We start from the raw sequence: 48523 nt of genomic DNA on the forward strand, positions 1-48523 counted from the left end.
CCGACAAGCACCTGTTCGGCATCAGCCCCGACCACACCGGCCTCTACGAGTACACCGGCACCCCCGGCGTGTGGGACCGCGTCCGCGGCGCCACCGACCGGATCTACACCAGCCGCAACACCCTCTACGCCACCGACCTCACGACCGGCGACATCTGGCAGTACAACCGCGAACGCCGCACCTGGACCCGCATCGGCGGCCCCGGCGCGAACTTCCTCGCCACCGACAAGCACCTCTACGGCGTCAGCCCCGACCACACCGGGATCTACGAATACACCGGCACCCCCGGCACCTGGACCAAAGTCAGCGGCCCCATCGCCACCTGACCCGGCACGGACACAGGAACCCGGCCCAAAGACGTCCCGCCCCCGCCACCCGGAAAGCACACCCGGCCGACCCGCCGTCAGCCCTTGCCCCTGCGCTGCCCCGAACGACCAAACACTTCCAGGAGGAACCCGTGAAGCTCCGAATCCCCGTCCGCCACCGGCCCGGCCGCCCGGCCGCCGAGCACTCCCCGCAACCGTCGCCGTGGACGCCGGCCCGGATCATCCGGCTGCTGTGCCTGGTGGTCGCCGGCGTCCTCGCCCTCGGCATCTCCGCCAACGCCGCCACCGGCAAACGCCGCACCGTACACCCCTCCCCGGCCCAGACGCTCGCACTGGGCCACCTCGTCGCAACCAAGAACAGCGCCTACGCCCTGACGAAGGACCGCTCCGCCATCTACCGGTGGGCCGGCAACCAGGACCGCTGGATCAAGATCGGCAACAGGGCCGCGAACATCTACGCGAGCGAGGACACCGTCTACGCCACCGACCTCGCCACCGGCGACATCCACCGGTACGACTCCGAAACCGAATCGTGGCCCCGCATCGGCGGCCCCGGGGCCGACTTCGCCGCCACCAACAAGCACCTCTACGGCATCAGCCCCGACCGCACCGCCGTCTACGAGTACACCGGCCAAGGCGACACATGGACGAAGGTCGGCGGTCCGGCCGACCGGCTCTACACCTACACCGGCAAGACACCCGCCATGAAGCTGAACCCGCTCTTCAAGGACCACCCCACCGACAGTCCCCTGTACATCACCCAGCCCGGCTCCGGCGACATCTACCGGTACGACGGCCACGCCACGGCGTGGACCCGCCTGGGCGGCCCCGGCGCCGAGTTCGCCGTCACCGACAACAACCTCTACCGCCTGGCGACCGACCACTCCAGTGTGTCCGAGTACACCGGCCCGGGCGATAAGTGGAAGCCCGTCCGCACCACCCGCACCGGGCACATCTACGCCGCCAACACCCTCTTCGCCACCGACGATTCAACCGGTGACATCTTCAAGTACAACGGGCACCCGAACAAGTGGAACCGCATCGGCAGCCCCGGATCCGCGTTCGCCACGTCCGGCGACCACCTCTACGGCATCACCCCCGACGGCTCCGCCCTCAACGAATACACCGGCAAGAACGACGTCTGGACCGACCGCGGGGCTCCGGTCACCCCGGCCAGCCGCGAGGAGCGCATCGCACACCTCGAACAGCTGACCCAGCCCGGCCAGGCCGCGACCGACACCTGGTACCGGGAGCTCGGCGCCCACCGCAGCCACCAGCCCGACCGCTACGAGTTCAACTGGGACACAAACATCTGCAACGCCCCCGCCCCGGACAAGATCGCCGACTACGACTTCAGCCTCGCCTGCATCCGCCACGACTTCGGCTACCACAACTACAAGGACCTGTTCGGAGACGAGGGCTTCCGCAACAGCCTGACCGGCCCGTCCCCCAAGCAACGCGTCGACGACATCTTCCGCCAGGACCTCTACAACATCTGCGACGAGGTGGGCTTCCCGTGGAAGCACACCGACGCCCAGCGCACGGCGTGCCGTTTCATCGCCGACAAATACGTCGGGGCGGTCGCCCTCTCACACGGCTGACCCGCCAACCGCCCCGGAAAACCGCGCCGGCCACCCGGAACACCGGGTGGCCGGCGCATCCTTGCCAGGACTGACCCGCCATGCACGCTCCCGCCCCCCCACCGGACACGAGATCCTCAACGAAACGGCGCCCGCTCACACCACGCGGGCGAAACCGGAAGATGCCGAGGTCACCACCAGACCGATCCGACCCCGGCATCCTGGCCGTCGTCCCCGGCGCGGCCGACGGCACCGGAACCGGCCTCCAGCGCCTGGGTCTCGTCACGAATGCGGACCGGGCGATGTCCCACAACCCGTGTGCGGCCAGCGCTGAGCCCACTGGTGCGCACTTGTCTCGATCCGTACCATCACGGTGGACACCCAAGGGGGGAATGCGCTTTGAACATAAGGGAGTTGGCCGCAGCCGCAGTCGACGTACTCGTGAACTCAGCCACCTATGCGAGAACGCCGGGGGTGCCGAGCGAGGACCTGACCGCGTTCCTGCGCGAGCGGCTCGGCCGCACCCAGCTCGGCACCGCAGCACTCTTCCGACTCGACACTGAGGGAGGAGGAGGCGCAGCTGCGGACATCGTCCGCGGCATCCTGGCCGACGAGATCTCTAACGACCCCGCCTTCGGGCAACTTCTCCACGCCGCCCTGAGCACCGCTCGGCCCGCGATGCCGACCATGCCCGCGGGCCCGCCGACTCTGCCCCCACCCCCGCCGTATGCCCCGGCCACGCCACCGCGCCCCCGCCCGGCCAGGGGCAGGACCGCCACCGTCTGGCTGCTCGGCCTGCCCCAGTTCCTCCTCGCCGACATCGGCGTCAGCCTGGTCGCCGACGCCCCGGTCGCCGCCTACTACCTGATCCTCGCCGCCTCCCTCGCCCTCCTTGTCACCGGGATCATCCTCGGCGCCACGGCCCTGCTCCGATCAACCAGCCGCATGCTGATCGCGGGCCTTGCAGTCGACATCCTGCTGCTCCTCGCGCTGTTCCGGATCGCAGCAAGCGGCACGTAATCCCCGAACTCGCCACCCGACCCGGCCCTGCCGAGCACTGGAACCACCGAGGCCGACGGGCCCGGCGAACGATGGCCGGGTGAGCACCGAGTCATTGTGCTGGTCCATGCTCCACTCCGCGCCCCAGGTGAACCGGTCCCGCTCCACCGTCAGGACGACTGCGCACTCGGGCCCGGCAGCCCCCAGGAGGGCAAAGACCCAGTTCTCGATGTAGAGGCCGGCGCGGGCCAGCCGCCGCCAGGGGCGGGCGCAGCGCACCGCGATGTCGATGTCCGGGTCGGTCGAGTCGAGTCGAGGTCGGCGATGGCGAGCGCGGGCTGGTTGTCGGCCGGGGCGCGGGCGAGCCAGCGGCCGCCTGGGGCGACGATGCCGGAGGGGGCGGTGGCGACGAACTGGGCGGGGACGGCGTAGCCGAGCCAGTAGTTGTAGAGGGTGCCTGCAGCACGCCGCCGGCCGCCGGGCCGAGAAAGGAGGCGAGGCAGTTCCAGGGTGGTGAACAGGGTCGGGATCGCCTGGTATTGGTGAATATCGCCTTATGTCGATTCAAAACAGTGGCATTTCACTGCTTTGACATCAGTTTCGGGTAAGCCTTTGGTTATCGATCCTCGGGCCGGTCAGGTTCATGCCTATAAGTTGGGCCTGACTTTACGATCTGTTTGGCTGCATACTTCTCTCATTGCCGCACATCTCGGCGTGCCGGTGTGCCTGATTACTTCAGCAAGAGGGAAGTCCCATGCTCTCCAAGCGTCTTGTCCAGTCCGCCGTCGTCTGCGTGGTCCTGGCCACCGGGGCCACTGCCTGCGGCAGTAGCACGGGCAAGTCCGCCGCTCCAGCGGCCCCCGCCTCCACCGCGCCGTCCGTCTCCACTGCGCCGTCCGCCGGTGCCGAGTCCACGGGCGCGATCGGCGCGCTCAGCGGGGAGCAGATCCTGGAGAAGGCGAGGGGTGCGATGGCCGGGCTCACCTCGGTGAAGCTCGACGGCAAGGTAGTGATCGACGGCATGACGGTGGCGCCCCAGCACCTCGCGGTGGACAGGAAGGAGAACTGTGCCGGCTCTGTGGTCATAGCCATGCAGGGGGAGGTCGAGATCCTGCGCAGCGCGACTGGGCTCTGGATCAAGCCGGACAGCGCCTACTGGAAGACCATCGCTGCCAAGGCGGGCAACCCGAAGGCCGGTCCGGTGATGGCTCAGCTTTTCAAGGGCCGCTATCTGGCGGCGCAGGATGATGAGGCCCTCAAGGGGATGGTCAATCGCGTGTGTGGCTTGATGGATATGTTCACCCAGGGTGACAGCAAGCCGACTAAGGTCACCAAGGGCGGGGTCCTCCACGAGGCCAAGATCGAGACCTTCGGTATCAGGGTCGCGGACGAGAGCGGGACCGGATACACCGACCTCAACGTTGCCACCGAGGGTCAGCCGTACGTGATCTGGGTCGATCGCTACTCCGCAAGCGACCCCGGCCGCATGGACTTCAGCGACTTCAACAAGCCGGTCACCGTGACGGCACCTCCGGCGGACAGCGTCATCGACTACTCGGTGTTCCAGGATAAACTCAAGAACAGCTGATTGCCCAGGTTCGGGCTGTCGCGGGTGCGTACAACGCGGGGGATGCAACACGGGCGCCAGGCCCGCCTGCGAGCCATGGGTGCAGGGTCGAGTAGCCGGGAGGAGTCTCACCTCCCGGCCCTCACAGAACCGTGCGTAACAGTCTCCCGTTACACGGCTCTTGCCGCTCTGATCTCAGAAAAGGCTGCCACCGCCGCACCACCCGTGCCCCGCCCGGCTCCACGGCCTCGCCGTATCGTCCGCTGGATCATGACCGACCCCGCAAATCTGACAGCCGATGATGCCGTCGACCTCAAGGAGATCCAGGCCGGCTGCCCCGAACTCGACGCGGTCACCCACCACGTCCGCGACTTCGCCGCCATGATGCGCGACCTGCGGGGCGACCAGTTGCCCGCCTGGATGGAACGCGTCCTCGCCGACGACCTGCCCGCCCTGCACTCCCTCGTCAGTGGACTGAGCCGCGACGTCGACGCCGTCACGGCCGGGCTCTCCACCCCGTGGAGCTCCGGACAGGTCGAAGGACAGGTCACACGGGCGAAACTCCTCAAAAGGCAAGGATTCGGACGAGTCAACCTCGACTTCCTCCGTAAGCGCATACTCCTCACGCCCTGACGCGACTACGTCACGGGATCAGCGCTGATTTTGTGACGGCCTGGATGCCGACCTGGGCCGGCATCCGGCAGCTGAGCCGCGACTCGTTGGCATGATGGGGAGTCAGGCGTAGTCAGCGGTGGGTTGGGCAAGTCCGGGGCCACCCGTGTGTGGGGTCTGGATGTAGTCCTCGGGAGGCTTGGGAAGGATCTGCAGGCAGGCTGCGGAGCAGGCGTTGACCAGGAGCGGCAAGACGTCGGTGGCAACCCGCAGTGAGATCCATGCCTGGTGGATCTTGGTTCGCTCCAGCGACCGGTCACACACGCTGCACCTGCGGAGTACCGTACTACCCCATTCGCCGGGGTCGAGGTTGTCGAGGTTGAGGTCTGCGGTCTCCACGCCGCCAGGCTGGAGCGGGGGGAACGGTGGGCGGAGCGTCTCGTTGCCGTACAGAGCGCGTGTGCTCACAGTGCTGCGTTTCAGGCTCGGGCACCTGGTCAGCTCGTACGGGAACCAGTGCAGTCGGTAGGAGGTGTACGGGGTGAATTCCTGCAGGCTGCTCATGGCGCCGATCTCCGGAGGGATCCGAACCAGGTTGCTGCCGTAGAGGATGAACTGCTTGACGGCGGTGAGCTTCGCGATGCTGGCCGGCAGGGTGACGATCTGGCGCCGCTCTCGGGGACTCATCTCCACCAACGGCCGAAACACCTCCCGTCCGTCGGCGGCGGCTTCCTCGATCAGCGCCAAGAGCTGCTGCCAGGCCGGCGAAGATGTGTCCTGACGCTCACTGTGGAAGCGCACCCGTCGCCGGTTGCTGACCCGGCCCTGGTCGAAGCACGTGCAGACGTCCCGGTCGGACTCGCTGCCGCCCGGGACCGAATTCGCCGTGTTGCCCCACCGATTGGTGTGCGGTGCCGGCTCTGCTTCATTCGCCATGGCACCAAAGATACGAAGACGCGGACGAGACGGATCAGTGGGGCCTGCGGCTTGGCCCGATCACAAGATCAGCGCCAGAGCCCGCAATTCCCCAAGGGCGGTGGTCACGCAATTCCCCAGGTCCTGGCTGTGTGAGGGGCTAGGTTGGTGAGCGTGAAGACGCGGGGGCAGATGTATCGGTATGTGGGTCCGGCCGAGTTGAAGGAGCTCGTCCGGGCGGGTGGTGAGGGTCGGAGCATGCGCTCGTCGGTGGACTTCGGCGCGTGGGTCTCAGCGCTGACCCCGGATGAGTTGGCCGAGCCGTTCACGTTCGTCGTCGATGCCAGCGGGGTGCTGCGGCTGGCTCCGCGCCGCAGCGAGCACGTGGTGTGCGCTGGCGGTGAAGAGGTCCTGAGCGCCGGTGAGCTGAGCTTCCGTGAGGAGTCCGGGCGGTGGGCGGTCGAGGAGGTCAGCAACCAGTCGACCGGCTACTGCCCGGACGTTATCTCATGGCCGGTCGTGGCCGAGGCCCTGGAACGGATCGGGGTCTATCACCCGTCCGGCTTCACGCACGAGGTGGTCTTCCGCCGCTGCCGCTCCTGCCGGGAGCTCAATATCGTGCGGGAGGAGGACTTCGTCTGCGTCTTCTGTGGCGAGGACCTGCCTCTGGAGTGGAACGTTGCCGAGCCGGCTCGCTAGGCCAACAGACGGCAGCGCTGTCGGGCAGCACGGCACCGGGCGTGTGGTGGGAGCCGCTCGCCGGACACAGCCAAGGGCCCTTGGGGACCGTAGAACCACTCCACGATGACTTTCTATAACAGCCCAAGACCTCAGCCACCCGCTCTCCCGTCGCCGCGCGCGCCCCTCACGCGCACGTGGAAACGGTGGTTCGGAAGGCTCCCGGAGGGGGTTGGTGACGGTAGGGCTGTTATAGAAAGTCATTCTTGGGTCTGAGAAAAGACGGATGCCCCGACCGGACCGCGTCTGCCACGATCCGGGGCATGCGCTTGAAGCCGCCCTACACCATCAAGGTCGCCGACAAGGCACTTGAACGAAGCCCGCAACGCCCTCTGGAACCTCGGCGCCAGCATCGGCCGTCACGACACCGACCTGCGAACCCCCTACCTGACCGCCGTCGGCTTCGCCATGGGAAAGCTCCTGCTCTTCACCGTCCCCGACTTCGCCACCATCCTGCAGTCCGCCACATACTGGAACGTCCTGCAGATGCCCGAGTCCCGCCAGCTGGTGCTCCGAAAAACCATCCTCAACGAGCTGGGCGTCCAGATCCCCGCCCTGGACAAGGCCTGCGCCGCCCGCCCTGGCCTCCCCGGGTCTACGACACCAACATGCTCAACCACTTCAAACAGCCCGACCACATCGACTGGAAGGACGCCGTAAGGCGAGCAACCGGCACGAAGCCCCCCACCGTCCGCCTGATCATCCCGCAGGAGGTCATCGGCGAACTCGACCGCCAGAAGTACGGCCAAGGCGACCTCGCAAAGCGCGCCGCCGCCGCGATCAAGTACCTCGACACCGCCCTGCTCACCGCCCCGCCCGGTCACCCCGTCCAGATCCGCGACGGCGTCACCCTGGAAACCCGCCTCGCCCCACCCGGACCGTCCCACGTGATCGACGTCGACTGGGAGATCCTCATGTGCGCCGATGAACTCCACCACCTGAACCCCACCGCAGGCGTCCACGTGCTCACCAACGACCGGAACATGCGGCTGCGCGCCGGCCAGCTCAACCTACCGACCCTCACCCTTGACGCGAGCCACCGGACGTAGGCAGCCACGGCCAGACCCGCACCGTGCAGGCTGTGGCACCCTGAGGCACATGACCAGCGGCCCCGACCCCGACTTCGTGCTCGTCGACTGGCTGAGCACCAGCCCGTTCAGCGACAGCGCCAAGCTGAACTACCAGCGCGAGGTCGACCGCTGGATCAAGCACATCGGGAACCGGGTCTGGACCGCGAGCGGCCGGGACGTGAAGCACTGGACCGCCGGCGCCGACAACGCCCGCACCCGGGCCTTCCTCGTCAGTGCGCTACGCGGCTTCTACCAACACGCGCAGACGCTCGACCCGGACATCATCAACCCGGCGCCCAAGACCCTGCGCCCCTCCGTCGCCGACCTCCCCGGCCGCCCCGCCCTCACCCGCGCCGAGTCCACCCTCTACGTCTCCGCCCTCGACCGCTACGACGGCCTGATGCCCCACCGCGCCCGCGCCCTCGGCTACCTCGTCCTCGGCCGCGGCCTGCGCGCCCACCAGGCCGTCGCGCTCGACGTCGAGGGCATTGTGCGCGAGCAGCACCGCACCACTGCCCTCGTCACCCTCAAGGGCGGCGGCACGGAGTTCCAGGAGCTCCCCCCACCCGTCGCCCTGGCCGTCGAGGACTACCTTCCCCACCGCCGCACCGCCGCCCCCCACAGCAGCCCCGAGGCCGGCCCGCTGCTCACCAGCGGCCGCGGCCGCCGCCTCGACCCGGCGCCCAGCGTCCGCGACCTCCTGCGTGCCGTCGCCTCCACTCACCCCCAGCTCACCCACCTCGCCGACACCCTCACCGCCGACGGCCTCGCCGCCAGCCCCAACCCCTTCCTCGGGTAGGCCCCCTCCGCGCTCAGACCCTCCGCCCGGCTCGCCCAGGCCTCCGCGCGTTGGCATGGATCCAGCGCCGGTTGACGGCGCAGGCCAGAGCCGGGCCGATGAGCACGAGCAGCCACCACAGGAGTCCCAGGGTCCATTGGCGGTCGTGTTCCCCCCAGCGGCCCGGGAGCAGCGGCATCAAGCCCAGCATCACCAGGAGTCCCCCCCAGGTGGCCGCCCATGTGATCGCCCTGCGCGCGCCGACACCCATGCTTCCCCCAACCTCGCCATGTATTTGAACGTGTTCAATATAGCGACCCCGGGTATCGCCCGGCGAGCCACCCTCGACCGCTACAGCGGCCTGCGCGCCCACCAGGCCCTCGCCCTCGCCGTCGGGCGAATCGAGGCAGGCCGCCGACCGTGAGATCGGTACCTACGGCGCTGGCGAGGCCGTCGAACGGTTCGCCGCCGACGCCAAGGGCGGCTACGACGAGATCGTTGTGGGTGGCGGGTGCCATCCTTCGGCCATGGACAGCACTGTCGCGTTCTCCACGATCACCATGGCCCTCGGTCCACGCGCGGCTGAGCCATCTTCCGTCGGTCTGGCCCTTGCGTTGCGGCGCGCGGAGGCGGACTCGGTTGGCCGAGTCCGGGATTTGTGGGGGTTCGCGGCCGCGGCCGCCGAGGCTGCCGGCGAGGACACGATGGGCCGCGCGGGGCGGGAGCTGTGGGCAACCGAGACCGTAGTGGTCGAGCTTCGAGACGGCCACCGGCAAGGCCCCGGTGTCCTATCTCTGACCCCCGGTGCAAGGTAGCCGTCGGCCCTCTGCCTCTCCCCGTTGCTTCGCGCTCGGCCTCCTCGTTAGGCCGAACGAGTTGTCGACGGAGGGGCGGGGACGTTCATGCGCCAGGAGTGGTCACCAGAGGACGTGGTGGCGTGCTGGACGCCGGTAGGTCCTGACTGGGAGCTGGTCGCGAACAAGTCCGGCCCGACCCGGCTCGGGTTCGTGCTGATGCTGAAGTTCTTCGAGCTGGAGGGCCGGTTCCCCCAGTTCGTGGAGGAGTTTCCGCAGGCCGCGGTCGACTACGTGGCCGACGTGGTGAAGGTGCCGGCGGAGGATTTGGCGAAGTACGACCTGTCGTCCCGCTCCGCGAAAGGCCACCGTACGCAGATCCGCGAGACCCTGGGGTTCCGTCCGGCGACGCGGGCGGATGAGGAGCGGCTGACCGGCTGGCTCGCTGATGAGGTCTGCCCGGTGGAGTTGGTGGAGGACCGGCTGCGCGAGGCCCTGCTCGTGCAGTGCCGTAGCGACCGCATCGAGCCCCCGGGCCGTGTCGAGCGAATCGTGGCCGCCGCGCGGGCGCGGGCGGACCGGGTCTTCTGCGCGCAGACCGTCGCGCGCCTGGGCGAGGTGTGCGCCCGCCGTCTGCTCGACCTGGTGGCGGAGGGCAACGAGGACGGCACCGCGCTGTTGGCCTCGCTGAAGCGGGACCCAGGCGCGGTGGGGCTGGACTCGCTGCTGACGGAGATCACCAAGCTGACCGCCGTGCGGCAGCTCGGGTTGCCGGAGGGGCTGTTCGCGGACTGCTCGGAGAAGCTGGTGGCCGCGTGGCGGGCACGGGCGATCAAGATGTACCCCTCGGACTTCCGGGACGCGGGCGAGGACGTGCGGACGACGCTGCTGGCCGCGTTGTGCGCGTCCCGGCAGGCGGAGATCACCGACGCCCTGGTGGAGCTGCTCGTCGCCCTGGTCCACAAGATCAACGCCCGTGCCGAGCGGCGGGTGGAACGGCAGCTGACGGCGGAGCTGAAGAAGGTGAGGGGCAAGGAGGGCATCCTCTTCCGCCTCGCCGACGCGGCGGTGGGCCGGCCGGAGGGGACCGTCCGCGCGGTGCTGTACCCGGTGGTGGGTGAGAAGACGCTGCGCGACCTGGTCGCGGAGGCGAAGGCGAACGAGAAGGCGTTCAAGGCCAAGGTCCGCACGACGCTGCGCTCGTCGTACAGCTCGTACTACCGGCAGATGCTGCCGCCGCTGCTGAACACGCTGGGGTTCAAGTGCAACAACACCGCTTACCGGCCGGTGATGGACGCGCTCGCACTGCTGGCCAAGTACGCCGACGTCGACGGCAAGACCCGCTTCTACGACGTCGGCGACGCGGTGCCGATGGACGGCGTGGTGCGCAAGGACTGGCGCGAGGCGGTCGTCGACGACAAGGGCAAGGTCGAGCGCATCCCGTACGAGCTGTGTGTCCTGGTGGCGCTGCGGGACGCGATCCGGCGCCGGGAGATCTACGTCGAGGGCGGGAGGCGGTGGTGCGACCCGGAGGACGACCTGCCCGGCGACTTCGAGTCGGCCCGCACCGTGCACTACGCCGCGATCCGCCAGCCCGAGGACCCCAAGGAGTTCGTCACCAGGCTGAAGCGGCGGATGACCGACGGCCTGGACCGGCTGTCGGCGGCGCTCGCGGACGGCTCGGCGGGCGGGGTGAAGGTCACCACCCGCAAGGGCGAGCCGTGGATCACCGTGCCGAAGCTGGAGCCTCTGGACGAGCCCACCGGACTTCAGTCCCTCAAGGACGAGGTCGTACGACGGTGGGGCCCGTTGACTGAACTAACTTCAGCGTTTTAGCAGGTCAGAGCCAGTTTCTGCTAGCTTCCCGCCATGGTTGATCCTCTGGGTCCTGGGCGGGATCTGTCGTGCTTTGTGCTGCCTGAGATCGGACGATTGGTCGAGACGGGCGAGCCGCAGGAGCCGTACAGCCTGCTCGATCCGAGCGGCCTCCCGGTCGCTCCGGTCGCGTCCTTCTTCGCCGAGTTGCAGGCGGCCACTCGGCCGGCGACCACGATCCGTTCGTACGGCATGGATCTGCTCCGGTGGTTCCGGTTCCTGTGGGCGGTCGACGTCGATTGGGACCGGGCGACTCGTAGCGAGGCACGGGACTTCTCCCGCTGGCTGCAGCTGGCGGACAAGCCGGTTCGCATCCACTGGCGGTACCAGCGCCAGGGCGTGACCGTCCCCAGCCCCCGGCCGGCCGGGACGAAGCGAGCCGAACCGGGAAGCGCGAACCCGGTGACCGGCAAGCCGACACCGGGCCGGAAGTACGCGCCGACCACCCGCGCGCACAGCGAGACGGTGCTGCGGTCGTTCTACGACTTCCACCTCGAAGAGGGCACCGGGCCGGTCATCAACCCGTTCCCGCTGGACCGCTTCCGCCGTGGCCGGGCCAACGCCCACCACAACCCGATGCAGCCCTTCCGGCACGAGCGGCAGGGCCGCTACCGGCCGCGAGTGCCCAAGAAGCTTCCGCGCCGCATCCCGGACGAGATGTTCAACGCGCTGTTCGCCGCGCTGAAGTACAACCGCGACCGGGCCTTGCTCGCGGCCTGGGTGTCCACTGGCGCCCGGGCCGACGAACTGCTGACGAGCCGCCAGCTGGACACCGATCCGGGACAGCAGCTGATCACCGTCGTCCGCAAGGGCACGCGCGAGAGCCAGCCGCTGCCGGCCTCGCCCGACACGTTCGTGTGGCTGCGGCTCTACCAGGAGGACGCCAGGCGGCAGGGCACTCCGCAGGGCCGCCAGCTGCCGCTGTGGTGGACCCTCCGGCGGCCGTTCAGACCGCTGAACTACCACGCGGCCAGGGCGATGTTCGACCGGGCTAACGACCTGCTGGGATCGAACTGGACGCTGCACGACCTTCGGCACACGGCCGCCTACCGGATGGCCCGCGACCCGCAGATGCCGCTGACCGACGTGCAGTGGGTCCTTGGCCACGCGCATCTTTCCACCACGGAGATCTACCTCGCCGCCAGCCGCGAAGAGGTGATCGAGAGCGTGCTGGCCCACCACGCTCGCCGAGCCCACCAGCAAGTTCTGCCACCTGCACCGGCGCCCGGCTATGACCCGGCGAGTCTGAACGTGCTGTTCGGACGGCGGCCATGACGATCACGACTGCAGGCCCACCGCAGCAGCGCAGGGGCGGAGGCCGTCCTTCGGCGCCGTTGCACGGTTCCGCCCAGAAATCCCTGCTCTCTGTCTTCCCTGCGAGAGAAGTGCCGGACGTCTGGCCGGCCACCACCGAGGACCGCAACCAGGTCAAAGAGCGTCTGACGGCGTTCTCGGCGAACGTAAACAGGCACACGCGCTACCTGCGCGGCAGCGGAGCCCAGAAGATCCTGCGCTGGCTGGAGGAGTTCCCAGGTGACACCTGGCAACAGCGCTGGCGGAACTCCGGGTCCGACGGGCTGGGCCGCAGCTGGCGCGATCACTTGGTCGACGCGATCGGCGACGGCCGCTACGGCAGGGTCGACTGGTCAGAGCTGTCCTCAGGCGTCCTCACGCTGGTCTGCGCTGATGTGATTCGTCCCAGCCTGGAGTGGCTGATGACACGCCAGTCGCAGAACCTGCGACAGGTGGTCAGCGAACGACGTGATCCAGACGGCTTCGCAGCGCTGGCCGCGGTCGCGGACCCGGGGCTGTGGTCGGCGAACCTCGGGTTCCACGCGCGCCACCAGATCGCCATGCTGATGGTGGCCAAGGGCGGCGCGGTCCGCGACATCACCGTGGGCGACTGCCTGGAGCTGAGGGAGACCGAGGCGCGCGTCTACGTGCACGCCGGCTCCGGGCGGTCGCTGTTCTACAGCTGGCTCAGGGACCTCGGGATCTTCCCAACCGAGGCGCCCAGCACCTTGCGCGATGTCAGCCGCCACGCCGGCCAGGTCAGTGTCGGCGAACTCGTGGACCGCTACCGGCTGCGATGCCGACCGATCCGCGACCTGCTTGTCGACTACCTGACCGAGCGGCAGCCAGCCCTGGACTACAACTCGCTGGAGAGCCTGTCCCGCACGCTCGCCTCGCACTTCTGGGCAGAGCTGGAGAAGCACCATCCCGGCATCGACTCCCTCCGCCTGGCCCCCGAGGTCGCCGCAGCCTGGAAGGAACGGACCCGCACCAAGACGACGGTCCGGCGGCTGCCCGACGGCACTTCCGTCGAGGTGACCAGCCCCAGGACGAACGCGTTCGCCCTGTTCATGGACGTCCGCGCGTTCTACCTGGACCTGGCTCAGTGGGCCCTGGAGGAGCCTGTCCGCTGGGGCCCGTGGGTCGCGCCCTCCCCGGTGAAGCAGGCCGAGATCTCGTACAGGAAGCACGCCAACCGGCGCAAAGCGCGCATGGATCAGCGGACCCGCGAACGGCTTCCTGTTCTTCCCGCGCTGGTCAGGACCGCAGCCGACGAACTCAAGAAGGCCCAGGCCCGCCTCGCCGCCGTCCGCGCGGCGGCACCGGGAGCCGCGTTCACCGTCCTCGGCGAGACCTACATCAAGGTCAAGGGCACCCGCTACACGGACCACGCGGCCTCGGCCACCGCCTACGACCCGACCGGGCGGCGCCACTGCCTCGGAGTCGCAGAGCAACGCGCCTTCTGGGCCTGGGTGACGGTGGAGTTCCTCCGCCACACCGGCGTCCGCATCGAGGAGATGCTGGAGACGAGCCACCACAGCATCACCCAGTACAGACTGCCGACCACCGGCGAGGTCGTCCCCCTCCTGCAGATCGCGCCCTCCAAGACCGACGAGGAACGGCTCCTCCTGGTCAGCCCGGAGCTGGCCGACGTGCTCAGTGCCATCGTCTGCCGGGTCCGGGACACCTCCGGCGCCATCCCCATGGTCCGCGCCTACGACACCAACGAACGCACCTGGAACCCACCGTTGCCCCTGCTGTTCCAGTGGCGCTGGGGCGGCCAGAACCGGCCGGTCTCGGGCTCCACGATCCGCAAGGCGCTGGACGAGACCCTGCTGGCCTCCGGCCTGACCGACGCCACCGGACAGCCGCTGCACTACCAGCCGCACGACTTCCGCAGAATCTTCGTCACCGACGCCGTCATGAGCGGCCTGCCGCCGCACATCGCGCAGGTGATCTGCGGCCACAAGAGCATCACCACCACGATGAACTACAAGGCGGTCTACCCGGCCGAGGCGATCGAGGCCCACCGGGCGTTCATCGCCCGCCGCCGGGCACTGCGGCCCAGCGAGGAATATCGCACGCCCACCAGCGAGGAGTGGGACGCCTTCCTGGCCCACTTCGAGAAGCGCAAGCTCTCCGTCGGAACTTGCGCCCGCGCGTTCGGCACGCGGTGCGTCCACGAGCACGCCTGCATCCGGTGCTCGATGCTCAGGCCCGACCCGGCCCAGCGCGAACGGCTCGTCGAGATCCGCGACAACCTCATCGACCGGATCGCCGAAGCCGAGCGTGAAGGCTGGCTCGGCGAAGTCGAGGGACTCCAGGTCAGCCTCGCCGGCGCCCAGGAGAAGCTGGCCCAGCTCGGCGCCGAGACGGCCCGTCGATCCACTGCCGTTCACCTCGGGATGCCGACCTTCAAGGGCATTGCCAACTACACGACTGCCGGGGGTGGTTCTAACCTCTGCTCATGACCAGAGCTGATGCCAAGTGGCAGAAGTGGTGCGCGACCTTCGACGCCGCCGAGAACGACATCCGGACGCTGTTCCACAACCGACACGTCTGGACCACGATCGAGGACATGTGGGTGCGGTCCGGAACGGAGATCCAGCTCAACACCATTACGCAGAACTGGTTCATCAGGCTCTACGTCAACACGCAGTGCACCGGCATCCGGCGCGAGTGCGATGAAGACACCCGGACCTCCAGCCTCGCGCGATGCCTGCGCCGGCTGACCGAGACTCCGGGATTGACCTCCCGAGCCCGCTACGAGGCAGCCATCATGGCCAACCCCGAGATAAAGGACGAGCACAAGGCGAGCGTGGTCCGCGGCTACGACGACTTCGCGCTTGCCCCCGGAACGGCATGCCTTGATCAGGATCGGATCGAAGCGGATCTCGCGGCGCTGCACGCAGCGGCCGAGACGACCCGCTACTACACAAACAAGATCATCGCTCATCGTCAGATCACAGACGAGAAGATCACCCTGTCCTGGTTCGACCTGAACCGGGCTCTCAACACGGTCGGCGGGGTACTGAAGCGCTATTACCGACTCCGGCATCCAGGCAGCAGCCTCGGCAATCTCGGCGTCGATCTTCCGCTGGGCTGGGAGCAACCGTTCCGGGCGGCGTGGTGTCCCGAGGACTTCTGGCCGCGGCCCGCAGTTCACCTGGACAGCTATCTGCCCAACACGGATACGCCCTGAGCGCATAGTTCAGAGAAGGCGTGCTCGACCTGCTGGACGTGCTGAAGAACTCCGACTTCCTCACCGGCTTCACCGACGAGTTCTCCTCGGTCGCCGCGTACGAGCGCATCGACCGCGCCATCCTCCAGCGGCGCCTGCTGCTCGCCCTGTTCGCGCTGGGCACCAACATGGGCATCCGAGCGATCGTGGCGACCGGCGAGCACGGCGAGACCGAGGCCGCGCTGCGACACGTGCGCCGGCACTTCATCACCGTCGACAACCTCCGCGCGGCCGTCACCCGGCTGGTGAACGGCACCCTTGGCGCCCGGGATGCCGCCTGGTGGGGACAGGGCACCTCGTGCGCGTCGGACTCGAAGAAGTTCGGGTCCTGGTCCTCGAACTTCATGACCGAGTACCACGCCCGCTACGGCGGCAACGGCGTGATGATCTACTGGCACGTCGAGAAGAAGAACGTCTGCATCTACTCCCAGCTCAAGAGCTGTTCGTCGTCCGAGGTCGCGGCGATGATCGAGGGCCTGCTGCGGCACTGCACGGACGCCGAGATCGAGTCCAACTACGTCGACACCCACGGCGCGAGCGTGGTCGGGTTCGCCTTCACCGAGCTGCTCAACTTCCGCCTGCTGCCCAGGCTGAAGAACATCGGCAGCATCCGCCTGTACCGCCCCGATGACACCCCGCCCGGGTGGTCGGCGCTCGGAGGCTCGCTGACGCGGCCGATCCGCTGGGAGCTGATCGAGCAGCAGTACGACCAGATGGTCAAGTACGCCACCGCGCTGCGGCTCGGGACGGCGGAGGCCGAACAGGTGCTGCGGCGCTTCACCCGCGGCGGCCCCAAGCACCCCACTTACCAGGCCCTCGAAGAACTGGGCCGCGCCGTGCGCACCATCTTCGCGTGCGACTACCTCGCCAGCCCCGACCTGCGCCGCGAGATCCACGGCGGCCTCCAGGTCGTGGAGAACTGGAACAGCGCGAACACCGTGCTGCACTACGGCAAGGACGGCGCCCTGACCGGCCCCGACAAGGAGCACGCCGAGACGTCGATGCTCGCGCTGCACCTGCTCCAGTCCGCGCTCGTGCACGTCAACACCCTGCTGCTCCAGCAGGTCCTGGCCGAACCGAAGTGGGCCAAGAAGCTGAGCGCCGAGGACCGGCGCGGGCTGACCGCGCTGTTCTGGTCGAACATCAACCCGTACGGCACCTTCCGTCTCGACATGAGCAAGCGCCTCGACCTGGGGCTGGCCACTGCTGTGCCCCGCCCTCGTACCCCGGCCGACAACGCCAGCCGATCACGTACGGAGACACGATGACGAACTTTCGGCATCCCACCGCCCCAGAGGGGCAGGGCGCCTTGACGGCGAGGGCTTCCTCGCCCAACCCCTAGGGCATAGTCAGACCGATGAGTGGGGTGGGGTGCGGTCGCCGTTCTGTACTTGTGTTGACCGAGATGAACGGGGTGGGCATGGATGCGTCATTGCTCGGAGTGATCTGTGGTTTCGCCGGCACAGTGGTGGGAGCCGTCGTGGCTTACTTCGCTCCGCTTCAGGTGGAACGGTTGCGATCACGAAACAACCAGCAGGAACGGGCTGAAAGCCAGCGAATCGCTCAGCAGGAACGGGCCGAGAGCCAGACCACTGCGGACATTAGTCGGTACACCGCTGTCCGGGCTGTCGTTGACCAGTGGCTTGATCTTCTGCGCCGGGCACACGGTCCTGCGGTGGACGGCCGTCTGAACCTCGAACGGTTCGATGAAGACGCTGTGCGTTATTCCGACGAACTGCGTCTGCGGCTGGCGGAACTTGCTCACCTCCGCATCACAGACACCGGAACGGGCGACCTCTTCCGCGGGCTTCGACAGGCGACCGAACTGATCAGAAGACTGGCCGACGGTCAGGACGACAGCGTCTATGACACCGACAGGAGGGGAGACCATTGCTGGCGCTGGATCGAGTCCTGCCGAAACAGCCGATCCGACTGGGCGATGCTCGTACTTGACAGGCTAAGCCTTCGCACCGGACACGATTTCTCCCCCCAACAAGGCCGGATGGATCAAGATCCTGTTTCATAGGTGGTCGCCTGTGAAACACCCCACCGCCCGACGATCCACCTGCGGCGATCATGTTTCATGAGTTGTTGCAAACGGCTGGACGACTGAAACACCCTCATGAAACACCCCTCACCCGCCACCGTCATGCGGATGCTGCGCGAGCACGACGAGAAGGCCACCCCGACGACGATTACGTGATCACCCCGCTACCTTGCGGCTGGTGCCTGAGCTAGGACACCGGGGCCGAGACGGCCGCCACGACAGCGAGCGCGTGATCATCCGCTACTTTGCACCGTGGGTCAGAGATAGGACGCCGGGGCCGGCAAGAGCTGCCCGCAGACGAGGTCGCTGCCGTCGCCGACTGACCCCGGTTCCGGCGGTTTCGGCTGGGCGTCAGGGGGCGAAGGCGAGGTAGCTTGCGGTGGCCAGTCCGGAGAAGGTGATGAGCTGGACGGGTTTGAGGCAGGAGAAGGCGGCGTGCATGGCGATGCCGGCCGCTGCGGCGTAGGGCCTGGTCGGGGGGAGAATCAGGCCGATGGGTAGCGCAAGTTCGACCACGATGACCGTGACGGACAGCACGTGCCAGGCCCGGATGTCGTAGGCGGTCAGGTTCCCGAGGTGCTGCTGGACGAGTCGGGGGATGGCGAACTGGTTCCGGTGGCGGAGGTCGTTCTTGACCTGGGCGTAGGTATGGATGAACTGCGCGAGGTAGAGGCCGCTGCGGAACTGGCTGGAGCGGATCTTGTGCCAGGCCGAGTTGAGGTAGATGTCCGAGGTGACCAGGACGAGCAGGCACTGCGCCCAGGTGTTGGCGTGGCTGGGGGCATGCGTGAGGGTGAGTCCGTGACCGAGGTCTCCCGCGAGCAGGAGGCACGTGCCGGTGAGGATGATGTAGCGGACGGCGCTGGGGCTTCTCAGGTAGGCGAACTCCGTGGCGGCGCCGGCCAGCACGATCGACAGGGTGAGGCGCGGTGCGAGGCCCAGGGCCAGCGCCGGCGCGGCCAGGGCCCGCAGGACGAGCATCGGCCGGTAGACGGCGAACAGGACGCGGGCCCGGGTGTCGCCGTGGCGTCGGCGGGCGAAGGCGGCCTGGACCTGGCCCGGGGCGAAGCGGTTCCACCCTCCGCTGGTGAAGGCGGCGGCGAAGCGGACGGTCAGGACGGCTCCGAAGGCGATTCGGAACAGCTGGAGGCGGGAGGGGTCGGTGGGGTAGCGGAAACCGGAGGTGACGGCGTCAGAGAACCACGACACGGCTGTCGCGCACCTCGATCCGCTGCTCGCCTCGGGCGGACAGGACGCGTCCGTGGCCGTCGATCCGGTCGTAGCAGCCGGTGCGTACGTAGTGGTTGAGGACGGCCTGGAGTACGGGGGGCGGCAGCATGAGGCTGCCGGGTGACAGCTCCGCATACGGGTTGACGGGCTCGGTGCGGCCATCCTTGGCGCCGGTGAGGGTGACGATGCTGAAGGTGGCGTGGGAGAACAGCCTCCAGCGGAACCAGCGGCCGGGGCGGCGGGTGAAGCCGACGCCCATCCACAGCACCAGGGCGGCGGTCAGGAGTTCGGCGAGTGATGAGGGCATGATGGATCGACCTCCGGAGCGGGAGGGAGGTGGTGGAGCCTGCGGGTACGGCGCTCAGCGCTCGGGTTTCACGGCTTCATGAGCGCGGTGGCTGCCTCGTCCAGGGTGAGCGCGCCGCGCAGCAGCGCGGCGACGGTCTCGGTGATGGGCATCTCGATGCTGTGGGCGCGGGCGAGGGTAACGATGGCGTCGGCGCTCTTTACGCCCTCGGTGGTCTGGCGGGTGGCGGCGGCTGCCTCGTCGACGCTCAGCCCGGTGCCGAGGTGGTGGCCGAAGGTCCGGTTGCGGGAGAGCGGGGACGAGCACGTGGCGACCAGGTCGCCGAGGCCGGCCAGCCCGACCAGGGTGGCGGGGTCGGCACCGAGTGCGGTGGCCAGCCGAGCTGTCTCGGCCAGGCCCCGGGTAGTGAGCAGCGCGAGGGCGTTGGCGCCCATGCCCATGCCGGCGGCGATGCCGACGGCCAGGGCGGTGACGTTCTTCAGGACGCCGCCGAGTTCGCAGCCGATGACGTCGGTGCTGGTGTAGGGGCGGAAGTAGGGGGTGCGGCAGGCGGCTTGGAAGCGGTGGGCCGCGTCGGCGTCGGGGCAGGCGATGGTGGCGGCGGCCGGCTGTTCGGTGACGATTTCCCGCGCGAGGTTGGGGCCCGAGAGGACCGCGATGCGCTGCGGGGGGATGCCGGTGGTCTGGGCGATGACCTCGCTGGCCCGCAGCCCGGTCCCCCGTTCGATGCCTTTCATCAGCGACACCACCAGCGTGGTGGGCGGGATGAAGGGGGCCCAGGTGGCGAGGTTGGCCCGCAGGGACTGGGCGGGGATGGACAGCACCAGGTAGTCGGCGCCGTCCAGGGCGGCCGCCACGTTGGTGGTGGCTTTGACCGTGGTGGGCAGTTCGATGTCCGGGAAGTATGCAGGGTTGCGGCCGGTGGTGTTGATGGCGTCGGCGATCTCGGGGCGCCGGGCGTGCAGGGTGACGTCGGTGCCCGCGTCGGCGAGGATCTTCGCGGCGGCGGTGCCCCACGATCCGGCGGAGAGGACGGCCGCGCGGCCGGCGGGGTGTGTGGGGCTCATGTCCGGTTCCTCTCGGGGATCTCCAGGCCTTCCCGGATCGTAGCGGGAACGCGCGGTGGGCCGGGCGGATCCGGGGGGCGGTGCAGGGTGAGGAGGACGGCGCGGCGGCCGGGCATCGTGGGGCGGCGGTGGCGGGCTTCGGCGAGCATGTCGGCGGCCTGATCCTGGCCGAGTTCGCGTTCCAGTTCGGCTTGGTGAGCGTGCCACAGGCCGTAGAGCCGGTCCCACATCGCCGGCTCGTCCGGCCGCTCGTCGACGTGCTTCAGCACCAGCCCGGCGGCCTGGGCCTCTGCTGCCCAGGGGGGATCGGTGGTGCGGCGGGTGGCGCGCGTCAGGACCAGGCGGCCGCCTGGGGCCAGGACGCGGGCCAGCTCGCGCAGGGCCGCCTGGCGGTCGGCGGCGAAGCCGAGAGCGTCCACGCACACCACGCCGTGGGCGTGTTGGTCCGGCAGGCCGGTCGTCTCCAGGGACGCAGCCCGGAAAGCGACCCGGGACTGCGCGAGGCCGAAGTGCGGTGCGCGGGCTGCGGCCTCGCGCACGGCGATGGGGGACAGGTCGAGGCCGACGAGGTCGGCGTCCAGGGCCCGGGCCAGCCACAGGCCAACGCCGCCGGTGCCGCACCCCGCGTCCACCAGGACCTGCCCGGCCCGCAGCCGCAGTCGCGTCACCAGCAGCCCCAGCAGCGCCCAATCGCACGAGCCGGAGGCCCCGACCTGGTCGGGGTAGTCCTCGCCGAGTGCCAGGGCGTAGAGGCGTGCGGTGATCGAGCTGCGGGAGCGGGCCGCGTGGAAGGCGTCGAACCGGGCGGCGAGCCGCGCCTCGTGAGCGGCGCGCGGTGCGGGGGTCATCGGGGCATCGTCCTGGTCACCCGGGACCCGGCGCCCGGACACACGACCTGCACCGCGGGCACGAGGTCGTCCGGCTCGGACAGGGCGATCGCGGCGGGCTCGTGCCCGGTGACCCGCTCGACGGCCGCCGCCGTCGCGTGCACCCGCTCGGCGAAGGTCTCGGAGGCGGGCGCGAAGCCGTAAGCGGCCCGCTTCCAGGAGACCAGCGCGCTGCGGGCGGGCCGGGCGAGGGCCGCGCCGGCCGGTGCGATGTCGTCTGGCAGGTCATCGCGGGTCCCGGCGATCAGCGTGAGCCGCGACTGGGCGGCCTCTGTCACCGCGCGCGTGAGGGCGATCCCCGGGCTGTGGTGGCAGCCTCCCCCCGCGAACACCACCGGCAGGTCCTCCGACCAGAGGTAGGCCAGGCACACCGGCAGCCCGTACGGGCCTTCCACCAGGGCCAGTTCCAGCTCCATCCCCGCCCGCAGGACGCGCTCGACCACCTCGCGTCCCGTCGCGTCGTCCACGGTGCCCGGCTCGATCCAGACCCGCAGCCCACCTTCGGCCTGGTTGTCGCGGTGCAGCACGTCGCGCTCGACCACCTCGTACAGGCCGTGCAACACCGCCTCCTCGCGGCTGTTCCCGCAGGCCAGCCCGGTACTGGTCGCCCGCAGCAGGTCCGGACTCCAGTCACCGCGCTGCGCTCGGCGGCGTACCACGTCCACCGGCAGCAGCATGCCGGTGCCGCGCACCAGTCCCGTCGCCGGTGTCCAGTCCCACACCACCCGGGCGAGCGCCGCCTCATCGACCGGTCCGTTGAGCGGCAGCGCCCCCACGGGGCAGTCGGGGGCGACGTCCACGGCCCGTCCGCGCACCGGCACGGGCAGGGGCTGTTCGACGTGCCACAGCTCGATCGCCTCCATCACCGCCGACACCCGGGCCAGGTCGTCGGTCAGCCCCTTGCCCTGCGAGGCGCTCAGGGTCAGTGAGGCGGGTCGGATCGCCGTCCAGGTCGGCAGGCCGATCACGTCCAGGTCCGTCAGCCGGGCCACACGGGTGATCCCGTAGGACGGCAGGGCTGCGGACAGCGCGTCCCAGGTCTCTTGCGGGGAGCGGGCCCGGACCGTGCCGGGCAGCTCGATCAGTTGGTCGCGCATGAGAGCTCCTCTCGTTCGTTGAGGTAGCCGGGCACCAGGGCCCTGGCCGCGTCCATCGCCCGCACCGCCGTCCCCAGCCCCCGGGCGGACGCCTCCTCGTCCAGCCGGCCGTCGTCCACCTGCCAGGCCCGCATCAGCAGGTCGCGGACAAGGTCGGCGCGTACCGCCTGGAGCGAGAACCCCGGCCGCGCGCGGGCCGCCTCCCGGGCCCTGGCGTACCGGGCGACCGCGAGCCGGTCGGCCAGGGTCTCCCCGGCCAGCAGCCGGGCTACCACCCGCCTGTCGCGCAGGTCCACCGGCGGGCGGAACACCCGGTGCGCGGGCAGGCCGCCCGCGTTGGCGAGCCGCTCGTCCAAGGGCCGGCCGTCGCCGGCCGCGCACCGGGAGTGCTCCTCCAGGAAGGCGTGCCAGCGCGTGCGGAAGCGGGGGTCGAAGACCTGCTGGTAGACGACCCGGTCAAGAAGCAGCAGGTCGAGACCGTCGACCCGCTGCCGGAGGTAGGCGTTGGCCCACTGCCGGACGTAGGAGTTCTCCGGCACCACCGGCGCCGCGGGCACCGGAGCGTCGTCCAGGGCCCGGCCGATGGCGGCCAGGGCATCGGCCCGCTTCAGGTCCCCGAAGTGCCGATCGGCGGCGCGCCGGCCCGCGAGCCAGGCGAGGAAGTCCCCGGCGCGCGCCCGACGGCAGATCGCGCGGACCGCCGCCGGCGTGCGCTGCGGGTAGTACACCGCCCGGAAGCGTTCCAGCAGATCCTCGGCGCGAGCCTGGTCCACGACGCCCTCGCGGCCGGCCAGCTCCAGCATGTGCCGGAGGTTGACCAGCGGAATGGTCAGCGCCTGCCGCGGCCCGTCAGGGGCCTGTCCGACAGCGACCTCGTCGTCGCCGGTGATCTCACCGCGCGCGTAGGCGCCGTAGACGGCCCCGACGCCGACCATCCCGTACGGCGCCAACTCGGCCGCCCGCAGCGCCCCGATGCTTGCCGCACCGAACACCTCGATGCCGCGCCCCAGGGCGGCCAGGATCTCCTTGTGGCGCAGGGCCGGGCTCTGGTGGAAGACCCCGTCGATCAGCACGATCCGGTCGCCGTCGGCGATCGAGGGAGCGAACAGGTCACCGTGCCGGGCCGGACGGTGCACCCGGATACGCGGGTGCCGCAGCACGGGCTCGGACGGGCGCAGCGTCGGCCCGACGTACAGATGAATCATCGGATCCCCCAGGAGATGAGGAGGGTGGCGGCCCGCAGGCCCCAGCCTGCGGGCCGCCACCCCGGGTTCAGGAAGCGGCGGTGACTACCACTCCTGCTCGACGTCCTCGGCGAGCACCAGGTCCTCCAGGACCTGCGGGTTCTCCTCCGGGTCGGTGCTCGCGGCGATGGCGATGGCGGACTTCGGCTGCATGGTGCCCTCCTTCGATTCGCGTCCCTGCCGTCCGGAGCGGACGCGCAGTGAACGGCGGTGGTACTACGGTCCCGCTCACGACCCGCTTCGGTCACGGGCGCCGACGCCCGGGTTTTCCGGACAGCCCGTCAGCCGGCAGACCTGCACGAACGGTGCGGAATCCGGACCAGAACGGGACGGCGAGTCACTCGGCATTCGCGCAGTGTGACCCGCGTGGCGTATTCGGGTCGCTACGGTGAGGGGGTCAGGCTGCTCACCGCACCCCACCGGGAGCCCTCATGCCTCCACGTCCCAAGCCCGGGTCCAAGGCCGACCGGGACTCGCTGCGGACCGAACTCCTCGCCGTCGGCGCCCCGCCGGCGACGATCGCCACCGAGATGCGCGCCCGTTTCGGCTTCCGTCCCCGCGAGGCGTGGCGGCACGCCCACGGCTGGACGCTCCAGGAGGCGGCCGACCGGTTCAGCGACGCCGCAGGGGCCACCGGGCCCGCGACGGACGCCTCCCTCCTCGGCAAGTGGGAGAAGTGGCCGGCCGCTGCCGGACGGCGCGTCACACTGGCGGTGCTCACCGTCCTCGCCGAGCTCTACGGCGCCTCGCTGGAGGACCTGCTCGACCTGGAGGACCGCCGGGCCCTGCCGGAGTCCGACCTGCGCCTGCTGCGCCACCAGGCTCCCGGGGCCGCGGCCGTCCGCGCCCCGGCCCCGGCCCCCGTCCGCGCCCCGGCCCCGGCCCCCGTCCGCGCCCCGGCCCCCGAGGCGCCGCTCACCGGCGCCGACCTCATCCGTACCGCGGCCGACGAGGCGTCGGAGTGGGCGCAGTGGGCCGAGGTGCCCAACTGCGGCCCCGTCTCGGTGGAGCAGTTCGCCGCCGACGCCCGCGGCTTCGCCGCCGACTACCTGATGGCCGAGGACCCGCTGAAGGTCTACGGGCAGACCCACAGATCACTCGTCCGGGTCTGGGACCTGCTGTACGGGCACCAGAACCTGGACCACCGCCAGAAGCTCTTCACGACCGCCGGCTACCTCGCCGCGATGATGGCCTGGATGACCAGCGACCTCGGGCACAAGCGGCAGGCCGCGACGCACATCCGCGCCGCCATGGTGGCCGCCGAGATGGCCGGCGATCCGGGCCTCCAGGCATGGGTCGCCGCCACGCGCAGCAAGCTCGCCTTCTGGGACGGCCAGTTCCGTGCGGCCATCCAACACGCCGAACACGGGGCCACCCTCCAGGCGCCCGGAACCGTCACCGTGCTGCTCCACTGCCAGGCCGCAGACGCGTGGGCGGAAGTCGGCGCACGCGCCGAGGCGAAGGCCGCCTTCGGCCGAGCCGAAAGGGCCTCCGAACTCGACCTCGCCAACACGCTCCATGATCAGGTCGGCGGGCTGTTCGCCTGCACCAGTGGACGGCTGGCCAACTACGGGGCGGCCATCTGCCTGCGCGGCGACGACCCGGCCCGGGCACTCTCCCACGCCGACCACGGACTCGCCGCACTCCAGCGCCAGGATGTCCGGCCCCTGGGCACCATCGCCCAGCTCCACATCACCCGCGCCGGAGCCCACCTGCTCGCCGGCGAACCCGAGGGCGTCCTCGACGCGCTCTCCCCCATCCTTGCGCTGCCGGCTGAGCACCGCACCGTCCCCGTCCGCCAGCGCCTGCGCGACCTCGCCCGGCGTGCTGCCGGATCACCCATGGGCGACAGCGCCGCCGGACGCCGCCTGCAAGCCGCCGTGGAGAGCGCTGTCCGCGAAGCCACTCACGCCCTCTCCCTCACAGGCTCGGACAGTGGTTGGATCGGCAACCATGACTGACACCACTGCGCACATGGCCGATCACTGGTGGTGGCGTCCGGGCTGGAGCCCTGGCACCCGCTGGTACACCTGGCACCTGACCTTCGACGGCGCCGACGACGTCCACCGCCTTGCCGCCGACTACCGCCACGCCCTGGCCGGTGTCCCCGGGCTGGACCTGGTCCCCGACCGCTGGCTGCACCTCACCATGCAGGGCCTCGGCTCCACCGCCGAGGTCGGCGAGGCCGACGCGCGCGCCATCGCCGACGCCGCCGCCCACCACCTCGCGCAGGTCCCGGCTTTCGACCTCGCGCTGGGACCTGCGATCGTCACCCCCGAGGCGCTGCTCCTCACCGTCGACCCGGCCGAGCCGGTCCGGGCCGTACGCTCGGCCCTCCGCGCGGCCATCGCCGACGTCTGGCCCGAGGTCCCCGAGCCCGCCGACGGCTTCCGGCCCCACGTCTCCGTCGCCTACTCCAACGCCGACGGCCCGGCCCGACCCGCCGCCGACGCCCTGGCCGCCGTCACCACCTACCCGGCCACCGCCCGCGTCACCGCGGCCGAACTCATCGTCCTGGGCCGCGATCGACGGATGTACGAGTGGGAGACCGCCGCCCGCGTACCACTCGGCTGAGCAACGGCGCACACCGACACCGTCCGCAAGGCCCTCTTCGAGGCCTTCCTGGACTATCAAGCTCAGATGCGCCCCTCTTGAGGAAGTGGCTGCGACCGTCGGGCGCCACTTCGCGACCTCCCCGAACGAGGAGTGGCGACGGGGCCGGGATGTCCGGGAGTTCCTTCAGCGCATCGCGCCGTTCCCGGGCGCGACTTGGCAGGAGCGTTGGGAGGCGTCTGGCCTGAACGAACTGAACAGGCCGGTCGGTGACCTCGCGGGCGACGACACGAAGCTGCGCTACCGACTGTTCAGCGGGGCCGGCCATGCCTTCGCCATCAGGCTCATCAGCCCTACCTTGCACTCCTGTCAGCGGACGCGGCAGACTCCCCAACGGCGGGCAGTTGGTCTCCCCGCTGGCGGACACGGAACCTCCCCAGTAGCGGACAGCTGATCTCCCCGCCGACCCACCACGCCCATAACGCACAGTGGGCATGGTGAAGAGCGATGAGGAGATCATGGAGATTCTTGAGGCGTACGACCTCACGGGGAGTTACCGGAAGGCGGCCGAGCTGGCCGGCTGCGACCACCACACGGTCCGGCGCTATGTCCAGCTTCGGGGCCAGGGCGTCGACCCGACAGAGCGGGCGGTGCGGTCGAAGCTGATCGACGACTTCCTGCCGAAGGTGGAGGAACTGGTCGAACGGTCCCGCGGCAAGGTCGGAGCCGACGCTGTTCACAAGAAGATCGTCGCGATGGGCTTCACCGGCACCGACCGCACGACCCGCCGGGCCGTTGCGGCGGCGAAGGAGTCCTACCGGGCCGGGAACCGCAGGGTGTTCAGACCCTGGATCCCGGAGCCGGCGATGTGGATGCAATGGGACTGGGGAGAGGGCCCGCGCATCGGCTCCCGGTGCACGAGCCTGTGGTGCGCGTGGCTGGCCTGGTCCCGGTTCCGCGTGGTCATCCCGGTGTTCGACAAGACCCTGCCGACGGTGGCGGCCTGTCTGGACGCGACGTTCCGCGCGATCGGCGGGGTTCCGACCTACTGCCTGACCGACAACGAGAAGACGGTCACGGTCGAGCACGTCGCCCGGATCGCGGTCCGCAACCCCGAGCTGGTGCCGATCGCCCGCCACTACGGCACCGTGGTGCGGACCTGCATGCCGGCCGACCCTGCCTCCAAGGGCGGGACCGAGTCGACGGTCCGGATCGCCAAGCGGGACCTGGTGCCCACACAGGTGAACCTGCGGACCGAGTACACCGACTTCGCCGGGCTACAGGAAGCCTGCGAGGCCTTCATGGTTGAGGTGAACAACCGCGTCCACCGCGAGACCCGCCGGATCCCCGCCGATCTGCTGGCCGAGGAACGTCTGCGGCTGCACCCGGTGCCCGAGCAGCCGTTCACCGCCGCGTTCGGCGAGAGCCGCCGGGTCGGCAAGGACTCGACGATCTCGGTCAACTCGGTGCGCTACTCGGTCCCGCACGAGCTTGTCGAACAGAGCGTCTGGGTCCGCTTCCACGGCGACGACCTGATCGTCACCGCCATGGTCGCGGGCAGCGCGGCCGAGGTCGCCCGGCATGCCCGCTCCACTCCGGGCAACCCGCGCATCGCCGACGAGCACTACCCCGACGCCCCGCGCGGGGAGCGCACGCCGAAGCCGACCAGCCCGGCCGAGGCCCAGTTCCTGGCCATCGGGCCAGGGGCGGCGGCCTGGCTCATCGAGGCCGCGGCCGCCGGCACCCGCCGGATTCGGGCGAAGATGGCCGACGCCATCGCACTGGCCAAGTTGCACGGCACCGCCGACGTCGACCGGGCGCTCGGCACCGCCGCGACGGTTGGCCGCTTCGCCGAGAGCGACCTGCTGTCGATCCTGGACCACCAGGGCGAGCACGACCAGGCCGAGCCGACCCGCCGCAGCGAGACCCACAGCCTGCAGCCGGGCACTTCCGCCTGGTCCGGATTCGGGTCGAACTGAGCCGACCCCGGCCAGGGCTCAGTCTTCGTCGTCGATCAGACCGCAGGCGCCGGGGAACGACTCCAGGAACTCCCGCCGCTGCGGGTCCGGCTCGGCCTCAGCCAGATCCGTGAGCGCCCGCAGGAACCGGCCGAGTTGGTCCTCCGGCAGCCGCTGCAGCACTCCGGCCACACTCTCCATCATCTTCACCGCGGAGTCGGGATCGACCTCGTCGTCCTCGCAGCCGTCGAGGAACCAGACGGTGTCGACGACCAGCCCGGCGAGAACGGGCACCAACGGGTCCATGTCAGTCATCCGGGCAACCTATCCGACCCCGATGACAGCAAGAACGACAGCCGGCCGACGGCGCCGAGCCGCCGTCGGCCGCGATCAGAAAGAGCACACCGCCATGAACGACAGCCTCACCGTCCCCGCGCCACGACACCGAATGCAGGCCCCCGCCTCGGCGGTCGCCGCGACCTCGGGCGCCGCCTTCGACGAGGCGATCTCGCTGACCCGACGCCTGAAGCTGCCTCACATCCGCCGGGCGATGGCCGAGATCATCCCGACCGCGAAGGCCCAACGTTGGGACCCCGCCGAGATCGTGCGGGCTCTGCTGGCCGAGGAAGCCGCCGGCCGGGACGCGGCCAACCTCCGCACCCGACGAACCCGCGCGGCCTTTCCCACCGGCAAGACCTTCCACATCTGGAACGAGGAAGCCTCCTCGATCCCCGTCCCGACCCAGTCCGCGCTGCGGACCCTGGAATGGGTCGGACGGCGCGAGAATCTTTGTGTGGTTGGCCCGTCGGGCACGAGCAAGAGCCACTTCACCGAGGCGCTCGGGCAGGCCGCCGTCGACGCCGGGATGACCGTCGCGTGGTTCACCATCGAGGACCTCGGCGCCTTGGTCCGCCGCCACCGCGTCGACGACTCCGTCTCCAAGGCGATCACCCGGATCACCCGCACCGACCTGATCATCGTCGACGACATCGGGCTCCTGCCCGTCTCGCCCGACGCCGCCGAAGGCTTCTACCGCCTGGTCGATGCCGCCTACGAGCGCCGCAGTCTGGCAGTCAGCAGCAACCTTCATCCGTCGGGATTCGACGAGATCATGCCGAAGACCCTCGCCACCGCGACCGTCGACCGGCTCCTGCACCACGCCCACGTCGTCGTCACCCAGGGCGACAGCCACCGCCTCGCCGAGGCAACCACCGGACGAGGCGTCGTCCCCCTCGACTGATACGAAAATCCCCCTCCCGCATCCCTTCTTGAAGATCAAGTAGTCCCGACGGATTGGAGAGTGACTTGGTAGCCGAGTTGGTTGAGCTGGCTCACCAGCCGTCGGGTCTGCCTGGTCTTGCCGGTGCGTTCGAGGAAGTAGTCGCCGCCGAGGTCGTGGTACTCGATGTCGTGGGTGAACATGTGCCAGACCGCGATGAGGATCGAGTGCTCGACGGCGACCAGGGCCCGCTTCTTGCCGCGCCGGGAGGCGATGCGCTTGAAACGGGCGGCCAGGTAGGTGCCCTTGGACCGGGAGGCCGCGGAGGCCACCTGTCCGAGGACGCCCTTGAGCCACGGATCACCGTGCCGGGTCTTGCCACTGCTGTGCTTGCCGGCCGACTCGTGGTTGCCGGGGCAGACCCCGGCCCAGGAGGCGAGGTCCGCAGCGGTGGGGAAGCGGGCGATGTCCGCGCCGATCTCGGCGAGCACGACTTCGGCGGAGCGGGTGCTCATGCCGGGTATGGTCACGAGGAGGTCGATCCGGCGGCGAAAGGGCCGCACCTGCGCGTCGATCCGCTCGCTCAGCCGCGCCTCCATCTCGATGCAGGCGTCGATGCGGTCGAGCATGGCGCGGACCATGAACGCGTGGTGTCCGGTGAAACGGCCCCTGAGCGCCTCGGCGAGGATCTCGCGCTTGCCGCGCATGCTGCCCAGTGCCATTCCCGCGAGGACCAGTGGGTCGCGCTCACCCGCAACGAGGGCTTCCAGCATGGCCCGGCCGGACTTGCCGACGATGTCCGAGACGACCGAGGAGAGCTTGATCCCGGCGTCCTCCAGCAGCTTCTCCAGCCGCTGGACCTCCCGGGTTCGCTCGCGCACGACCTCGGTGCGGTAGCGGGTGGTGTCCCGCAGCTCGCGGATCGGCTGCGGTGGCACGAACGAGGGGCGGACCAGACCGTGCTCCATGAGCTTGGCGATCCACTCCGAGTCCGCGACGTCGGTCTTGCGGCCGGGCACCGCCTTCATATGGCGGGCGTTCAGCAGCCAGCACTCGATCTCGTGCTCCAGCACGTGGAACACCGGCTTCCAGTAGACGCCGGTGGCCTCCATGCCGACCAGGGTCACGCCCTGCTCGGTCAGCCAGTCCTTCATCGCGAGCAGGTCGCGGGTCATCGTCGAGAAGACCCGCACCTCGCTCCGGCGCCGCTTGCCCGTACTGGGCAGGCGCAGGCACACCTTCACGTCGGTCTTGCTGACATCGATCCCGGCACACCGCTCGTGGATGACGTCCATCCTTCCGGCACCCCCTTCTCGTCCGCGCCGTGCAGGCGGGACCGCCCGGGGGAGCCAGGCAGGCGGGAGAGTCTGATACGCGTGCTCGAAGCAACACTTCCGGGTGCCTGTCGATCGGGCTCCCACCGTCCTACTGACCCCCGGGCTCGGAAAGCGCCAAGACGACACGACGTCAGCCGGACGGACCCAACCCGATTTTCACCCCATCGGGGTGAGCCCGAAAGGGCTTCGGATTACTGACCCCACCCCCGGGGAGATCAACTGTCCACTGGGGACTTTCACTGTCCACCAGCGGGGAGATCAACTTTCCGCCACCGGGGAGATCCCACTGTCCCTTGACACACTCCTTCCACGCCAACCGGTTCTCCGTCTACACCCGCTGGTTTCGAAGCGTCGCGAGCGATCCGCTGCTTGAGGACTTCTGCCTGCGCGTCGGGCAGCCGCCCGTCTCGGAGCCGCGTCGGACACGGACGATGCGGGACATCTGCTGCGCGTTGACGGTGTTCGGTATCGATTTGGACGGTCTGACGCCGGAGGCCCTGCTGCACTACGCCGTCGAATGCCGCAAGCACGGGCTGTCCGGGGAGACCCTGCGTTCGGGCACCTTCGCCGGCACTCTGGCCTGGCCGGTTCTCCACGACATGGGGCAGTTCCCGGCCTCGGCCCCGCGCACCCTGCGGGCCGCGGGGGGAACCTCAGTCACTACCAACGCCGGCTGGACACGATCGAGGGGCGGTCCCAAGAAGACCGCCCCTGACGGGCACCAGCCCGCTACACTCACCGCGCAGCCGTCTGATCAGGCAAAACGTCGAAGTCCTGCTGGAGTACTAAGGGCGGCGCTACTGAATACGGTTCCAGCATCTGGGGCCGTAGCCACGCACCATGGAGTCGTAGTCGGACAGCGGTCGGCCGCAGTCGAGGCAATTGGTGTGCAGTCGCGGCACGCCGTGGTAGGTGAGCGGTGTAGGTGCGGGCCGGTACTGCCGCGGATAGACGAGGATCGAGACTATCGCGCAGGCGGTCAGCACCAGCGCTATCAGGAAGGCGAAGCCATGCGGTGCGAGACCGTCCTTCACGTCGACACACGGGCCCAGGGTGCCGTCGGAGAGCGTGACAGGACAGCTGGGCGTGGTTATCTGCGTAAGCACCAGCAGCACGCACCATTGTGCCGTCGCCAGCCCGGACAGCCAGCCAGGGGTCTTGCCCCACTTCTTGGTGACCAACCAGCCGACGCCCATGGCAGGAAGCGCGAGGATGGCGAGGGCCAGCAGCAAGATCACCCCCTCTCCGTCATCACCCTTGTTCGCGCCTCTGCGGGAGTGGCCTTGCACATAAGTACCGTCTCTGCGGTAGTGCCCGCCGATCCAGCCCAACGCCAGGCTCCTTTCGTCGCGCCGCGCCTGGCCGCAGAAGGCCGGACACGTGGGGGTAGGAGGACACTACCGGCGCAAGTGGAGATCAGCCTCGCTGTGGGGGCCTGACCTAGCCGTGCGCGGTCTCGCCACTCAACTGCCAGCTGGCTGGTGCTCAGGAACCCGGGAACCGCACGACGTTGCCAGCGGCACCAGGCTGATCCCCGGCGTCGTTCAGGCGCTCGATGAGTACGGCGCCAGCCAGGGTGAGCATGGTGATCTGCTGACGGAGTTCGAGGATCTCGGCGTTCTTGTCGGCGACGGTCTGCTTGAGCTTAACGATGGTCTCTCGCAATCGCTTCTCGGTCTCCGGGATCTGGGCGGTGTCGGCGCGGACTCGCTCGTAGAACTCGTTCTTCAGGTCGGCGTGGCGCTTCATCAGGGCCATGCGGTGGACGCCAGCTTCGACCGCGAGGGCGGCGGCGGTGAGGCTGCCGTCGGAGGCTGTGCCCTGGCCGGTCAGGAGCCGGTCGATGGCCTGCCGGATCCGGGTGCGCTCGTCCTGGTGGTTCGGGGTCATCGCAGGGCCTCGGCGGTCTGGGAGGTGGAGTCGTGGGTGCCGGCTGCGGCGCGGAGCCGGCCGGCGTTGGTCCGTAGGCGGCGGCCGACCGGTGGTGGCAGGCGGTCGGCGAGGTGGTCGAGTTCGTCGGGCCGGGCGCGGAGCAGGCGGGCGTGGGTGTCGGTGCGGACGGTGTTGGCACAGCCGGGTCGGCAGTCGTACTGGCGGGGCGCGTTCGCGTCGGGGTCCGGTTCGCACAGGGCGCTGTCGCGCTTGAAGGCGCAGATCAGCAGGGCGTCGGGGTTGTCGAACAGGACGATGCCGTCGCGGGCGAGGTAGGCGCGGGCTTTGTTGACGAAGGTGCGGGGGACGATGCGGCCTTCGAAGCGGGGCACGTGGGCGGCCGCGGTGAGGGCCCGCTGGGTGGCGGGGCCGGAGATGTGCTCGCCGGCGGCGAGCCGGTCGCGGAGGCGGGCGGCGGTGTCAGCGGCGAGCGCGGTCTCGACGTCGAGGACGGTGTGGATGCCACCGCGGCTTCGGGTGCCGTAGCGGCTGGAGGTGCGGGCATCCAGGACGGTGCGCATGTGGCCGTACTGGATGGCGAGGGCGACCAGGCCGCCGGGGCGGCGGGCGATGTGCCAGGCGAGGGTGCGGCGGAAGCGGCCGGCCTGCATGGGTCCATGCGGATCATCGGGGATGTGCTGGCCGGTCAGGTCGCGTGCGGCGGCCTCGCGGTTGGCCCAGGTGATGAAGTCCTTGATTCTCAGGTTCAGGCCGCCAGCCTGCAGCACGCCGGTGTCCTTGCCGAAGTGGTGGGTGGCGGCGAAGAGGTGCTCGCCATCGGGCACCATCTGCTCCAGGACGCGGATGGCGTTGACGACCGGTGCAATGGCCACCCACGGGACGTTGCAGATCTCGCCGGCCGAGACGTGGTGGCCGTCGGTGTCGGTGACGTTCTTGAAGTGGCGGGCGCGGATCAGGTGGCGGCCCACCGTGCCGTCCGTGGCGGGCTGGGGCTCTGGGCAGCACCCGGAGCGCAGGTTCAGAACTACTGGCGGGAGGGGGTTATTCCGACTGTGCACTATTCCCACCTCTCCCACGTGATCCTCGCCAGAGCCCGTTCAGCTCAGCCCGGTTCCAGCGAGTCGGCCCGCCGCTTCAGGTCTGCCGCGATGTCGTCCCAGTCCGGTCCGTGCAGCCAGAGGTTTTCGGCGGCCTCTCGCAGCAGCGCCGGCTCGTCCGGCCGCTGCAGGAGCACCAGACGGTAGGCCAGGTTGCGAACCCAGACCGGCAGATGGCCGTCGACGACGTGCGGGCTCAGCTCACGCAGCATGGCGAGGATCGAATCTGCGTCAGCGAAGGTCAGCTCTTCGACGAAGTAGTGCTCATGGTGGTCGCCGTCGCACTTCGGTGTAGGTCGGTACTCGTCTCCGTAGAGACACCGGGCGTGCTCCGTCAGGGTGCTGTGCATGCCCTGGAGCCTATGCCGCCTTGATCCGCCGGACAGAGCCTGCCCGGACCGCTCCGCGATGATGATCCGTTGGGCGCTGACCGCAGTGATGCCGCGACGCCCCTCAGCCGCCTGTCTGCGAAAATCGCACAGTGCTGCGAACCGTTGAGATCACCGCCGAACTGACAGTGCCCCTCCGGGGTGAGGTCTTCCACAACCTCCACTGGCAGAAGAAGCTGGACCTGAGCTTGGACTGCTTCATCTGTAAGCGCACCGGGCGCACTACTCACCTCCGATATGGCGAGGAATGCGCGGTTTGTTCAGGTAGGCAGAGAGTGGAGCATCCGGCTGCAGGTCGCGTTGCCGCCTTCGACGTCACCGACGAGCGGGAGCGGACGGCACTCCGGGCCGTCGTCGACTACTGGTGGGCGCCGTTCCATGACACCAAGCGGGACGAGCCAGCAGCCGCGCTGACGCGCGCGCCGTGGGTCCGGCTGTACCTGGGATACCGCTGTCCAGAATCGCAGCAGGCCGAAGCGTTCAGCATCCAGAGCAACATGGTTCGCCCCGTGAGCCAAACCTGTACCCACTGTGCTCACCCCCTCGCCACCAGCGCGCAGTCCCCCAACATCCGCTTGATGTCTTGATCCTCACCGCCATACATTCCGGTCGATGTGTTGCCGGCGAGCGCGTGAGTGTCGTTCCCGGTCGCTATCGTGCGGCGCATGCAATCGCTGATCACTGCCATCTACGAGCACGCCGACGCTGCCCGCTTCCTGGCCTGGCCGGGCGACTTTGACCTCGACCGGGGAGACCACGGCGAGGACGTCCACCTCGCGTCGGGCGCGGCTCTGGAGGGCTTCGCGGGTGATGGAACAGGGGGCACGTACTTCTTCTGCGGCGATGGCGGGGAGGAACGTCCGGTTCTGTACGCGGATTCCGAAGGTGGCGCGGCTCTGGTCGCGATCGGCCTGCCGGAACTCCTGCGGCTCCTCCTGGTCGCGCCCTGGTGGCGCGACTGCCGAGCGTTCACCGCGGAGGAGAGCGGTGAGCTGGCCGCCGAGTACGTGGAGGACATACCCGACCTGGCAGTTCGGCGGGACCGCGCGGCCACTGCTCTCGGCCTTGACCTTCCCACTGAGGCCGACGTCCTGGCCCGCCTGCGCGAGGTCGCGACTGAGGCGGGCAAGGACTTCATCCTGATCTTCACGCCAGAGGATGAGCCCTACGACCCGCTGATCAAGTGCTGAGCGGCATGCCCGTCATCGACCAGTCCGGCGCTACTGGTCGTAGACGACATTGAAGCTATGGGCAAGCGAGCTGTATCTGGCCAACTGGCGGCGGAGCTCGGCCGCCGCAGACGGTACTCGAAGCTCCAGCTCGGCCCAGTGGACGAAGTGCAGATCGTCGGGTATCTCGACCAGGCCGGTGATCGCATCCCAGGCCGGCGGCCCCTGCGGCACCGAGGAATCGGGCCCGCACTGACGCCGGGCTACCCCCACGCTCACCCTCGTCGGGGGAGGTTGCTCGGACGAGTCCGATCGGCCGGACGAGTAGTCCGCCGCGGAGTGGCGCGCGTCTGACGGCGCCACCGTCGAACGCCGCAAGGAGCCCGGCCCGCAGGAATCAGGCGGTTCGCGGTGTGAGGGTGGGGAAGGGCCGTCCGTCGAGCGTCCAGTGCGGGTCGGGCGCGATTCCCAGGGCGGCGTAGACGTGGGCGGCGACATCGGCGTGGTGGAGGCTGTCCGGCCTGGTGGAGGGGGTGAGGCCGGGGCCGCTCGCGGCTATCCAGGCGGTGCGCTCCAGCGGGCTCCGGCCGCCGTGGCCGCCTTCGTCGCGGTGGCCGTGGTCGGTCACCGCGATGACGGTCCACTCCTCGGCCCGGGCGTCGGGCCGCTCGCGCAGGGCGGCAAGGAGCTGTCCGAGGCGTCGGTCGGCGGTCTCGATCGCGCGGCGGTACTCGGGGCCGCAGCCGAGGAAGTGGGCGGTCTCGTCGACCGCGCCGAGGTAGACGAAGGAGGCGTCCAGGTCCTCGCCGGAGCTGAGTGCCCGTACGGCTTCGGCGGTCACGCTCCGGTCGCACTCCTCCCAGGCCTGCGGGGAGTCCTCGCGCGGGGCGATGTAGGCGAGCCGGCTCGGGGCCGCGAAGACCGGGCCGCCCTGCCGGGCCAGGAACAGAGGTTCCCAGCCGCCGGCGGCGAAGGTCCGCAGCCCGTGTTCGGTGGCGAGCCGGGTGGTGAAGTCGGGGAACACCCCGAGCCGGTTTCCGGTGAAGTTGTTGCCCCAGACGCCGTGCTTGGCCACGCCGACGCCGGTGACGATCGTGGTCCAGCAGGGGCCCGACATGGTCGGGGTGCTGTCGTCGACGTGGACGGGCGCGAGGAAGCCGGCGTTCGCGAGCCCGTCGAGGTGCGGGGTGTCCAGCAGCGGCAGCAGGTCGAGGCGGACGCCGTCGATGCCGACGACCAGGACGCGGGGCGTGGCCATGTGCGCGGGTCCTTCGTGAGGAGGGTGGCGAAGGGTCAGATCGTCCGGCGCAGCCGGATCAGGCGGCTGGCGTAGTCGCCGGCGGGCAGCCGGAGGTCGATGCCCCGCCGGGTCAGGACGGCACCGCTGTGGGTGGTGCCCTCGTCGACGTCGAGGTAGCGGGCCGCCGGGTCCAGGGCCGGCAGGGCGAGGCCGGCGGGCTGGTGGCCGAACCGGGTCGCGGGGCGCCAGGCGAGGACGGCGTGTTCGGCGCCGTCCTGGGACGCGTAGTGCACGGCCGTCACTCCTCCGGGGCCCGTCAGGCGGTGCTGGCGGCCGTGCTGGACCAGGGGGCGGATCTCCTTGTAGCGGGCGACGAATGCGGCGGCCTCGTCGAGGTCCTCCTCGGACCAGGCGGTGAGGTCCGCGCCGAGGCCGAGCGCGCCGGCCATGGCGACGTGGAAGCGGAACCGCAGAGGGGTGGTGCGGCCGGTGGCGAGATTGGGGCTGTCGGTCACCCAGGCGGCCATGGTCTGGGCGGGAAAGAGCTGGCTGAAGCCGTGTTGGATGCCGATCCGGTCGACGGGGTCGGTGTTGTCGGAGGTCCAGACCTGGTCGGTGCGGGCGAGGATGCCGAGGTCGGCCCGTCCGCCGCCGCCCGCGCAGGCCTCGATGCGCAGGCCCGGATGGTCGGTGCGGAGGCGGTCCATGATCCGGTGGACGGCGCGGGTGTGGTCGATCCAGAGCCGGTCGGGGTCCGGGTGGCCGGCCCAGCCGGCTTCGGTGACGACCCGGTTGGCGTCCCACTTGAGCCAGTTGACGTCGTTCTCGCGCACCAGTTGGTCCAGGGTGCGGTGGGCCCAGGCCTCGACGTCGGGGCGGGCGAAGTTCAGCATGAGCTGGTTGCGCAGCTCGGTGGCGTCCCGGGTGGGGGCGTGGACGACCCAGTCGGGGTGGGCCCGGTGGAGCTCGCTGTCGCGGTTGACCATTTCCGGCTCGACCCACAGTCCGAAGGCCATGCCCAGGCGGTGAACCTCGTCGGCCAGTGGGCGCAGCCCGTCCGGGAACGCCTCGGGCCGGGGTTTCCAGTCGCCGAGGCCGGCGCGGTCACTGGTACGGCCGCCGAACCAGCCGTCGTCGAGGACGAAGAGTTCGGCGCCCAGGCGGGCGGCCAGTCGGGCCAGGCGCAGCTGGCCGGCCTGGTCGACGTCGAATCCGGTGGCCTCCCACGAGTTGTAGACGACGGGTCGGTCACGCTCGGGGTCGGGCAGGACGGCGGTGCGCAGGTGGGTGTGCCAGGCTCGGCTGGCGCCGCCGAAGCCGTCGCGGGTGTGGAGGCCGGCGAAGACGGGGGTGTGCAGGCTCTCGCCGGGCCCGAGGGTCCAGGTGAGTCCCTCGTGGCCGAAGCCGCCGGTCCAGGTGGTCCGGCCGACCGGGTCGCGGTGCACGGTGATGCGCCAGCTTCCGCTCCAGGCCAGGGCGGTGCTCCAGACCTCGCCGTGTTCCTCGTCGGCGGTGCCGTCGTCGAGGGCGAGCCAGGGGTTGGCGTGGTGGCTGGTGACGCCGCGTCGGCTGGTGAGCACGGTCTCGGCGACCGGGAGCCGGTCGCGGTGCAGCTGGAACTCGCTGTTCCAACCGCCCACGAGGTGGCTGAGCCGGTAGTCGGGCAGGGCCGGCGTCGCCCAGGAGGCCGAGTCCAGCCGGTCGACGCTGATCGGACCCGCGTCGTCGGCACCGGTGTGGATGAGTTCCACCCATCGTTCGATGACGTCGCTGTCGGGGCGGACGCGGTAGCAGAGCTCGGCGGCCAGCGGGTAGCGGCGGTCCGCCAGGCGCAGGCGCAGCTCCCCGCCGTGGACCGTGTGCCCGGTGAAGGACCACTGTGCGCCGCGGGTGCCGTCGGCGAATCGCACCTGGAGGCCGGCGGGCCCGAACCGCGCACCGGTCTGCGGGGCCAGCTCGTCCGGTGCGGGGTCTGCCTCGAAGCTGCTCGCGGCGGGTGAGGCGGCCGCCGGCAGTCCACCGAGGGCGTCGGTGTCGAGCGGTGCCCCCCAGTGCAGATGCCGGGGGCTGCCGTCAGCGCCGATGCGTACGGCGTAGACGCTGTTCGGGGTCCGTAGGACCGCCAGCCCGCGGGCGGGGTCGAAGGAAGCGGATGAGGACGTGGTGGGCACAGGAGGTCCTGAGGGGTGTCGAGCGACGCTGGGGGTCGGACGCGGACCGGAAGCGGCCGGTCGCCATGGTGAACGACGATGGAAACGCCCGGAGTTGGGCCAGAGCGTAGGACCGCCCGGAAGGGAAATCAATACTGGACGAAGTTATTTATTTACCGGTAGGTTGCGGCCGTGTTTCCAAACCACTCGCGGCCACTGGTCACCGCACCGGCCGAAACCGCCGTCCTCGCCCTGCTGCTGGCCGAGAGCCCGCTCAGCCGGGTGGAGCTGGCCCGCCGGACGGGCCTGTCCTCGACCGCGGTGACCAAGGCCGCGCGACCACTCATCGACGACGGCTACCTGCACGAACTCCCCCCGGAGCGCACCGCTCCGGGGGCCGGACGTCCCGTCAACCCGCTCGCCGTCACTCCCGACCGGGAGTTCTTCGTCGGTGTGAAGATCAGTGCCGACACCCTCTTCGGCACGGTCTGCGACCTGCGGGCCCGGATGCGTACCACCGCCGTCCGGCCGCTGGGCGAGCGCGACCCTGCCGCCGTGTGCGCGCTGCTGACCGACCTCGTCGGTGAACTCCTCGACGCGAGACCCGAGTACCGGGCCCGCACCCGGCACCTGGGCATCGCGGTCTCCGGCGACGTGGACCGCCCCAGGGGGCGCGTCCGCTACTCCGTGCTCCCCGGCTGGCGCGACGTGCCGCTGGCGGAGACCGTCGCCGCGGCGACCGGCCTGATCGTCACCGTGGAGAACGACGTCAAGGCCCTCACCGCCGCCGAGCACTGGTACGGGGAGGGCATCGGCACCGAGTACTTCGCACTGGTCACGATCGGAGCCGGGATCGGCTCGGGGATCGTCGTCAACGGTGAGCTGGTCACCGGCGCGTACGGGGTCGCCGGCGAGATGGGGCACATCAGCATCGACCCGGTCGGGCCGCGGTGCCACTGCGGCCAGGTCGGCTGCGTCGAGGCCGTCGCCTCCAGCGACGCCATCCTCGCCACCGTCCGCCGCGCCACCGACGACCCGGACCTCGACTTCGACGGTGCCGTCCAGCTCGCCCGCGGCGGAGAACCCGCCGCCCGCGACGCCTTCGCCCGGGCCGGCCGCGCAATCGGCACCGGCATCGCCACCCTGGTCAACCTGCTCGGCCCCGAGCGCGTCGTCGTCACCGGCGAAGGACTCGACACCTACGACCTCTTCGGAAGGCACATCAAGGAGGCCTACGCCGCACACTGCTTCAAGGCGGCGGCGAGGTGCCCGCTGACCCTGCGTCCACTCCCCTGGGAGGAGTGGGCCCGCGGAGCCGCCGTCGTCGGCATCCAGGCCCTCCTGCCCTGAAGGCCCCTGGCGAACCGCCACCACGCCGCCCCGGGCAACCGGGGATCCGCCGATCACCAACCCGAGCCTCCGGCACGACCGATGTCCGGCACCGCCTGCCAGCCGTGAACGTCGGACACCGGCCACGCCGGACAACCACCCACACCCTCAGCCTGAAGGATGCGAAGTGAGCGCACAGACATCCCAGCTTAGCCGCAGAGGATTCCTCGGCGGATCCGTCCTGTTCGTCGCCGGAGCAGCGGTCGGCTGCACCGGCAACCCGACCGGCGGGGCCTCCGGCGGGGCGAAGACCACCCTGAACGTCTGGTCCCACGCCTACGGCGAGGCCGGCACCCAGCAGGCCCTCACCCGCTACGCGGCCGCGTTCACCAAGGCCAACCCGGACATCGCGGTCAAGGTCACCTGGACCCCGGGCGACTACGCCGGCAAGCTCAGCGCGACCCTGCTCACCGACGCGGCCCCGGACGTCTTCGAGATCGGCGACTTCAACGACGGCCTCGCCTGGCACGGCCAGATAGCCCCGCTGGACGACCTCTACGGCAGCGCCAAGTCCGACTTCAACCAGGGCGACCTCGACACGGCGACCGTCGACGGCAAGCTCTACGGCGTCAAGATGATCGACGACGTCATGATGCTCTACTACCGCAAGAGCGCGCTGTCCAAGGCCGGCATCACCCCGCCCGACACCTTCGACGCGCTCGTCGCCGCGGCCAAGGCCCTGACCACCAAGAACACCAAGGGCCTGTTCCTCGGCAACGACGGCCTGGGCGACAGCGCCATCATGGCGGTGTGGTCCAACGGCGGCGACCTGGTAGCCGACGGCAAGGCCGTCTTCGGCTCCCCGCAGGCCGCCGAGGCCGTGGCCGGCCTCAAGCGTCTTCACGACGACCAGTCCCTGCTGCTCGGCTTCACCACCGACTGGTGGGATCCCGCCGCCCTCGTGCAGAACGTCACCCCGATGCAGTGGGGCGGCCTCTGGTCGATGCCCGCCATCAGGACCGCGCTCGGCGACGACTTCGGCGTCCTGCCCTGGCCCGCCTACCGGGCAGGCGGCACGCCCGTCGTGCGCGTCGGCGGCTGGACCAGCTGCGTCAACGCCAAGGGCAAGAACGTCGACGCGGCCAAGAAGTTCGTCCAGTGGCTCTGGATCCAGCAGACCGACCTGCAGAAGGACTGGGCGGAGAGCTACGGCTTCCACATTCCGCCGCGCAAGTCCGTCGCCGCCTCCGCCGACAAGGTCGCCCAGGGCACCGCCAAGGAGACGGTCGAACTGGCCGCCACGTACGGCCGGCACAACCCCGGCACCTGGAACAGCGCGGTGAGCTCCCTGTTCAGCGCCGCCGCGTCGAAGATCGTCAGCGGGCAGGGGGATGCGTCCTCGCTCCTGGCCGACGCGGCCAGGCAGGCCCAGAGCGAGATCGACAAGCAGCGCGCCTGATGAAGCCCGTACCCTCGACCACGCTGCCCGACGAGCGTGCCCGGCGCCCCACGGCCCGGCCGCAGGGCGCCCCCACCCGCCGGCCCCGCACGGACTGGCGTGCCTGGGGAGCGTTCGCACTCCTCGCCGGGCCCCTGCTGATCGGCGTGGGCGTCTTCAAGTACGTCGCGATCGGCTGGAGCTTCCTGCTCAGCCTCAGCGAGGCCCGCGGCACCATCGCCCTGGGCCACTGGGTCGGCCTGGACAACTACCAGGCGCTGCTCTCCGACGCCGTGTTCCGCACATCGCTCGTCCAGATCCTGCTGTTCACGCTGTTCATCGTGCCGGTGACGTTCGCCGCCTCGCTGGGACTCGCGCTGCTGGTGCACCGGATCCGGCGCGGCCGGGCCCTGCTGCGCACCGCCTTCCTGATCCCGGCCGCCGTCTCCTACGTCGCGGCGTCCCTGGTGTGGAAGATGTGCCTGTTCAACGGTCTGCCGGCCGGGATCGCCAACACCATCGGCGGATGGTTCGGCATGTCCGCCGTCCCGTGGCTGCAGACCACGTCGCCGCCGCTGTACTGGGTCGTCCTCGTCACCCTCCGCCTCTGGCTCCAGGTCGGCTTCTACATGGTGCTCTTCCTGGCAGGCCTCCAGGGCATCCCCAAGGAGATCCACGAGGCCGCCGCACTCGACGGCGCCACCGGCCTGCGCCTGCTGCGCAGGATCACCCTGCCGATGCTGCGCAACACCTCGGTGGCCGTCCTGATGCTGCAGTTCATCGCCGCCTTCCAGGCGTTCGACGAGTTCTACAACCTGTTCAACAGCGGGCTGTCCGGGGCGTCGACGGCCCCGGTCCGAACCCCGCTGGTCTATCTCTACGACACCGCGATGGGCGCCCAGAACTACGGTCTCGGATCGGCCGGAGCCTTCGTGCTCACCGCCCTCATCGTCGGGGTGACCCTGCTCCAGGGCCGGGTCACCGGCTTCGGCAAGGGTGAGGAGTGAGTGGAATGAGAAGCACGCGAGAGCTGTCGCAGGTAGTTCGCCGGTGCGCGCGGGGGGTGCTGGCGGGCCTGCTGACGGCAGTGTTCCTGGCCCCCTTCTACCTGATGCTGCGCAACGCGCTGATGGACTCCCGGGGCCTGACGTCACCGCAGTGGACCTGGTGGCCGTCGGCCATGCACTGGGAGAACTTCAGCTCGCTCTTCAGCGACCCCGCCCTGCACATGGGCCAGGCCCTCGGCAACTCGCTGCTGATCGCCGTGATCACCGCCCCGGTGTCGACGATCCTCGCCTCGGCCGCCGGATACGCCCTCGCGCGGATACCGGTGCCCGGACGCGGCGTCCTGCTCGCCCTGGTGGTGGCCACGCTGATGATCCCCGGCTCGGTGACGTTCGTGCCCACCTTCGTCCTCGTGGGCTCCGTGGGCGGGGTCAACACGCTGTGGGGAATCATCGCACCCGGGCTGTTCAACCCCTTCGCCGTCCTGCTCTTCCGCAACTTCTACCTCCAGTTCCCCACCGAGATCGAGGAAGCCGGACGCCTGGACGGGCTCGGCTGGTTCGGCCTCTACCGCCGGATCGCGTTGCCGTCGTCCGGAGCGATGCTGGCCTCGCTCGGCGCGCTCGCCTTCATCGACAGCTGGAACTCCTTCCTGTGGCCGCTCGTCATCGGCCAGGACCCGTCCGCGTGGACGGCCCAGATCGCCCTGTCGACCTTCCTCACCTCACAGACCATCAACCTGCCCGGGCTGTTCGCCGGAGCCGTCGTGACCATCACACCGCTGGTGGCCATGTTCCTGGTCGCCCAGCGCTACATCGTCGAAGGCATCGCCACCAGCGGACTCAAGGGCTGAGCGGCCCCCGGTCCGCCCCCCGTGACTCCGGACCGTCCGGTCCGGGCCGCACCACCTGAAGATCCGAGGCCCCACCCCCACCCCTGGAGGGGAAACCATGAGGTCAGACAGTTCGCCTCCCACCGTCCGAAGCTCCTTCGCCCGAATCCTACCCGCCGCGGCCGCCGCGGTGACCCTCGTCCTCGGGGGAACGTCCGCCTCCGCCGCAGCGCCCCCCACCACCGCCTCGACCACCGCGTCCGTCATGACGGGGACGCAGCTCGCGGCTTCGTGGACCGGTCCGCTGAGCACCCGGGGCCGGTACATCGTCGACGCCAACGGCGACCGCTTCAAGCTGAAGGCCGGCAACTGGGCCGGCGCCCAGGGCACCTGGGAGGGCAGCGGGGACGTCAACGATCCGGCCAACAACCAGGCGGGACAGGTGTCGCACAACATCCCGCTGGGCCTGGACCGGACACCGCTGACGCAGATCCTGGCCGACTTCCACGGCCTGGGCCTCAACAGCATGCGGCTGCCCTTCGCCAACGCGCTGATCCACGACACCAGCACCGTGCCGGACGCGGCGGTGGCCGCCAACCCGCAACTGAAGGGCAAGACCCCGCTGCAGGTCTACGACGCGGTGGTTGCCGCGCTGACCGCCGACGGCTTCGCGGTCATCCTCAACAACCACACCACCACCTACCGCTTCTGCTGCGGCCTGGACGGCAACGAGCGGTGGAACAGCAGCCAGTCCACCGAGCAGTGGGAGGCGGACTGGCTGTTCATGGTGCAGCGGTACCGGACGAACAAGCGTGTCGTGGGCGCGGACCTGCGCAACGAGGTCCGCCGTGACACCTGGGACAACCCCAACTGGGGCTGGGGCGACTCCCACGACGAGTACGCCGCCTTCGAGGAGGCGGGCAACCGGATCCTGGCTGCCGACCCCGACATGCTGGTCATCATGGAGGGCATCAACTGGTCCGGGATCCCGACCGCGATCACCTGGCACGAACGGCCGATGCTCACCCCGGTGCGCACCCTCTCGAACACGCTGGTCCGGTCGGACAAGCTCGTCTACGCGGCCCACTTCTACGCCTACACCGGGCCCGCCAACACCGGGGCGGAGAGCGGCCCGGGCTCCACCAGCGACCCCCGCTACCAGGACTTCACCCCCGAGCAGCTCGCCCAGGTCGTCAACGACGAGGCACTGTTCGTCACCCAGTCCGGCCAGCACTTCACCGCGCCGGTGTGGGTCAGCGAGTTCGGCGCGGCAGGCCGCGGCTCGACCAACGCCAAGGAGCAGGCCTGGTTCCACAACTTCACCGACATCCTGGTGAAGAACGACACCGACTTCGCCCAGTGGCCGGTCGTCGGCTGGAGCGACGCCAACGGAAACCCGCAGGACAACTGGGCACTGCTCTCCTACGACGCCACCGGCAAGCGGCTCGGCCTGGGCGACCCCGGCGACTGGCGGGCCGCCGACTGGAACAAGCTGATCAACGCGCCGAGCCTCACCGGCCCGGTGGCACCGGTCACACACTGGAACATGCTCGACCTCGACTTCGGCGACCAGAACGTCTCCACCCGCATGCTCGCCCAGGGCGACTGGTCCAACGGCAACCGCAAGGGCAACTGCCCCGACACCGAGCGCCTGGTCGGCCTCGGCCGCGGCGACAGCCGCGGCCTGTGCACCGACGCCGGCCAGCCCGCCGCCGGAGCCGGCGACTGGGTGACCGTCACCGACGAACGCTACGTCACCCACGGCGACTGGGCCCCGGGCTACAACAAGCTCCAGTGCCCCGACAACACCTACGCCGTCGGCTACAGCGCCCACAGCAACGCGATGTCCGCCCTGCTCTGTGCGCCGGCCGCAGCTCCGCTGCCGACCACCGGGCGCAACGCCTGGTTCGACCACGGCGACAACCGCCCCGCCACCGGCGGCTCCACCGCCAGCGACTGGGCACCCGGCTACTACAAAGGCCAGTGCGCCGACAACGAGTACCTCGCCGGCGTGGCCTACACCTGGAAGTGGAACCACGGCGGAGTCCCCGACACCCTGCTCTGCCGCCCGCTGAGCTGACCTGACAACCGTCTCGATCGCAAGGAGCACCACGGCAATGCCACGACTGGAGATCGCCGCAGACGGCTTCCGTCTCGACGACCGACCGCTGCGGATCATCTCCGGCGGGTTGCACTACTTCCGCGTCCATCCGGAGCAGTGGGCCGACCGGCTCCGCAAGGCGCGCCTGATGGGGCTGAACACGGTCGAGACCTATGTCCCCTGGAACCTCCACGCGCCCCGGCGCGGGGAGTTCCGGCTGGACGCAGGTCTCGACCTGCCCCGATTCCTCGACCTCGCCGCCGCCGAAGGCCTGCACGTGCTGCTCCGCCCCGGCCCGTACATCTGCGCCGAGTGGGAGGGCGGAGGCCTGCCCTCCTGGCTGCTCGCCGACGAGGACATCGAACTGCGCAGCCGCGACCCGCGCTACCTGGAGGCGGTCGACGCCTACCTCGGCGCCCTGCTACCGCCCGTTCTCCCGTATCTCTCCACCCGCGGCGGCCCGATCCTCGCCGTCCAGCTGGAGAACGAGTACGGCGCGTACGGCGACGACTCCGGCTACCTCGAGGACCTGGCGGAGATGCTGGACCGACACGGAGTCGACGTGCCGCTGTTCACCTGTGACCAGCCCTCCGACCTGGCACGCGGCGGCCTCGACGGCGTCCTGCGCACCGTCAACCTCGGCAGCCGGGTGGACGCCGGGCTCGCCGAACTGCGCACGCAACAGCCGTCCGGGCCGCTGATGTGCAGCGAGTTCTGGATCGGCTGGTTCGACCGTTGGGGCGGCACCCATGTCACCCGCAGCGCCGCCGACGCCGCGGCGGACCTCGACCGGCTGCTCGCGGCCGGCGCCTCGGTGAACATCTACATGTTCCACGGCGGCACCAACTTCGGCTTCACCAACGGCGCCAACGACAAGGGCACGTACCGCCCCACCGTCACGTCGTACGACTACGACGCGCCGCTGGACGAGGCCGGCGACACCACCCCCAAGTACACCGCCTTCCGCGAGGTGATCGCCAGGTACGCTCCCGTCCCCGCGGAGCCGGCACCCGGGCCCGCCCCCAAGCTCGCCCCGACCACCGTCGAACTCACCACCTGTGCGAGCCTGCTGGACCAGCGCGAGCGGCTCGGCGACGCGGTGCACGCCGACCGACCGCAGACCATGGAACAGCTCGGCCAGTCCTTCGGCTTCGCCCTCTACGAGACGGCACTCCCGGCGGCCGGACCGGCCGTCCTGCACATCGCCGAGGTACAGGACCGCGCCCAGGTCTTCGTCGACGGCCAGCCGGTCGGCGTCCTGGAACGCGAGAGCCACGAGCACACGCTCTCCTTCCACGCCCCCCGCCGGGGCGCGCGGCTGTCCGTACTGGTGGAGAACCAGGGCAGGGTCAACTATGGCCAGGGCATGCACGACCGCAAGGGGCTGCTCGGCGAGGTCACCGTCAACGGGCGAGCCCCGGAGAGCTGGGACAGCCGGCCGCTGCCGCTCGACGAGCTGGGCGGACTGTCCTTCACCGCGTTCGAGCCCGCCGCGCCCCCGGTCGGCCCGGCCTTCCACCGCGGACATCTGGACATCGAACAGTCGGCCGACGGCTTCATCGCCCTGGACGGCTGGACCAAGGGCCAGGTCTGGATCAACGACTTCGCGCTCGGCCGGTACTGGTCCCGGGGCCCGCAGACCACGCTCTACGTCCCCGCACCGGTCCTGAAGGCCGGCCGGAACGAGATCACCGTGCTCGAATTGCACGGCTCCACCACCCGCACGGTCGAACTGCGGGGCACCGCCGACCTGGGCCCCACCGAGGACTGAGGCGCACACACCACGGGCTCAACTGCCTCCCACGCCCGTCCGAGCAGCCACACCGCCGGCCGGGCGAGTGGGCGAGGCGGCGGAGTCGTGGACCAGGTCGCTCGGGTTCTCAACGTCGAGGGACGGCATCGGCGCGGGCGACGAGGTGGCGGCCGCGAGGGGAGGAGTCGCGGTGTGGGGCGGCGCCGTGGCGGCGGTGGTAGGAGCCGTGGTCGGGCTGGCGGGCTGGTCGTCGCCGCCCTTGTCCGCGTCGCAGGCCGAGGCGGTTCCGAGCGCGACGAGGATGAGGACGACGATTCCCACGGCTCTGTGTCGGTGCATGCGGTGGGATCTCCCGGTTCTTCTCCCCGCCCTCGAAGCGTTCCACGGCTTGCAGCCGGATCCGCTCCCGCGCGGCCCTCGCGGCGTCGGTCAGCCCGCCGCCCTGCGCGTATCTCACAGCTCAGGGCTACCGGACCCGCCCAGCAACTGTCAGGCAAACGGCCCCGACATCACGCTTTCAGGTTCAGTAGCGGGCGCTCCCCGGTCTCCGAACACTACGCTGCTGGGCTCATGGAACAGCTGCCCGAAAGCGTCGATCGCGACATCCTGGAGCATCGGACATTCTTCGCCCTCAAGGCGATCCGAGAAGCACGCAACTGCACGCTTCACGAGGCACTGGACGTCTTCGTTGAACGCTACGAAGAACTCCGGCGCGACCGCCCGGACGACTTCACGCTGCCACGCGAGGAATACGGCCGGGGCTTCTATTCCTGACCCACCACCACGCCCCAACCGGGTGACCAATAGTCATACCACGCAGGGAGATGAGCTGACCGCCGCAGGCCCGGGGGGACCTCGATTCGCTGCCGTGCCCATGATCGCTGGCTGGTCCCCGCGGGCGCGGGGAGGACGTGACCAGCCGTCGCCAGGCCCGCCCGCCATTCGGTGACCCCCGCGGGCACGGGGAGGACTGTCAGGCCCGGCTGGCGGGGCCGCCGCCGTTCGGCTGACCCCCGCGCCTGCGGGGGGACTTCCGGTTCGCGAACTGGCGGCCGTCGACGGTCGGCTGACCCCGCGGGCGCGGTGAGGACTCGGCGCACCCGGTGGACAACCCGGCCAGCTCCGGCTGCCCCCCGCGTCCGCGGGGAGGACTTGCTGCTCGAGTTGTCGTACGCGTCGGTGACCGGCTGACCCCCGCGCTCGCGGGGAGAACGGCGCCTCTGATGGCCTCCAGCCGCGTTATGCCGGGCTCACCCCCGCGAGCGCGGGGCCGAGCGGCGCCAGTCGGGGCCGCCGGTCCTGCGTTCCGCGTAATTCAGGGGATCTGGAGTCCCTGCCGCGTTGAAGGTGCAGGTCAGCTGGTTGGGGGCTGGTGACACGGTCGGATTCGCCT

General features: G+C 70.0%; 46 protein-coding genes (1 of these 46 running past the window's edge). 29 read left to right on the forward strand and 17 right to left on the reverse strand.

All coding sequences use genetic code 11. From position 1 onward, the window contains the following. From ACIQ87_RS30790 to ACIQ87_RS30810, 5 genes are all read left to right on the forward strand, one after another. Nucleotides 1-326: the final stretch of a hypothetical protein gene (locus tag ACIQ87_RS30790; protein ID WP_402413001.1), read on the forward strand. The gene continues 1324 nt to the left of window position 1, outside the view; only the last 326 of its 1650 coding nucleotides appear in the window; its start codon lies off the left edge, out of view; it ends in the stop codon at nt 324-326. A 131-nt stretch (nt 327-457) separates the two neighbouring features. Then, nucleotides 458-1927 carry a phospholipase A2 gene (locus ACIQ87_RS30795; protein ID WP_402413004.1) on the forward strand — a complete coding sequence of 490 codons (1470 nt, stop codon included), beginning with the start codon at nt 458-460 and terminating at the stop codon, nt 1925-1927. 453 nt (nt 1928-2380) lie between these two features. Then, on the forward strand, nt 2381-2926 hold the full coding sequence (locus ACIQ87_RS30800; RefSeq protein WP_402413007.1) for a hypothetical protein: 546 nt from the start codon (nt 2381-2383) through the stop codon (nt 2924-2926). Between the two features lie 733 nt (nt 2927-3659). After that, nucleotides 3660-4493 carry a hypothetical protein gene (locus tag ACIQ87_RS30805; protein ID WP_402413010.1) on the forward strand — a complete coding sequence of 278 codons (834 nt, stop codon included), beginning with the start codon at nt 3660-3662 and terminating at the stop codon, nt 4491-4493. 249 nt (nt 4494-4742) lie between these two features. Next, the gene (locus ACIQ87_RS30810) at nt 4743-5105 is read left to right on the forward strand and encodes a transposase (RefSeq protein WP_402413013.1); all 363 of its coding nucleotides are present in this window, start codon (nt 4743-4745) and stop codon (nt 5103-5105) included. A 102-nt stretch (nt 5106-5207) separates the two neighbouring features. On the opposite strand, the gene ACIQ87_RS30815 is transcribed toward ACIQ87_RS30810, so the two are convergent. Beyond that, nucleotides 5208-6020 (reverse strand): leucine-rich repeat domain-containing protein, encoded by an 813-nt coding sequence (locus ACIQ87_RS30815; RefSeq protein WP_402413016.1) that lies wholly within the window; start codon nt 6018-6020, stop codon nt 5208-5210. Between the two features lie 171 nt (nt 6021-6191). Here ACIQ87_RS30815 and ACIQ87_RS30820 point away from each other — a divergent pair, with 171 nt between their 5' ends. The 11 genes from ACIQ87_RS30820 to ACIQ87_RS30870 all read left to right on the forward strand — a co-directional run bounded on the left by ACIQ87_RS30820 (nt 6192) and on the right by ACIQ87_RS30870 (nt 17814). Then, nucleotides 6192-6698, forward strand: coding sequence for a hypothetical protein (locus ACIQ87_RS30820; RefSeq protein WP_402413124.1), 507 nt, complete (start codon nt 6192-6194; stop codon nt 6696-6698). 348 nt (nt 6699-7046) lie between these two features. Beyond that, the gene (locus tag ACIQ87_RS30825; RefSeq protein WP_402413018.1) at nt 7047-7397 is read left to right on the forward strand and encodes a hypothetical protein; all 351 of its coding nucleotides are present in this window, start codon (nt 7047-7049) and stop codon (nt 7395-7397) included. Next, complete coding sequence (locus tag ACIQ87_RS30830; RefSeq protein WP_402413021.1) at nt 7346-7786, forward strand: PIN domain-containing protein; 441 nt, start codon at nt 7346-7348, stop codon at nt 7784-7786. The genes ACIQ87_RS30825 and ACIQ87_RS30830 overlap by 52 nt, the downstream gene beginning before the upstream one ends. Nucleotides 7787-7835: 49 nt before the next feature. Beyond that, nucleotides 7836-8606 carry a hypothetical protein gene (locus ACIQ87_RS30835; RefSeq protein WP_402413024.1) on the forward strand — a complete coding sequence of 257 codons (771 nt, stop codon included), beginning with the start codon at nt 7836-7838 and terminating at the stop codon, nt 8604-8606. A gap of 268 nt (nt 8607-8874) precedes the next feature. Beyond that, nucleotides 8875-9009, forward strand: a complete 135-nt coding sequence (locus ACIQ87_RS30840; RefSeq protein WP_402413026.1) for a hypothetical protein — start codon at nt 8875-8877, stop codon at nt 9007-9009. 478 nt (nt 9010-9487) lie between these two features. Further along, nucleotides 9488-11215 carry a DUF4158 domain-containing protein gene (locus tag ACIQ87_RS30845; RefSeq protein WP_402413029.1) on the forward strand — a complete coding sequence of 576 codons (1728 nt, stop codon included), beginning with the start codon at nt 9488-9490 and terminating at the stop codon, nt 11213-11215. 33 nt (nt 11216-11248) lie between these two features. Next, a complete protein-coding gene (locus ACIQ87_RS30850; protein WP_402413032.1) occupies nt 11249-12529 on the forward strand; it encodes a tyrosine-type recombinase/integrase in 1281 nt (426 codons plus the stop codon). 110 nt (nt 12530-12639) lie between these two features. Beyond that, nucleotides 12640-15018, forward strand: coding sequence for a tyrosine-type recombinase/integrase (locus tag ACIQ87_RS30855; protein WP_402413035.1), 2379 nt, complete (start codon nt 12640-12642; stop codon nt 15016-15018). Then, on the forward strand, nt 15015-15749 hold the full coding sequence (locus tag ACIQ87_RS30860) for a hypothetical protein (protein WP_402413037.1): 735 nt from the start codon (nt 15015-15017) through the stop codon (nt 15747-15749). Before ACIQ87_RS30855 ends, ACIQ87_RS30860 begins: the two co-directional genes overlap by 4 nt. Before the next feature lie 20 nt (nt 15750-15769). After that, nucleotides 15770-17056, forward strand: coding sequence for a transposase (locus tag ACIQ87_RS30865; RefSeq protein WP_402413040.1), 1287 nt, complete (start codon nt 15770-15772; stop codon nt 17054-17056). A gap of 128 nt (nt 17057-17184) precedes the next feature. Then, nucleotides 17185-17814, forward strand: a complete 630-nt coding sequence (locus ACIQ87_RS30870) for a hypothetical protein (protein ID WP_402413043.1) — start codon at nt 17185-17187, stop codon at nt 17812-17814. A 372-nt stretch (nt 17815-18186) separates the two neighbouring features. Here ACIQ87_RS30870 and ACIQ87_RS30875 read toward each other — a convergent pair whose 3' ends face one another. The 6 genes from ACIQ87_RS30875 to ACIQ87_RS30900 all read right to left on the reverse strand — a co-directional run bounded on the left by ACIQ87_RS30875 (nt 18187) and on the right by ACIQ87_RS30900 (nt 23628). Further along, nucleotides 18187-19044 (reverse strand): hypothetical protein, encoded by an 858-nt coding sequence (locus ACIQ87_RS30875; protein ID WP_402413046.1) that lies wholly within the window; start codon nt 19042-19044, stop codon nt 18187-18189. Then, entirely contained in the window at nt 19028-19372 is a 345-nt protein-coding gene (locus tag ACIQ87_RS30880) for a hypothetical protein (protein WP_402413049.1), read from the reverse strand. The genes ACIQ87_RS30875 and ACIQ87_RS30880 overlap by 17 nt, the downstream gene beginning before the upstream one ends. A 68-nt stretch (nt 19373-19440) precedes the next feature. After that, nucleotides 19441-20439, reverse strand: coding sequence for an NAD(P)H-dependent glycerol-3-phosphate dehydrogenase (locus tag ACIQ87_RS30885; RefSeq protein ID WP_402413052.1), 999 nt, complete (start codon nt 20437-20439; stop codon nt 19441-19443). Continuing rightward, the gene (locus ACIQ87_RS30890) at nt 20436-21287 is read right to left on the reverse strand and encodes a class I SAM-dependent methyltransferase (protein WP_402413055.1); all 852 of its coding nucleotides are present in this window, start codon (nt 21285-21287) and stop codon (nt 20436-20438) included. Before ACIQ87_RS30890 ends, ACIQ87_RS30885 begins: the two co-directional genes overlap by 4 nt. Then, the gene (locus tag ACIQ87_RS30895) at nt 21284-22423 is read right to left on the reverse strand and encodes a YcaO-like family protein (RefSeq protein WP_402413058.1); all 1140 of its coding nucleotides are present in this window, start codon (nt 22421-22423) and stop codon (nt 21284-21286) included. The genes ACIQ87_RS30890 and ACIQ87_RS30895 overlap by 4 nt, the downstream gene beginning before the upstream one ends. Then, the gene (locus ACIQ87_RS30900; RefSeq protein ID WP_402413061.1) at nt 22408-23628 is read right to left on the reverse strand and encodes a TfuA-like protein; all 1221 of its coding nucleotides are present in this window, start codon (nt 23626-23628) and stop codon (nt 22408-22410) included. The genes ACIQ87_RS30895 and ACIQ87_RS30900 overlap by 16 nt, the downstream gene beginning before the upstream one ends. A 470-nt stretch (nt 23629-24098) precedes the next feature. On the opposite strand from ACIQ87_RS30900, the gene ACIQ87_RS30905 reads away from it, so the two are divergent. From ACIQ87_RS30905 to istA, 3 genes are all read left to right on the forward strand, one after another. Continuing rightward, complete coding sequence (locus ACIQ87_RS30905) at nt 24099-25628, forward strand: helix-turn-helix domain-containing protein (RefSeq protein WP_402413063.1); 1530 nt, start codon at nt 24099-24101, stop codon at nt 25626-25628. Beyond that, a complete protein-coding gene (locus tag ACIQ87_RS30910) occupies nt 25621-26241 on the forward strand; it encodes a 2'-5' RNA ligase family protein (protein ID WP_402413065.1) in 621 nt (206 codons plus the stop codon). The genes ACIQ87_RS30905 and ACIQ87_RS30910 overlap by 8 nt, the downstream gene beginning before the upstream one ends. Nucleotides 26242-26717: 476 nt before the next feature. Beyond that, entirely contained in the window at nt 26718-28199 is a 1482-nt protein-coding gene (gene istA / locus ACIQ87_RS30915; protein WP_402413126.1) for an IS21 family transposase, read from the forward strand. Between the two features lie 18 nt (nt 28200-28217). Here the strand turns inward: istA and ACIQ87_RS30920 are convergent, their stop codons facing one another. After that, complete coding sequence (locus tag ACIQ87_RS30920; protein WP_402413068.1) at nt 28218-28493, reverse strand: hypothetical protein; 276 nt, start codon at nt 28491-28493, stop codon at nt 28218-28220. Nucleotides 28494-28626: 133 nt separating this feature from the next. Here ACIQ87_RS30920 and istB point away from each other — a divergent pair, with 133 nt between their 5' ends. After that, complete coding sequence (istB, locus tag ACIQ87_RS30925) at nt 28627-29418, forward strand: IS21-like element helper ATPase IstB (RefSeq protein WP_402413129.1); 792 nt, start codon at nt 28627-28629, stop codon at nt 29416-29418. A 35-nt stretch (nt 29419-29453) separates the two neighbouring features. Here the strand turns inward: istB and ACIQ87_RS30930 are convergent, their stop codons facing one another. From ACIQ87_RS30930 to ACIQ87_RS30950, 5 genes are all read right to left on the reverse strand, one after another. Then, on the reverse strand, nt 29454-30692 hold the full coding sequence (locus ACIQ87_RS30930) for an IS110 family transposase (RefSeq protein ID WP_402413071.1): 1239 nt from the start codon (nt 30690-30692) through the stop codon (nt 29454-29456). Nucleotides 30693-31531: 839 nt separating this feature from the next. Further along, nucleotides 31532-31972 (reverse strand): DUF6011 domain-containing protein, encoded by a 441-nt coding sequence (locus tag ACIQ87_RS30935; protein WP_402413073.1) that lies wholly within the window; start codon nt 31970-31972, stop codon nt 31532-31534. A gap of 247 nt (nt 31973-32219) precedes the next feature. Next, nucleotides 32220-32624: a hypothetical protein gene (locus ACIQ87_RS30940; RefSeq protein ID WP_402413075.1), complete on the reverse strand. Its 405-nt coding sequence runs from the start codon at nt 32622-32624 to the stop codon at nt 32220-32222. Next, a complete protein-coding gene (locus tag ACIQ87_RS30945) occupies nt 32621-33595 on the reverse strand; it encodes a hypothetical protein (protein WP_402413078.1) in 975 nt (324 codons plus the stop codon). Before ACIQ87_RS30945 ends, ACIQ87_RS30940 begins: the two co-directional genes overlap by 4 nt. A 134-nt stretch (nt 33596-33729) precedes the next feature. Further along, a complete protein-coding gene (locus tag ACIQ87_RS30950; RefSeq protein WP_402413081.1) occupies nt 33730-34074 on the reverse strand; it encodes a hypothetical protein in 345 nt (114 codons plus the stop codon). A gap of 131 nt (nt 34075-34205) precedes the next feature. Between ACIQ87_RS30950 and ACIQ87_RS30955 the strand changes: the two genes are divergently transcribed. Both ACIQ87_RS30955 and ACIQ87_RS30960 read left to right on the forward strand, forming a co-directional pair. Continuing rightward, complete coding sequence (locus ACIQ87_RS30955; protein ID WP_402413084.1) at nt 34206-34700, forward strand: hypothetical protein; 495 nt, start codon at nt 34206-34208, stop codon at nt 34698-34700. A gap of 78 nt (nt 34701-34778) precedes the next feature. After that, a complete protein-coding gene (locus ACIQ87_RS30960; protein ID WP_402413087.1) occupies nt 34779-35303 on the forward strand; it encodes a hypothetical protein in 525 nt (174 codons plus the stop codon). A gap of 30 nt (nt 35304-35333) precedes the next feature. Here the strand turns inward: ACIQ87_RS30960 and ACIQ87_RS30965 are convergent, their stop codons facing one another. From ACIQ87_RS30965 to ACIQ87_RS30975, 3 genes are all read right to left on the reverse strand, one after another. Further along, a complete protein-coding gene (locus tag ACIQ87_RS30965; protein WP_402413090.1) occupies nt 35334-35516 on the reverse strand; it encodes a hypothetical protein in 183 nt (60 codons plus the stop codon). 163 nt (nt 35517-35679) lie between these two features. Continuing rightward, complete coding sequence (locus ACIQ87_RS30970; protein ID WP_402413093.1) at nt 35680-36540, reverse strand: alkaline phosphatase family protein; 861 nt, start codon at nt 36538-36540, stop codon at nt 35680-35682. Nucleotides 36541-36575: 35 nt separating this feature from the next. Then, nucleotides 36576-38693, reverse strand: a complete 2118-nt coding sequence (locus ACIQ87_RS30975; protein ID WP_402413096.1) for an alpha-galactosidase — start codon at nt 38691-38693, stop codon at nt 36576-36578. A 171-nt stretch (nt 38694-38864) separates the two neighbouring features. Between ACIQ87_RS30975 and ACIQ87_RS30980 the strand changes: the two genes are divergently transcribed. From ACIQ87_RS30980 to ACIQ87_RS31005, 6 genes are all read left to right on the forward strand, one after another. Beyond that, nucleotides 38865-40022 (forward strand): ROK family protein, encoded by a 1158-nt coding sequence (locus tag ACIQ87_RS30980; protein WP_402413098.1) that lies wholly within the window; start codon nt 38865-38867, stop codon nt 40020-40022. A gap of 166 nt (nt 40023-40188) precedes the next feature. Then, the gene (locus ACIQ87_RS30985; RefSeq protein ID WP_402413101.1) at nt 40189-41460 is read left to right on the forward strand and encodes an ABC transporter substrate-binding protein; all 1272 of its coding nucleotides are present in this window, start codon (nt 40189-40191) and stop codon (nt 41458-41460) included. Beyond that, nucleotides 41460-42446, forward strand: coding sequence for a carbohydrate ABC transporter permease (locus ACIQ87_RS30990; protein ID WP_402413104.1), 987 nt, complete (start codon nt 41460-41462; stop codon nt 42444-42446). Before ACIQ87_RS30985 ends, ACIQ87_RS30990 begins: the two co-directional genes overlap by 1 nt. A 5-nt stretch (nt 42447-42451) precedes the next feature. Further along, entirely contained in the window at nt 42452-43297 is an 846-nt protein-coding gene (locus tag ACIQ87_RS30995) for a carbohydrate ABC transporter permease (protein WP_402413106.1), read from the forward strand. 97 nt (nt 43298-43394) lie between these two features. Then, nucleotides 43395-45356, forward strand: a complete 1962-nt coding sequence (locus tag ACIQ87_RS31000; protein WP_402413109.1) for a glycoside hydrolase family 5 protein — start codon at nt 43395-43397, stop codon at nt 45354-45356. Nucleotides 45357-45393: 37 nt separating this feature from the next. Further along, on the forward strand, nt 45394-47148 hold the full coding sequence (locus ACIQ87_RS31005) for a beta-galactosidase (protein WP_402413112.1): 1755 nt from the start codon (nt 45394-45396) through the stop codon (nt 47146-47148). An 18-nt stretch (nt 47149-47166) separates the two neighbouring features. On the opposite strand, the gene ACIQ87_RS31010 is transcribed toward ACIQ87_RS31005, so the two are convergent. After that, nucleotides 47167-47469 carry a hypothetical protein gene (locus tag ACIQ87_RS31010; protein WP_402413114.1) on the reverse strand — a complete coding sequence of 101 codons (303 nt, stop codon included), beginning with the start codon at nt 47467-47469 and terminating at the stop codon, nt 47167-47169. A gap of 231 nt (nt 47470-47700) precedes the next feature. Between ACIQ87_RS31010 and ACIQ87_RS31015 the strand changes: the two genes are divergently transcribed. After that, complete coding sequence (locus ACIQ87_RS31015) at nt 47701-47904, forward strand: hypothetical protein (RefSeq protein WP_402413117.1); 204 nt, start codon at nt 47701-47703, stop codon at nt 47902-47904. Nucleotides 47905-48523: the final 619 nt, after the last annotated feature.

Source organism: Kitasatospora sp. NPDC096204 (assembly GCF_044763205.1).
In the GTDB taxonomy this organism is placed as follows: Bacteria; Actinomycetota; Actinomycetes; order Streptomycetales; family Streptomycetaceae; genus Kitasatospora.

Coding starts and splice junctions, on each gene's coding strand:
- ACIQ87_RS30960 (WP_402413087.1), top strand. CDS start 34,779: ATGCAATCGCTGATCACTGCCATCTACGAGCACGCCGACGCTGCCCGC.
- ACIQ87_RS30890 (WP_402413055.1), bottom strand. CDS start 21,287: ATGACCCCCGCACCGCGCGCCGCTCACGAGGCGCGGCTCGCCGCCCGG.
- ACIQ87_RS31010 (WP_402413114.1), bottom strand. CDS start 47,469: ATGCACCGACACAGAGCCGTGGGAATCGTCGTCCTCATCCTCGTCGCG.
- ACIQ87_RS30930 (WP_402413071.1), bottom strand. CDS start 30,692: ATGGACGTCATCCACGAGCGGTGTGCCGGGATCGATGTCAGCAAGACC.
- ACIQ87_RS30830 (WP_402413021.1), top strand. CDS start 7,346: ATGCTCAACCACTTCAAACAGCCCGACCACATCGACTGGAAGGACGCC.
- ACIQ87_RS30905 (WP_402413063.1), top strand. CDS start 24,099: ATGCCTCCACGTCCCAAGCCCGGGTCCAAGGCCGACCGGGACTCGCTG.
- ACIQ87_RS30950 (WP_402413081.1), bottom strand. CDS start 34,074: ATGCACAGCACCCTGACGGAGCACGCCCGGTGTCTCTACGGAGACGAG.
- ACIQ87_RS30805 (WP_402413010.1), top strand. CDS start 3,660: ATGCTCTCCAAGCGTCTTGTCCAGTCCGCCGTCGTCTGCGTGGTCCTG.
- ACIQ87_RS30970 (WP_402413093.1), bottom strand. CDS start 36,540: ATGGCCACGCCCCGCGTCCTGGTCGTCGGCATCGACGGCGTCCGCCTC.
- ACIQ87_RS30885 (WP_402413052.1), bottom strand. CDS start 20,439: ATGAGCCCCACACACCCCGCCGGCCGCGCGGCCGTCCTCTCCGCCGGA.
- ACIQ87_RS30995 (WP_402413106.1), top strand. CDS start 42,452: ATGAGAAGCACGCGAGAGCTGTCGCAGGTAGTTCGCCGGTGCGCGCGG.
- ACIQ87_RS30880 (WP_402413049.1), bottom strand. CDS start 19,372: ATGCCCTCATCACTCGCCGAACTCCTGACCGCCGCCCTGGTGCTGTGG.
- ACIQ87_RS30940 (WP_402413075.1), bottom strand. CDS start 32,624: ATGACCCCGAACCACCAGGACGAGCGCACCCGGATCCGGCAGGCCATC.
- ACIQ87_RS30810 (WP_402413013.1), top strand. CDS start 4,743: ATGACCGACCCCGCAAATCTGACAGCCGATGATGCCGTCGACCTCAAG.
- ACIQ87_RS30820 (WP_402413124.1), top strand. CDS start 6,192: ATGTATCGGTATGTGGGTCCGGCCGAGTTGAAGGAGCTCGTCCGGGCG.
- ACIQ87_RS30815 (WP_402413016.1), bottom strand. CDS start 6,020: ATGGCGAATGAAGCAGAGCCGGCACCGCACACCAATCGGTGGGGCAAC.
- ACIQ87_RS31015 (WP_402413117.1), top strand. CDS start 47,701: ATGGAACAGCTGCCCGAAAGCGTCGATCGCGACATCCTGGAGCATCGG.
- ACIQ87_RS31005 (WP_402413112.1), top strand. CDS start 45,394: ATGCCACGACTGGAGATCGCCGCAGACGGCTTCCGTCTCGACGACCGA.
- ACIQ87_RS30900 (WP_402413061.1), bottom strand. CDS start 23,628: ATGATTCATCTGTACGTCGGGCCGACGCTGCGCCCGTCCGAGCCCGTG.
- ACIQ87_RS31000 (WP_402413109.1), top strand. CDS start 43,395: ATGAGGTCAGACAGTTCGCCTCCCACCGTCCGAAGCTCCTTCGCCCGA.
- ACIQ87_RS30990 (WP_402413104.1), top strand. CDS start 41,460: ATGAAGCCCGTACCCTCGACCACGCTGCCCGACGAGCGTGCCCGGCGC.
- ACIQ87_RS30845 (WP_402413029.1), top strand. CDS start 9,488: ATGCGCCAGGAGTGGTCACCAGAGGACGTGGTGGCGTGCTGGACGCCG.
- ACIQ87_RS30895 (WP_402413058.1), bottom strand. CDS start 22,423: ATGCGCGACCAACTGATCGAGCTGCCCGGCACGGTCCGGGCCCGCTCC.
- ACIQ87_RS30920 (WP_402413068.1), bottom strand. CDS start 28,493: ATGACTGACATGGACCCGTTGGTGCCCGTTCTCGCCGGGCTGGTCGTC.
- ACIQ87_RS30840 (WP_402413026.1), top strand. CDS start 8,875: ATGTATTTGAACGTGTTCAATATAGCGACCCCGGGTATCGCCCGGCGA.
- istB (WP_402413129.1), top strand. CDS start 28,627: ATGCAGGCCCCCGCCTCGGCGGTCGCCGCGACCTCGGGCGCCGCCTTC.
- ACIQ87_RS30910 (WP_402413065.1), top strand. CDS start 25,621: ATGACTGACACCACTGCGCACATGGCCGATCACTGGTGGTGGCGTCCG.
- ACIQ87_RS30860 (WP_402413037.1), top strand. CDS start 15,015: ATGACCAGAGCTGATGCCAAGTGGCAGAAGTGGTGCGCGACCTTCGAC.
- ACIQ87_RS30835 (WP_402413024.1), top strand. CDS start 7,836: ATGACCAGCGGCCCCGACCCCGACTTCGTGCTCGTCGACTGGCTGAGC.
- ACIQ87_RS30850 (WP_402413032.1), top strand. CDS start 11,249: ATGGTTGATCCTCTGGGTCCTGGGCGGGATCTGTCGTGCTTTGTGCTG.